Annotated in this window: 40 protein-coding genes and 6 pseudogenes (1 of these 46 running past the window's edge); 36 read left to right on the top strand and 10 right to left on the bottom strand. The window is 74.4% G+C overall.

The features are described 5' to 3' along the window. Window positions 1–104: 104 nt before the first annotated feature. On the bottom strand, window positions 105–527 hold the full coding sequence (locus ACIP67_RS23480; protein ID WP_401694281.1) for a nuclear transport factor 2 family protein: 423 nt from the start codon (window positions 525–527) through the stop codon (window positions 105–107). A 64-nt stretch (window positions 528–591) separates the two neighbouring features. Next, window positions 592–1,926: a cytochrome P450 gene (locus ACIP67_RS23485; protein ID WP_401694284.1), complete on the bottom strand. Its 1,335-nt coding sequence runs from the start codon at window positions 1,924–1,926 to the stop codon at window positions 592–594. Between the two features lie 254 nt (window positions 1,927–2,180). Between ACIP67_RS23485 and ACIP67_RS23490 the strand changes: the two genes are divergently transcribed. Next, window positions 2,181–2,417 carry a hypothetical protein gene (locus ACIP67_RS23490; RefSeq protein WP_401694285.1) on the top strand — a complete coding sequence of 79 codons (237 nt, stop codon included), beginning with the start codon at window positions 2,181–2,183 and terminating at the stop codon, window positions 2,415–2,417. A 33-nt stretch (window positions 2,418–2,450) separates the two neighbouring features. Here the strand turns inward: ACIP67_RS23490 and ACIP67_RS23495 are convergent. After that, window positions 2,451–5,173 (bottom strand): annotated as a pseudogene (locus tag ACIP67_RS23495) (ATP-binding protein). 285 nt (window positions 5,174–5,458) lie between these two features. Here ACIP67_RS23495 and ACIP67_RS23500 point away from each other — a divergent pair. Continuing rightward, on the top strand, window positions 5,459–6,493 hold the full coding sequence (locus ACIP67_RS23500; RefSeq protein WP_401694286.1) for a DUF2510 domain-containing protein: 1,035 nt from the start codon (window positions 5,459–5,461) through the stop codon (window positions 6,491–6,493). Window positions 6,494–6,637: 144 nt separating this feature from the next. On the opposite strand, the gene ACIP67_RS23505 is transcribed toward ACIP67_RS23500, so the two are convergent. Beyond that, window positions 6,638–7,255 (bottom strand): TetR/AcrR family transcriptional regulator C-terminal ligand-binding domain-containing protein, encoded by a 618-nt coding sequence (locus ACIP67_RS23505; RefSeq protein WP_401694287.1) that lies wholly within the window; start codon window positions 7,253–7,255, stop codon window positions 6,638–6,640. A 269-nt stretch (window positions 7,256–7,524) separates the two neighbouring features. Between ACIP67_RS23505 and ACIP67_RS23510 the strand changes: the two genes are divergently transcribed. Continuing rightward, window positions 7,525–8,346, top strand: a complete 822-nt coding sequence (locus ACIP67_RS23510) for a phosphatase PAP2 family protein (RefSeq protein ID WP_401694289.1) — start codon at window positions 7,525–7,527, stop codon at window positions 8,344–8,346. Further along, window positions 8,343–9,281 (top strand): annotated as a pseudogene (locus tag ACIP67_RS23515) (hypothetical protein); the annotation flags it as partial. The gene ACIP67_RS23510 and the pseudogene ACIP67_RS23515, both read left to right, overlap by 4 nt. A 559-nt stretch (window positions 9,282–9,840) precedes the next feature. Here ACIP67_RS23515 and ACIP67_RS23520 read toward each other — a convergent pair. Together ACIP67_RS23520 and ACIP67_RS23525 are read right to left on the bottom strand one after the other, a co-directional pair. After that, complete coding sequence (locus ACIP67_RS23520) at window positions 9,841–10,674, bottom strand: phospholipid scramblase-related protein (protein ID WP_401694291.1); 834 nt, start codon at window positions 10,672–10,674, stop codon at window positions 9,841–9,843. 83 nt (window positions 10,675–10,757) lie between these two features. Beyond that, window positions 10,758–12,809, bottom strand: coding sequence for a phosphocholine-specific phospholipase C (locus tag ACIP67_RS23525; RefSeq protein ID WP_401694292.1), 2,052 nt, complete (start codon window positions 12,807–12,809; stop codon window positions 10,758–10,760). A 588-nt stretch (window positions 12,810–13,397) separates the two neighbouring features. Here ACIP67_RS23525 and ACIP67_RS23530 point away from each other — a divergent pair. From ACIP67_RS23530 to ACIP67_RS23655, 26 genes and pseudogenes are all read left to right on the top strand, one after another. Then, the gene (locus tag ACIP67_RS23530; protein WP_401694293.1) at window positions 13,398–13,922 is read left to right on the top strand and encodes a hypothetical protein; all 525 of its coding nucleotides are present in this window, start codon (window positions 13,398–13,400) and stop codon (window positions 13,920–13,922) included. Window positions 13,923–14,377: 455 nt separating this feature from the next. Continuing rightward, a complete protein-coding gene (locus tag ACIP67_RS23535; RefSeq protein WP_401694294.1) occupies window positions 14,378–16,531 on the top strand; it encodes a hypothetical protein in 2,154 nt (717 codons plus the stop codon). A 145-nt stretch (window positions 16,532–16,676) separates the two neighbouring features. Next, window positions 16,677–17,198: pseudogene (locus ACIP67_RS23540) on the top strand (hypothetical protein); the annotation flags it as partial. Window positions 17,199–17,384: 186 nt separating this feature from the next. Further along, complete coding sequence (pelF, locus tag ACIP67_RS23545) at window positions 17,385–18,899, top strand: GT4 family glycosyltransferase PelF (protein WP_401694388.1); 1,515 nt, start codon at window positions 17,385–17,387, stop codon at window positions 18,897–18,899. Beyond that, on the top strand, window positions 18,896–20,311 hold the full coding sequence (locus ACIP67_RS23550) for a hypothetical protein (protein ID WP_401694296.1): 1,416 nt from the start codon (window positions 18,896–18,898) through the stop codon (window positions 20,309–20,311). The genes pelF and ACIP67_RS23550 overlap by 4 nt, the downstream gene beginning before the upstream one ends. Before the next feature lie 302 nt (window positions 20,312–20,613). After that, window positions 20,614–21,615, top strand: a complete 1,002-nt coding sequence (locus ACIP67_RS23555) for a GDP-mannose 4,6-dehydratase (RefSeq protein WP_401694298.1) — start codon at window positions 20,614–20,616, stop codon at window positions 21,613–21,615. Between the two features lie 45 nt (window positions 21,616–21,660). Further along, window positions 21,661–22,374 carry an NDP-sugar synthase gene (locus tag ACIP67_RS23560; RefSeq protein WP_401694299.1) on the top strand — a complete coding sequence of 238 codons (714 nt, stop codon included), beginning with the start codon at window positions 21,661–21,663 and terminating at the stop codon, window positions 22,372–22,374. A 7-nt stretch (window positions 22,375–22,381) separates the two neighbouring features. Next, window positions 22,382–23,278 carry an NAD-dependent epimerase/dehydratase family protein gene (locus ACIP67_RS23565; protein WP_401694300.1) on the top strand — a complete coding sequence of 299 codons (897 nt, stop codon included), beginning with the start codon at window positions 22,382–22,384 and terminating at the stop codon, window positions 23,276–23,278. Beyond that, entirely contained in the window at window positions 23,275–23,940 is a 666-nt protein-coding gene (locus ACIP67_RS23570) for a spherulation-specific family 4 protein (RefSeq protein ID WP_401694302.1), read from the top strand. Before ACIP67_RS23565 ends, ACIP67_RS23570 begins: the two co-directional genes overlap by 4 nt. Beyond that, window positions 23,937–24,782, top strand: a complete 846-nt coding sequence (locus ACIP67_RS23575; protein WP_401694303.1) for an endo alpha-1,4 polygalactosaminidase — start codon at window positions 23,937–23,939, stop codon at window positions 24,780–24,782. The genes ACIP67_RS23570 and ACIP67_RS23575 overlap by 4 nt, the downstream gene beginning before the upstream one ends. Before the next feature lie 173 nt (window positions 24,783–24,955). After that, the gene (locus ACIP67_RS23580) at window positions 24,956–26,314 is read left to right on the top strand and encodes a macro domain-containing protein (RefSeq protein ID WP_401694305.1); all 1,359 of its coding nucleotides are present in this window, start codon (window positions 24,956–24,958) and stop codon (window positions 26,312–26,314) included. Continuing rightward, window positions 26,307–26,720 carry a CATRA system-associated protein gene (locus tag ACIP67_RS23585; protein WP_401694307.1) on the top strand — a complete coding sequence of 138 codons (414 nt, stop codon included), beginning with the start codon at window positions 26,307–26,309 and terminating at the stop codon, window positions 26,718–26,720. Before ACIP67_RS23580 ends, ACIP67_RS23585 begins: the two co-directional genes overlap by 8 nt. Continuing rightward, on the top strand, window positions 26,717–28,693 hold the full coding sequence (locus ACIP67_RS23590) for a CATRA conflict system CASPASE/TPR repeat-associated protein (RefSeq protein ID WP_401694309.1): 1,977 nt from the start codon (window positions 26,717–26,719) through the stop codon (window positions 28,691–28,693). Before ACIP67_RS23585 ends, ACIP67_RS23590 begins: the two co-directional genes overlap by 4 nt. Window positions 28,694–28,839: 146 nt before the next feature. Continuing rightward, window positions 28,840–30,591 carry a hypothetical protein gene (locus ACIP67_RS23595; RefSeq protein ID WP_401694310.1) on the top strand — a complete coding sequence of 584 codons (1,752 nt, stop codon included), beginning with the start codon at window positions 28,840–28,842 and terminating at the stop codon, window positions 30,589–30,591. Further along, entirely contained in the window at window positions 30,588–32,201 is a 1,614-nt protein-coding gene (locus tag ACIP67_RS23600; protein ID WP_401694312.1) for a hypothetical protein, read from the top strand. The genes ACIP67_RS23595 and ACIP67_RS23600 overlap by 4 nt, the downstream gene beginning before the upstream one ends. Before the next feature lie 478 nt (window positions 32,202–32,679). Further along, window positions 32,680–36,312 (top strand): CHAT domain-containing protein, encoded by a 3,633-nt coding sequence (locus tag ACIP67_RS23605; protein WP_401694314.1) that lies wholly within the window; start codon window positions 32,680–32,682, stop codon window positions 36,310–36,312. 321 nt (window positions 36,313–36,633) lie between these two features. Next, the gene (locus ACIP67_RS23610) at window positions 36,634–38,307 is read left to right on the top strand and encodes a PucR family transcriptional regulator (protein WP_401694389.1); all 1,674 of its coding nucleotides are present in this window, start codon (window positions 36,634–36,636) and stop codon (window positions 38,305–38,307) included. Between the two features lie 329 nt (window positions 38,308–38,636). Beyond that, entirely contained in the window at window positions 38,637–40,013 is a 1,377-nt protein-coding gene (locus ACIP67_RS23615; protein ID WP_401694316.1) for an MFS transporter, read from the top strand. A 212-nt stretch (window positions 40,014–40,225) separates the two neighbouring features. Next, window positions 40,226–41,152, top strand: coding sequence for a hypothetical protein (locus ACIP67_RS23620; protein WP_401694317.1), 927 nt, complete (start codon window positions 40,226–40,228; stop codon window positions 41,150–41,152). Further along, window positions 41,149–43,506, top strand: a complete 2,358-nt coding sequence (locus tag ACIP67_RS23625; RefSeq protein WP_401694319.1) for a bifunctional serine/threonine-protein kinase/ABC transporter substrate-binding protein — start codon at window positions 41,149–41,151, stop codon at window positions 43,504–43,506. Before ACIP67_RS23620 ends, ACIP67_RS23625 begins: the two co-directional genes overlap by 4 nt. Window positions 43,507–43,511: 5 nt before the next feature. Further along, a complete protein-coding gene (locus ACIP67_RS23630) occupies window positions 43,512–45,614 on the top strand; it encodes an ABC transporter substrate-binding protein (protein ID WP_401694320.1) in 2,103 nt (700 codons plus the stop codon). A gap of 13 nt (window positions 45,615–45,627) precedes the next feature. Beyond that, window positions 45,628–45,867: pseudogene (locus ACIP67_RS23635) on the top strand (MazG-like family protein); the annotation flags it as partial. Between the two features lie 574 nt (window positions 45,868–46,441). Continuing rightward, window positions 46,442–47,452 carry an isopenicillin N synthase family dioxygenase gene (locus tag ACIP67_RS23640; protein ID WP_401694322.1) on the top strand — a complete coding sequence of 337 codons (1,011 nt, stop codon included), beginning with the start codon at window positions 46,442–46,444 and terminating at the stop codon, window positions 47,450–47,452. Window positions 47,453–47,528: 76 nt separating this feature from the next. After that, window positions 47,529–48,527 carry a zinc-binding alcohol dehydrogenase family protein gene (locus ACIP67_RS23645; RefSeq protein ID WP_401694323.1) on the top strand — a complete coding sequence of 333 codons (999 nt, stop codon included), beginning with the start codon at window positions 47,529–47,531 and terminating at the stop codon, window positions 48,525–48,527. A 114-nt stretch (window positions 48,528–48,641) separates the two neighbouring features. Beyond that, complete coding sequence (locus ACIP67_RS23650) at window positions 48,642–49,073, top strand: group 1 truncated hemoglobin (protein ID WP_401694324.1); 432 nt, start codon at window positions 48,642–48,644, stop codon at window positions 49,071–49,073. A gap of 11 nt (window positions 49,074–49,084) precedes the next feature. Next, window positions 49,085–49,672 carry an NADPH-dependent FMN reductase gene (locus tag ACIP67_RS23655; protein WP_401694325.1) on the top strand — a complete coding sequence of 196 codons (588 nt, stop codon included), beginning with the start codon at window positions 49,085–49,087 and terminating at the stop codon, window positions 49,670–49,672. 118 nt (window positions 49,673–49,790) lie between these two features. Here ACIP67_RS23655 and ACIP67_RS23660 read toward each other — a convergent pair whose 3' ends face one another. Next, window positions 49,791–51,242 (bottom strand): MFS transporter, encoded by a 1,452-nt coding sequence (locus ACIP67_RS23660; protein WP_401694327.1) that lies wholly within the window; start codon window positions 51,240–51,242, stop codon window positions 49,791–49,793. A 191-nt stretch (window positions 51,243–51,433) separates the two neighbouring features. On the opposite strand from ACIP67_RS23660, the gene ACIP67_RS23665 reads away from it, so the two are divergent. Continuing rightward, window positions 51,434–51,922, top strand: coding sequence for a MerR family transcriptional regulator (locus ACIP67_RS23665; RefSeq protein ID WP_401694329.1), 489 nt, complete (start codon window positions 51,434–51,436; stop codon window positions 51,920–51,922). Between the two features lie 80 nt (window positions 51,923–52,002). On the opposite strand, the gene ACIP67_RS23670 is transcribed toward ACIP67_RS23665, so the two are convergent. The 3 genes and pseudogenes from ACIP67_RS23670 to ACIP67_RS23680 form a co-directional block, all read right to left on the bottom strand. Further along, window positions 52,003–52,758 carry a cyclase family protein gene (locus ACIP67_RS23670; protein ID WP_401694331.1) on the bottom strand — a complete coding sequence of 252 codons (756 nt, stop codon included), beginning with the start codon at window positions 52,756–52,758 and terminating at the stop codon, window positions 52,003–52,005. Beyond that, complete coding sequence (locus ACIP67_RS23675) at window positions 52,755–52,880, bottom strand: hypothetical protein (RefSeq protein ID WP_401694333.1); 126 nt, start codon at window positions 52,878–52,880, stop codon at window positions 52,755–52,757. Before ACIP67_RS23675 ends, ACIP67_RS23670 begins: the two co-directional genes overlap by 4 nt. A gap of 43 nt (window positions 52,881–52,923) precedes the next feature. Beyond that, window positions 52,924–53,037: pseudogene (locus ACIP67_RS23680) on the bottom strand (tRNA (adenosine(37)-N6)-threonylcarbamoyltransferase complex transferase subunit TsaD); the annotation flags it as partial. Here ACIP67_RS23680 and ACIP67_RS23685 point away from each other — a divergent pair. The 5 genes and pseudogenes from ACIP67_RS23685 to ACIP67_RS23705 all read left to right on the top strand — a co-directional run. Next, on the top strand, window positions 53,008–54,603 hold the full coding sequence (locus tag ACIP67_RS23685; RefSeq protein ID WP_401694334.1) for an ABC transporter substrate-binding protein: 1,596 nt from the start codon (window positions 53,008–53,010) through the stop codon (window positions 54,601–54,603). The pseudogene ACIP67_RS23680 and the gene ACIP67_RS23685 overlap by 30 nt on opposite strands. 26 nt (window positions 54,604–54,629) lie before the next feature. Next, window positions 54,630–55,599 (top strand): annotated as a pseudogene (locus tag ACIP67_RS23690) (ABC transporter permease). A gap of 5 nt (window positions 55,600–55,604) precedes the next feature. Beyond that, the gene (locus ACIP67_RS23695; RefSeq protein WP_401694335.1) at window positions 55,605–56,501 is read left to right on the top strand and encodes an ABC transporter permease; all 897 of its coding nucleotides are present in this window, start codon (window positions 55,605–55,607) and stop codon (window positions 56,499–56,501) included. 50 nt (window positions 56,502–56,551) lie between these two features. Next, entirely contained in the window at window positions 56,552–57,463 is a 912-nt protein-coding gene (locus ACIP67_RS23700; RefSeq protein ID WP_401694391.1) for an ABC transporter ATP-binding protein, read from the top strand. Continuing rightward, on the top strand, window positions 57,456–57,671 hold the start of the coding sequence (locus ACIP67_RS23705) for an ABC transporter ATP-binding protein (protein ID WP_401694337.1). 444 nt of this gene lie beyond the right edge of the window; 216 of the gene's 660 nt are visible here — the first part of the coding sequence; the start codon lies at window positions 57,456–57,458; the stop codon falls past the right edge of the window. The genes ACIP67_RS23700 and ACIP67_RS23705 overlap by 8 nt, the downstream gene beginning before the upstream one ends.

The following is a 57,671-nucleotide window of genomic DNA, read 5'->3' on the forward strand; positions in this document are numbered from 1 at the left end:
GACCTTGCCCCGGGGCAGTGATGACTCGTGCGGCACGGCCGGGCTATGCCCCTGCGGTGAAACCGTCCGCTGCCGGGTGTAGGTGAGGTGGCTCGGTCGGGTGGTCAGGCGGGCAGGGTTCCGACTTGTTTGAGGAGTTCGGCGAGGTTCCATACCTCGACGGCGTGGCTGATGAGTCCTTCCTGGTTGAAGGTGGCCATGGTGGTGCCGAGGAAGGAGAAGTGGCGGCCTACGGCTTCGGCGGGCCACACGCCGGGCAGCGCGGCGCGGATCTCTCCGGAAAACCTCCACTGGACAGCCGCTCGGTCTCCAGTTTCGATGCCGTCGACGAGTTCGGCGTGCAGGGCCGCGTAGCTGAACCAGGGCCCGAAGTGCTCGCGTACTTCCTGACGGCTGTGCAGATCCCAGTACAGGCTCGTTTCCTCGTAGTGCACGTCGGGGGCGTAGCTGGCGACGGCGGCGTCGAGGTCGTCGGCGTTGATTCCGTCGTAGATGCGCTGAAAGGCCGCGAGGCGGGGGCCGTTCATGGTGTCGTCCTCCGGGTGGGCGGGTGATGGTGGTCAGCGGGCGGGGCCGGAGTAGCGGAGGGCTTCATCTTCTCTCCAGGAGCAGGTGGAACTTGCTGGGGTGGACCTCGATGCGGGGGATCTCGCGCACGCGTGTGCCCGGGAGGTGCCGCAGCCGCCATTGCGAGCAGATCGTGGTGAGGGCGGAGAGGATCTCGGTGAAGGCGAAGTGCTCGCCGACACACCGGTGCGCGCCGGTGCCGAAGGGGAGGTAGGCCCCTTTGGGGATGGCCGGTGCGCCGGGCTTGAAGCGGTCGGGGTCGAAGGTTTCGGGGTCGGGGTGCCAGCGGGGGTCGCGGTGCAGAGCATGCGGGCTGAAGACGACCTCGGTGCCGGCTGTCAGCAGCACCCCGCCGAGTTCGCATATCTCCAGCGTGCGGCGCATGAAGAAGCTGAGCGTGTGCAGGCGCAGGGTCTCCTGCACAAACCGAGTGGTGTAGGAGAGTCGGCGTAACTGCTTGGGATCGCTGATCCCCGCCGCAGCCACGGCGCCGACCTCGTCATGAACCCGCTGTTCGGCCTGGGGGTGCCGGGCCAGTTCGTGAAAGAGCCAGGCGAGTGTGGAGCCTGTGGTCTCCACCCCCGCGACGAGGAGGGATATGGCCTGGTCGATGACTGCCTCGTCGTCCAGCGGCTCGCCCACGGCGTTCCGCGCGCTCACCAAGCTCGAGAGGATGTCACCACTCTGGGACGAGGAGGCCCGATGGAAGGTGAGCGCCTCGCCGATGGCACCCCGCAGGTTCGCAACCGCCCGCTCAGCGCGCCTGCCGCCGGGAAGGGGAAGACGCGTCCACCATTCCGGAAGGGCGATCTGCAGGACCAGGGCACGCATCAGCACCGGCAGATTCTCCTTCACCATCTGCGCCACCGCCTTCCCCGTCCCGGGCGGAAGCAGGCTGTTGGTGACCGCGAGCAGGGCGATGTCGTTGCCGACGCTTTCGATGGCGACACGCTGCCCGTGCTTCCACGAGGAAGTCACCTCCAGAACCGCAGCCTGCAGCGCCCCCAGATGACGGGCGACCTGTTCCCGCTGGAACAACGGCTGCACGATGCGGCGCTGGGCACGGTGGCGTGCGCCCGAGCTGGTCAGCAGCCCGTGGCCAACGATCCGCGACAGCTTGTCGAAGAGCCGACCACGCTCGTACAGGTGGGCGTCGGTGACCAGCACCTGATGGACGAGAGCGGGGTGGGTGAGAGCATAGACAGGCACCGGCCCCAGGCGAACGGCCACCACGTCGCCATGATCGGCCAGCGAACTGAAGAACCGCAGCGGATCTCGAAGAAGAGCCGGGGCATGTCCCACGACCGGCCACGCCCCGGGAACGGAAGACGCACTCACCTCTGGTGGATCGGTCCCCATAGACACGCCTCCCAATCAGCCTGCCAAGAAGCGCCTGGTCCCTTCAGCAGCCGGACCGGTGATCGCCGTGAGGGCGCCCTGAGACACGACATGCCCTTTCACACCTGTCGCCCGAAACTCCCCGACCCTGCCCGAACGGAAACCGCCTGACGCCATCGGCCGGAAGCGCGGCGCCGAGCCGTGTCCGCCCGCGCACGCCCAGGGCCGTCAGGTGCATTTTTCGTCACCGCTCACTCGAGGTCTTTGAGGAACGGGTGACGCTCTGGCGGGCGAACTCGCTGGACGAGGCCATCGCGCGTGCCGAATCGGAAGCCCTCGAATACTGTGAAGGGTTGCATGAAGTCGACTTCGTCGAATTCTCCGAGGCCTTCCGCATGGACGGAGAACCCGGCGAGGGCAGCGAAGTGTTCTCGCTGATGCGAGAGAGCACTCTCGAGCCTGGAGACTACGTGCGGCAATTCTTCGCGACAGGACAGGAGCGGACCGGCTGAACGGCAGACCCGCTCCGCACCGGGGCGCATCACCTATTCGCGTCCGCGCACCTGTCCCGGTACGAGTCCCACCTGGGGTGTGCCGAAGGCGTCCAGGGCCTGCCGGGCCCGGGTCATCAGGCCGTCGGCGCCGCAGGTGCGGGCGAGGGTCAGCCCGCGGTTGAGTTCGGTCACGGAGCGGGCCGCGATGCCGTGCTCGATGCGGGCGGCGGCGTGTTCGTACTGGCAGGGCGAGGACTCCAGGTAGGCGACCGCCTGGGCGGTGAGCCGGACGGCGCGCTGGCCGGTCTCCAGGGCGGCGGCGCAGCGCAGGGCCTCGCCGATGGCTGTGTCGGTCCCGAAGCGCTCGGCCTGGCGGCGCGCGTCGGAGGCGAGCCGGGCCGCGCGGGCCGGGTCCTCGGTGGCGAGGGCGCGGGCGAGGTCGGCCGCCCACGGCACCAGCACGGGGTTGAGGTGCCCGCGGACGGCCGCCGCCTTCTCGGCCTCCTCCAGTTCGTTGACGCCTTCCTGGGTGCGGCCGACGGCGAGCAGCAGCCGGCCACGCACCGAGCGGGGGTCGGGCAGGACGATCGTGGACGGGTACGGCGGGGCGAAGCCGTACTGGTCGGCGATCCGCCAGGCCTCCTCGACATGGCCGCGGGCGAGCAGCGTGTCGACGAGGTTGCAGGTCGCGGACCAGTACAGCGGCAGCCCGCGCCCGACGCGTTCGGCCAGGCGCAGCGCCTCCCGGAGGGACTCCTCGGCCTCCTTCAGCCGGCCTCGGCGGCGCAGGCCCAGGCCGAGGTAGGCGTGGGCGAGGGCGAGGTGCCCGCCGCTCCAGCCGGCGGATTCGTAGGCGCGCAGGGCCTCGTTGAAGAGGGCCTCGGCGCGGTCGAGGCGGTCGGTGTAGGCGTAGGAGCTGGCGAGCATCATCAGCAGCTCGATGCCCCACTCGGTGTCGGTCCAGCCGAGGCCGGGCGCGAGGCGTCCGTTGACGAGGGCGCGGTCGCAGAGTTCGACGACGATCTCGGCGTTCTCGCCGTGGGTCATGGCGTCGAAGCCGCGCAGGATGAGCAGGGCGCGCTCGGCGTTGTCGCGGCCGGTGCAGGTGGAGGCCAGCGCGGCGAGCTTCTGCGAGCGGCCCGGTGACGTGGTCTCCCCGGCGTGGATGCCCTCCCACATGAACTGCACGGCCTGCAGCCGCATCCGGGCCGGTCCCGGCGGCTGCCGGGCGGCCTCCGCCTCGACCGTGCGCACGGCCTGCTCCAACTGGTCGTTGTGCAGGAGCGCCTGGGAGAGGCGGTAGACGGCGTCGACGCGCAGGCCGCCGTCGAGGCCGGGTGCGGCGAGCGCCTCCCGCAGGTGGCCGATGGTCCGGGCGGGTGCGGTGAGGAGGGTGGCGCAGCCGAGTTCGTAGAGCACGTGCGCGTGGGTGTCGGGCCCGGGCGGTTCCTCCAGGGCGCGCTCCAGGCAGCGGCGGGCCGCTTCGGGGGCGCCGACGGCGACGTGTTCGCGGGCGGCCTCCCGCAACTGCTCGACGAGTTCCTCGTCGTCGTCGGGATGGACCTGGAGGAGGTGGCGGGAGGCGGCCGCGACACCCCGGCCGGCGTCCAGGACGACCTTGGCGGCGATGCCGTGCATGGCCCGGCACAGGCTTTCGGGGATGGAGTTGTAGACGGCGGTGGCGATCAGCGGGTGGACGAACTCCAGTCCGCCTGCCTCGGCGACGGGGCCCACCGCGGGGTCGGGGTCGGTGAGGATGCGGGCGCTGCGCAGCAGGTCGGCGCAGCGCCCGCATCCTCGCGGTGCATGCCGGCGAGCTTGGCCGCCTCGCCGACGGAGATGTCGGCGCCGAGGATGGCGGCGGCCATGGCGAACCGGGTGGCGTCGACGCCCAGTTCCTCCAGGCGGTCGACGAGGCCGCCGCCGCGGGCCGCGCGGTTGAGGGGGCGCAGTTCGGTGGCCGAGGACTCGCTCGGCTCCATCGCGCCGTCCCGGACCTTGGCGAGGAGTTCGACGGTGTCGTAGGGGTTGCCGCCGGTGACGGCCCAGACCTCGCGGCAGAACGGGTCGTCGGCGTGCGCGCCCACGGTGGCGCGGGTGAGGCCGGCGACCGCGTCGGGGGTGAGGGCGCTGAGGCTGGTGACGGAGGATCCGGCGACGGCGGCCACGGCGTCGAGGTGGCGGGCGCTGTCCCCCTTGACCCCGCCGGGCCTGCGGGCCACGACGACGAGGACGGAGAGCTCGTCGAGGCGGTCGACGAAGGCGGCGAGCCAGCGCAGGGTCTCCTGGTCGGCCCAGTGCGCGTCGTCCACCAGCAGAACGAGGGGCCAGTCCCGCCGGGCCAGCCGGGTCACCGCGGCGACCAGGCCGTCGCACACGCCCTGCGGGTCGGCCTGGTCCGCGACGGGTTCCGCGATACCGAGGGCGGGGCCGGCGATGTCGTACCAGTCGCCGAGGTACTCGCGGGCCTCCTCGGGGTGCAGGGACAGCAGCGCGGGCTGGAGCAGTTGCCGTACCACGTTGAAGGGGACGGACCTGAGGGTCTCGCCGCCGCGCGCCGACCAGACCGTGCAGCCCCGGGCCTCGGCGATACGGCGTGTCTCGGCCAACAGTGTGGTCTTCCCCAGTCCGGCGTCGCCGCGCAGCAGGTGCACACGGCCGGAGGAGGACCGGTCGGCGCAGAGCGTCCCGACCGCCCGCTCGATGGCGGCGACCTCCTCGTCGCGCTCCCACAGGGCGGCCGAGGCGGCCGCCGCCGGCCGTACCTCCGTCATCCCGCTACCTCCCCAAGTCGCCCGAACGGCGTACAGAGCTTGAGCGTAGTCCTCCGGAGGCCGATGCGGAGGGCGGTCCGCGCAGCTGTTGCCCCGCCGGGTGACGGGGTGCGGGCCGGGACGCCCCCGCGGGCCTGCGCCAGGGCGGGCGAACGTCAACGGGGCATGCCGCGCGGCGCGTTGACGTCGGTTTCACGCCAGAGCGGCACGCAGTGCCGCACAGGCGGTCGTACAAGTACCCATCCCTCTCATACGACTTTCACCGACGCCTCATACGGTATGGGCATGACGCAGGTGACTCCTCCCGGGTGGTACCCCGACCCCGGGCAGACAAGTGACGGTCCCGCCACCGAGCGCTGGTGGGACGGCGGGGCGTGGACGGACCGGACCCGTCCCGCGGGCTCGGCCGACGCATGGGGTCCGGCGGCGCAGGAGCCGGCCGCCGGGTACGGCCCGGCCCATCCGGCCTACCCGCCGTATCCCGGGGCACCGGCCGGCCAGGGCGGACGGCGCGGGCTGCGCACGGGCATCGCCGTCGCGGCGGCCGTGGCGGTCCTGGCGAGCATCGGGATCGGCGTGTACGCGCTGACCAAGGACGACGGCGGCTCCGCCGGTACGGGAACCGCGCAGGGACCCGGCGGCCAGGACGGTCCGGGCGGGTCGGGCGGCTCCGGCGGGCAGGACGGCGGCCAGGGCGGGCCGTTCGGCGACTCGGGCGGGTCCGGTGACTCGGGCGGCTCGGGCGGGTCCTCCCCCGCGCCGGAGGAGTCGGAGGCGCCCGAGATCAAGAGCGGCTCGGTGACGGACGCGCTCAACGGCATCAGCATCCCGATCCCGGACGGCTGGACCGGGCAGGAGCTGAGCGTGGGAGCGCAGATCACGTCCGACTCCTCCTACGAGTGCCCCGGCGACACGTCGAAGACGTGCACCAAGGGAGGCCTGTACTCGGCGCCCGCCGAAGCGCTGGGCACCGAGGGGGACACGGCGGAGGAGGTCGCGAAGGCGGACATCGAGGCCAACGCCGAGGAGTCCTACGGCGGCACCACCTACGGCGAGATCACCTCGCACCAGGTGCTGGCCTCGAAGGCGGTCACCGTGGCCGGGCAGAAGGGCTACCTGGTCCGCTGGAAGGCGGTCACCAGCAAGGGCGCCGACGGCTACGTCGAGTCGCTGGTGTTCCCGGCGCCCGCGGACACCGACCGGCTGGTGGTGGTGCGCTTCGGCGTGGACGCCGACCAGTCGGTGTCGGTCATCGACACCGTCACCAAGGGCATCAAGGCCGCCTCGGGCGGCGGCAGCGGCAGCGGCCAGGACGTCTGAACCGCCCCGGACGCCGGTCGGCCGGGTGGGGCGCCCCTCCGCTCAAGGGGAACCCCACCCGGCCGGGGGGTGCGCGCCGCCCCCGTCCCCACGGTGCGGCGCGAGCAGGTCACCGTCCGGTCATCCCGCGGACGGCGGCCTGGGTCATGGTGTGAGGCCGAGCGCCGGCAGCACGACGGCCTCCACGAAACGCAGCAGGTACTCCTCGTCGGCGTAGGTGCCGTCCACGACGGGGCGGGCGCGGACGACGCCGAACATCTGGGCCGGGACGAACTCCAGCGCCGGGTGCCCGGCCGGGACCTCCCCGCGCTCGACACCGCGCCGCAGGATCTCCCGCAGGGCGGCGATCTCCGGGTCGACGAGCGCCTCGCGCAGGGCCCGGGCGAGTTCCTGGTCCTGGGTGACCGCGTGGCCGAGTGCCTGGAGCAGCTTGGTGTCGGCCGTGGACCAGCGGGCCGCGGCCCGCGCGGCCTCGCGCAGGTCCCCGGTGAGCGACCCGGTGTCGATGCCGGTCAGCCAGGAGCGGCGCCGGGAGCGCAGCGCGGCCACCACGAACTGCGGCTTGGTCTTCCACTGCCGGTAGAGGGTGGACTTGCTGCACCGCGTGCTGCTGGCGACCCCCTCCATGGTGACGGACTCGTAGCCGCACTCGCGGATCTGTTCGAGGACGGCGTCGAAGAACTCCTGCTCGCGCTCGGGCGTGAGCTTGGAGCGGCGCGAGGCGGTGACCGGGTCCGGTCCGTCCGCGGCCTGCGACGTCATCGCTGTGTCCCCTCGTGACTGTCGTTGCTGTCGTTGCTTGTCGTTGCTGTCGTCACCGCTGTCGCCGTCGGCGCCGTGCGAGGAGCCCGTGGGGGCCCGTGGGGGCCCGACTCCAGTGTGTCCGACGACAATCGATACGCCAGTGTACCGGTACCGAGGCGTATCGGTACACTGGCGTATCGGTACGAGATCGTATCGATGGTGCATACACGGGTCTTTGGTCCGCGCCGCACCTCCACACGCACCACCGTCATCGAAGGGGCCGGGGGATGAACGTCCGCACCGAGCCTGGGGAAGCGGAGCCGGCCGAGCCTGGGGAAGCGGAGCCGGCCACGCCGGCCCGGCCTCCCGTGGTCCGGGAGCTGCTGCTCGTCGCAGGGCTCTTCCTCGTCTACAAGACGGGACGGCAACTGGCCGCGGGCCACACGGCCGAGGCCTTCCGCAACGCCCACCGGGTGTGGGACGCCGAACGGTGGCTCCGCCTGCCCGGCGAGGGCGCGGTGCAGTCCCTGCTGCTGCACGGCGACACCCTGGCCCGCGCCGCGAACACCTACTACGCGACCGTCCACTTCCCCGCCACCGCCGCCTTCCTGGTCTGGCTGTACCTGCGGCGCCCGGCGCACTACGTCCGGGCACGGCGGGCGCTGGCCGCCGTCACGGCCGCCGCCCTGGTGCTCCACCTCCTCTTCCCGCTCGCTCCGCCGCGGATGCTCGCGGCGGCGGGCCTGATCGACACCGCGCGGGTGTACGGCCCGTCGGTGTACGGGCCGCCGCAGACCGACCATCTGGCGAACCAGTTCGCGGCGATGCCCTCGCTGCACTTCGGCTGGGCGCTGATGGTCGCGCTCGGGCTGATCGCCGCCACCCGGTCGCCCCTGCGGTGGCTGTGGCTGCTGCACCCCCTGATCACGCTGTTCGTGATCGTGGGCACCGCGAACCACTACTGGATCGACGCGCTGGTGGCCGCGGCCCTGGCGGGCGTCGTGCTCACGGTGGTGCGCGCGCCCCGGCGCCCGAGGACCACGGTGGGATGCCGGGAGCGGCGGCCCGTCCCGGCCGAGGAGCGGGTGCTCGTGGGGGCGGGACGATGAGCGCCGCCCTCGTCGCCGTCGTGCTGTCGCTGCTGTCGGCCGTCGCCTACGCGGGCGCGGCCGTCGCCCAGGAGCGGCTGGCCGCCCGTTCCCCGGGCACGGGACTGCTGCGTCTGCTGGGCAGCGGCGCCTGGTGGGCGTCGGCGGGACTGAACGGCGGTGCCGCGCTGCTGCACGTCGTGGCCCTCAAGTACGGTCCGCTCACCGTGGTGCAGCCGCTCGGCGCGCTCACCCTGGTCGCGGCCGTGCCGCTGGGGGCCCGGGTCGCCGGGCGGCGGGTCGGCACGGCCGAGTGGCGCGGCACCGCGCTCACCCTGCTGGGGCTGGCGGCGATCCTGGCCGCGGCGTCCGGGCCGGCCCCCGAGAACGTGCTCGGCGTGGGCGAGGCGCTCGCGGTGGCGGGGTCCACGGCCGCGCTGATCGGGCTGCTGGCCCGGCCGGGCACCCGGCCCGGGCTGCGGCACGCGACCGCGTCCGGGTTCGCCTCCGGCGTCGCCTCGGCGCTCACCCAGACCGTCACTGTGGCCGCCACGGACCGGTCGGGTCCGCTGCTCGGCGTGCAGGTGCTGGGGGTGGCGCTGCTCGTCGCCGTGTTCGCGGCGGCCGGGCTGCTGCTGTCGCAGACCGCCTACCGGGGCGGCCTCGGCGCCCCGCTCGCCGTGGTCACCCTGGCGAACCCGGTGGCCGCCGCGGTCATCGGCGTCGCACTGCTGGGCGAACGGCTCCGGGGCGGCGCCACGGGCGTGCTGCCGGCGCTGGTGGGCGCGGGCCTCGCCGGGTGGGGCGTGGTGCTGCTGTCCCGGACGACGCCGGAGCCGGCACTGGTCGGTGGGGAGGAGCACCCGGGGGCGGTGGCGCTCACACCGGAACCGGAGCGGACACCGATCGGCAGGGCGGAGCACCCGGGGGCGGCGGTGCTCACACCGGAGCCGGGACCGGCCGGCGGGGCGGAGCACCCGGCCGCGGCGGTGCTCACACCGGAACCGGACCGGACACCGATCGGCAGGGCGGAGCACCCGGGGGCGGTGGCGCCGTCGCCGGAGCCGGCACTGGCCCGCAGGGCGGAGCACCCGGGGGCGGTGGCGCTCACACCGGAGCCGGGACCGGCCGGCAGGGCGGAGCACCCGGCCGCGGCGGTGCTCACACCGGAACCGGACCGGACACCGGTCGGCAGGGCGGAGCACCCGGGGGCGGTGGTGCCGTCGCCGGCGCCGGGACCGGCCCGCAGGGCGGAGCACCCGACCGCGGCGGTGCTCACACCGGAACCGGAGCGGGCACCGGTCGGCAGGGCGGAGCACCCGGGGGCCGCCGTGCCGGCGCCGGAGGCCGGGCTGGTCGGTGGGGAGGAGCACCCGGTGGCGGTGGTGCTGGCGCTGGAGCCGCGCACGGCCTCGCCCGAGCCGGCGCTGCTGCCCCGGCAGCCGGGCGGGCCGGGCCGCCCCGCCCCGCTCCAGGAGTCGGCCGCCGGGCCGGGGGGCGCGGCGGCGGGCGCCGTCAGCCGAACCCGCGCGAGTCCTGCTTGAGCGCCGTGTCCACGGTGAGCGCCGTGGCGACGACCAGGCTCAGCAGCGGCTCGGGCAGTTGGTAGTGGATCTGCAGGACGTAGTTGTCGGCGGTCGTGAACAGGGTCTTGGCGAGGCCCTCCCAGGTCTTGGTGATCCGGGCGACCTCGTTGTCCGCGTGGTCGACGATCGCGAAGTTCCAGGCCCGCCAGTTCTCGGCCCTGATGGCGCCGACCTGCTGTCCGTTCGCGGTCATCCCGAAGTTGATCTTCCCGAAGACGTTCTGCTGGGCGATCTCGCCGACCGGCTGCCCGTCGGGCCGGGTGACGATCACCCGCGACTTGAACACCTTCGCGGGCCGGGTCAGCAGCAGCACCGGCTGCCCGTACGCGTCGCGGATCTCCAGCTTGTGCGTCAGGAACTGGTCGATGCTGGCGACGAAGCGCAGGACCTTGCGCAACGCGCTCTGCCCGACCTGGACGACCGAGCCGAGCTGGTTGCCCTGCTGGTCCATGACCGTGTACTCGTTGGTGAGCTCGATCAGCTTGGCCTTCTGGTTCACCACCAGCACCGGCTCGCTGAAGAGCGTGCCGCCGCCGGCGCCGCTCGCCGCGACGCCGGCCTGCTGCTGCACCTGGCGCTGCACCCGCGGGTCGGGCCCGGCGGGCTGCGCGGGCACCTGGGCCGGGGGCTGCCCCGGCGCCTGTGCCTGCTGGTCGGCGTGGGTGTGCTCGGTCCACTGGGTGCCGTCCCAGTACCGCAGGGTCCGCACGGCTCCATGGGGATCCGGGTACCAACCCGCGGGTGTGTTCGAATGCGTGGTCACCGGGGCACACTATCCCGAGCCCACCAGGACCTGACCAGTCCCCACGATGCGGTGTTCACCGGCCCTTTACCAGCGCATTGCCCTCATTCCGTGGCGATGGCCGGGTCGCTGACGCCGGGCCGGCCGTTCTCGACGTGCCCGGCGAACCGGCGCAGGAAGGCCGGATCCGCGTCCGAGGTGACCGTGAGGTCGTACCAGCGCCGGCTCGCGCTCAGGTCGACGGTGCGCTTGAGGACCGCCCCGACGCGCACCCGGACGGTCGTCGTACGGCCGCCGTAGCCGTCCGCCACCGTCAAGGCGGCCGTGCCCGAGCCCCGGTTGGTGAAGGTCAGCTCCAGCCCGTCGCCGACGTGCCGGGCGACCACCTCGCATCCCGCCTGCTTCCCGGCGCCCTTGAAGACCCGCAGGAAGCCGTTCGGGCCGTGCACCGTCAGGTCGTGGGTGCCGTCGGAGCCGGCCGGGTCCCAGGTGTCGGAGATCTTCTTGCCGGCCTCGGTGGTGTACGTCCACGGCCCGTCCGTGCGGTTGCCGGAAGTGACGAGGAAGGCGGCGCCGGCCCTGGGGCCGGAGGCGAAGGTGAGCGTGAGCGTCCCCGCGGCGGCGTCGGCCGATCCGTCCACGGCGGGCGCGTACCCGAGCGGGCGGGTGGGCCGCAGGCCGCGCTCCTGCCGGGGAAGGACGCCCTCGGCGGGCGGGACGGGACGATAGTCGGGGTGGCGCTCGCGGTCCGGGGGCTCGTAGCCGCCGGTGTCGGGCAGCGTGACCGGCCGGGTGTCGGTGCGGGCGAAGTCGAAGGCCGCGGTCAGGTCGCCGCAGACGGCGCGCCGCCAGGGCGAGATGTTCGGCTCGCGCACCCCGAAGCGGCGCTCGATGAACCGGATGACCGAGGTGTGGTCGAGCGTCTCGGAGCAGACGTAACCGCCCTTGCTCCACGGGGAGACGACGAGCATCGGCACGCGCGGGCCGAGCCCGTAGCGGCCGGCCGTGTGGGTCGCGCTGCCCGCGAAGAGGTCCAGCGAGACGTCGACCGTGGACCTGCCCCCGGCCCCGGACTCCGGCGGGAGCGGCGGCACCAGGTGGTCGAAGAAGCCGTCGTTCTCGTCGTAGGTGATGAACAGGGCGGTCTTCGCCCACACCGCCGGGTCGGAGGTGAGCGCGTCCAGCACCTGGGAGATGTACCAGGCGCCGTAGTTCGACGGCCAGTTGGAGTGCTCGGAGAAGGCCTCGGGGGCGGCGATCCAGGAGACCTGCGGCAGCGTGCCGGCCCGGACGTCCGCGCGCAGCCGGTCGAAGTAGCCGTCGCCGTTCTTGACGTCGGTGCCGGTGCGGGCCTTGTCGTACAGCGGGTCGCCGGGCTGCGCGTCGCGGTACGCGTTGAAGTACAGCAGCGAGTTGTCGCCGTAGTTGCCGCGGTAGGCGTCCTGGATCCAGCCCCAGGAGCCCTTCGCGTCGAGACCGTCGCCGATGTCCTGGTAGACCTTCCAGGAGACGCCCGCCCGCTCCAGGCGCTCGGGGTACGTCGTCCAGTCGTAGCCGAGTTCGTCGTTGCCGAGGACCGGTCCGCCGCCCAGGCCGTCGTTGCCGGTGTGGCCGGACCACAGGTAGTACCGGTTGGGGTCGGTGGAGCCGATGAACGAGCAGTGGTAGGCGTCGCAGACCGTGAACGCGTCGGCCAGGGCGAAGTGGAACGGGATGTCCTCACGGGTGAGGTACGCCATGGTCGTGGTGCCCTTCGCCGGCACCCACCGGTCGTACCGGCCCCCGTTGTAGGCGGCCTGGCCGTCGGGCCAGCTGTGCGGCAGGCCCTCCAGGAACTGCATGCCGAGGTCGTCGGCGGTGGGGTGGAAGGGCAGCACGTCCTGGGTGCCGTCCGACTGGTGCCACACCGGTTTGCCGCTCGGCAGCGTGACCGGATGCGGGTCGCCGAAGCCGCGCACGCCCCGCAACGTACCGAAGTAGTGGTCGAAGGAACGGTTCTCCTGCATGAGGACGACGATGTGCTCGACGTCCTCGATCGACCCGGTGCGGTGGTTCGCGGGCAGGGCGGCGGCGCGCTCGATGCTGCTGGCGAGCGCGCTGAAGGCCGTGGTGGCACCCGCGATCTGGAGGAAGCGGCGCCGGTTGACTTCGGGCATGGGTGAGGGACCTCTCGTACCGGGGGGAGGGCGACGGCCGGCCGGTGCCGTGACGGAGTGCGCGCGCAAGGAGTGTTCCAGGGGCGCACAACGCCAGGGAAGGGCCGCATGGCGCCGATGTGACGGGCGGCGGTACGGGGGGTGCGGGGCGGGGGGGGGGGACGACTGAGCGGGGGCGGGCGGGGGTTGGGCGGGGCCGGCGAGGGCCCGACGAGGGCCCGACGAGGGCCGGGGTGGGCCCGACGAGGGCCCGACGAGGGCCCGGCAGGGGCCGAGGTGGGCCAAGTGGGGGCCGGTGAGGGCCAAGCGGGGGCCGGTGAGGGCCAAGCGGGGGCCGGCGGGCCGGAAATCGGCGGATGGCCGAGATGCCCCGGGGACGGCCTGTCCGCGGGGGCGGCCCACCGGTCCGGTACGCGCCAATACCGCCGGGGCGCCGCCTTTCCCGCCGTCCGCCCCGCATGCCCGCTACCACGCGGGAAACGCACCTTCACACGTTCCTCACATGACGCACACTTCCGGCCGATCCGCGCCACGGAGGCAACCCGCGGTGCAGACGGCGCACTCGCCGCCTGCCTAGCCTCCCGGCCCATGCGATCACCACTGATGAGACGCCTCGGCCTCAGCACCGTCCTCGCCGTCGTGCTGGCCGTGTTCGGCCTGGCCCCCAGCGCGAGCGCGGACCCCGCGCCGGCCGAGCTGACGTTCGCCACCGACACCGCGACCACCACGCCCGGCGGCACGGTGAACCTGTCGATGACGATCACCAACAACAAGACCTACGACATCTGGTTCGTGTACCAGACGATCGACCCCACGTGGCTGACCACCCAGCGCCCCGACCTGACGTACTCCTTCACCGGCTGCGCCCTGGCCACGGCCGCCGGCTCCACCCCCTGCTCCGGGACCGGGCCCGCCGACCTCGGCGCCAACTACGGCACCACCGTCCCGCCCGGCCAGAGCCGCACCGTGACGCTGACGCTCCAGATCGCCGCCGACTCCGGCTGCAACGGCAACGTCGGCTTCTACTCGTACTTCTACGCCGAGTTCAGCGACAGCACGAGCATCAGCGGCGGTCCGGTGTACACCCCCGAGACCCGCGTGCTCTGCGCCTGACGGCCCGACGGGGTCCGGGCCGACGGCGCACCGGCCGGCAACGCCCCGGCCGGCAACGCCCGGGGTGACAGGGCCCGTAGTGACTCGAAAGCAGTCTGTGATCAGTCACACACAGCGGTGTGGACCACTGGCACCGCGCCCGGCGGGCCCGACCGACCCGCCGGAGCACCGCACACGGCCCGGACCTGCACACCGACCGCTCCCGCCCGTCACGCACCCCTCGCCCCGACGGGCGGCCGAACGCTCAAATCCGTTCCAAAAACGCCCTGATGGCCACCTGCACTTTTCCGTCATGTTTCGCAGCATGACCGCAAAAGCTACACACAGCCATCACCATGTGACGCGACGGATGCGTCGACGACCGGCTTCTGAGGGGGACGCCGGCGTCGCGCAAGGGGGTGCGTCCGCTCCACGGGAGCCGTGCCCACCCCCGCCCGGGAGGGGGACTTCACCGCATGAAGCGGACCATACGCACCGCCGTGCTGACGGCGGGCGTACTCATCGCCGCGCTGGGCCTGCCGGCCGGCACGGCCCACGCCGACACCACCGCACCCCGCGTCGACCTGCGGGTGCTGGTGGTGAGCGACGGCGGCCCGTCGACCGCCGCGATCGCGGCGGAACTCGACGCGGCGGGAACGCCGTACACCGAGATCGACCTGACCCGGTCCGACCGGACCGTGATCGACGCCGGGTTCCTCGCGGACACGGTGGACGGCCGGCCGCGGGCCAGGTTCCAGGCGGTCGTGCTGCCCAACGACAACCCGTTCGCGGCCGGTTCCACCGAGATGACGGCGCTCGCTGACTACGAGCGCACGTACGCCGTGCCCCAGGTCGACGCCTACACCTACGCGCGTCCGGAAGCGGGTTTGCAGTACCCGGTGTACGGCGGCTACTCCGGCAGCCTCGACGGGACGGAGGCGTCGGTCACGGCCGCCGGGCAGGCGGGCCCCTTCGGCTACCTCGACGGGGCGGTGCCCTTCGAGGACAACGACCCGGCCGTGGGCGAGAGTTACGCCTATCTGTCGACGCCCGCGACCGGCGCGGACTTCACCTCGTACGTGGACGCCCCGATCCCCGGCGGGACGACGCGGGGCTCGCTGGTGGGCGAGTACCGGCACGACGGGCGGCGCGAGCTGGTCGTCACCTTCGTCTACAACCAGTACCAGCAGCAGTTCCGGCTGCTCGCCCGCGGCATCGTCGAGTGGGCGACGCAGGGCGTGCACCTGGGCGCCTCGCGGAACTACTTCGCCGTGCACGTCGACGACGTGTTCGCCGCCGACGACCGCTGGAACACGACCCTCAACTGCACGCCCGGCGACGTCGACTGCACCGACCCGAACGCCACCCCCGACCCGATCCGGATGACCCCCGAGGACGTCGACCAGGCCGTCTCCTGGCAGAACGAGCACGGCTTCACGCTCGACTTCGCCTACAACGGCGCCGGCAGCGTCGACCACCGGGAGGACAACGGCGGCGTCGACCTGCTCGCCGACGAACTGGTCGCCGACCGGGCGCAGTTCCGCTGGATCAACCACACCTACACGCACGCGTTCCTCGGCTGTGTGCAGGACACCACGGTCGTGCCCTGGCGGTGCGCCACCGACACCGCCGGAACCGTGCAGTGGGTGAGCCGCGCCGAGATCTCCGACGAGATCGCCACCAACCGGGTCTGGGGGGAGACGGCCGGACTGCCGCTGGAGGACGACGAACTGGTCACCGGAGAGCACTCCGGCATGAAGGTGCTGCCGCAGCAGACCGAGGACAACCCCAACCTGGCGCTCGCCCTCGCCGACAACGGCATCGCCTGGCTCGGCTCGGACAACTCCCGTGAGCCCGACCAGCGCGCGGTCGGCACCGCCACCACCGTGCCGCGCTACCCGGTGAACGTCTTCTACAACGCGGGGCGCGCCGCCGAGCAGGTCGACGAGTACAACTGGATCTACACCAGCCGCGCCCAGGGCGGCAGCGGGATCTGCGAGGACAACCCGGCCACCACGACCTGTCTGACGGCCCCGCTCGACCCGGCCACCGGCTACACCGAGCACATCGTGCCGCTGGAGACCCGGATCGCCCTCGGCCACGTCCTCGCCAACGACCCGAAGCCGCACTTCATCCACCAGTCGAACCTGGCCGAGGACCGGATCGCCTACCCGGTGCTCAGCGGCGTCCTCGACGGCTACGCGGCGCTGTTCGCCGACGACACCCCCGTGGTGAACCTGCGGATGAAGGACATCGGCACCGAGCTCCAGCGCCGTGCCGCCTGGCGGGCCGCCCTGGAGGCCGGGCAGGTGACCGCCTACCGCATCGGCGACACCGTGACCGTGGAGGCCCCGGACGGGCTCGCGGTCACCGCGACCCTGCCCACCGGCACGACCCTGGCGGGCGCGGCCTTCGGGGAGGCCTACGCGGGCGCGGTGTCCGGGTGGACGCCGTCCGGCGGCACCCCGCTCACGTTCGCCCTCCCGGCCGCCGCCGACGCCGCCGACGAACCGGCCGCCGGCACCACGTCCGCCGCCGCCACCGCGTCCGCGGAGGTCACCGCGCCCGCGCCGGACACCCGCGTCCCGGCGGGCGTGACCCGGCAGGTGCCGTACACCACGCGCGACTGAGGCCTTCCCCACCGGCTCCCGGGCGCGTCCGGGAGCCGGTGGAGAGGCCGGTCGGGGCGCCGGTCCACGGCCGGTTGCACAGCCGGCCGTCCTCCCCACCGACGGGCCTCCCCACCGACGGGCCGGTCCGTGGGCGGGCCGGTCCGTGGGCGGGCCGGTCCGTGGGCGGGCCGGCAGACCGGGGCCAGGAACGGGGCTCGGACCGAGCGGCGGACCGGAGCCAGGGACCGGACTCGGACCGGACTCGGACCGGGCTACGGACCGGACTCGGACCGGTCGGCAGACCGGAGCCAGGGACCGGACTCGGACCGGACTCGGACCGGGCTACGGACCGGACTCGGACCGGTCGGCAGACCGAGCTACGGACCGGCCTAGGAACCGTGGGCAGACCGGCTCACGGACCCTCCGGCCAACCGGCCCACGCACCCGTCCGCCGATCGGTCCACCGGCCCCGCCGACGAACCGGCCCACGGATCCGTCCGCGCACCGGCTCACAGCCCCCCGCCGGCGGACCGGACCGCGGACCGGACCGCGAACCGCTCCGCGGACCGGCCCCCGCGTTCGCCGACGGACCCGGCCCTCGGCCGGTCGACGGACCCGGCCCGCGGCCCGGCCGACGGACCGACCGACAGACCGACCATCGGACCAGCCGACGGACCAGCCGACGGACCAACCGACGGACCAGCCCTCGGACCGGCCGTCGGCAGACCCTTCGATCCAACGGTTCCGGCCGCTCTCCACCCAGGCCGGGACCACCACAGGCGAAACGGTTCCCCCCAGGAGCCGACCGCAGTCGGGCGACCGGCCCGGCGCGGACCACCCCACACCCACACCTCGGCCGTGGAGCACACCGATGCACGATCCCCACGGCGCGCGACGCCCCGGCGCAACGCGCGTCACCCTGCTCACCGAAGGCACCTACCCGCACAGTCACGGCGGCGTGAGCGTTTGGTGCGACCAGCTCGTGCAGGGCATGCCCGATGTCGGCTTCGACGTCATCGCGGTCACCGGCACGGGCCGCGAACCCCTGGTGTGGGAGCTGCCCGCGCACGTCTCACGCGTGCTCTCCGTCCCGATGTGGGGCGCTCCACCCGAGGGCCGCCCGCCCCGCGGCCGCCCGCGCGACCGGCTCGCCACCGCCTACGAGGAGTTCCTCACCGCGCTCCTCGACCCGCGTGCCGAGGGCGGCTTCGCGCCCGCCCTGTACACGATGGCGCGGTCGGCCGCGGACGGCGGGCTCAGCGCCTTCCTGCGCGGCGACCGGGCGGTCGCCCTGCTGACCGCCGTCTGGAACCGGCCCGGGCTCACCGTGCGCGAGGCCCGGCCGACCGTGCACGACGCGCTGACCGCGACCGCCCTGCTGGAGCACGCGCTGCGCCCACTGGCGGCGCCGCCGCCGGAGACCGGAGTCGCCCACGCGGTCAGCGGCGGGGTCGCCGTCCTGCCGGGCCTCGCCGCCCTCGAACGGCACGGCGTCCCCCTGCTGCTGACCGAGCACGGCGTCTACCTGCGCGAGCGCTACCTCGGCTACCGCACCGCCCCCTATCGCTGGCCGGTGAAGGCGGTCGTCCTCGGCTTCTTCCGGCTGCTGGCCGAGGAGACGTACCGCCGGGCCGCCCTGATCACTCCCGGCAACCGCTACAACCGGCTGTGGGAGGAACAGGGCGGTGCCGCCCCGGAGTCGATCCGCACGGTCTACAACGGGGTGGACCCCGCCGCGTTCCCGCCGGCCGGGCCCGAGCCGGAGGCGCCCACCCTGAGCTGGGCCGGCCGGGTCGACCCGATCAAGGACCTGGAGACCCTGATCCGCGCCTTCTCCCTCGTCCGGGCCCGCCGTCCCGAGGCCCGATTGCGGCTGTTCGGCGGGACACCGCGCGGCGGCGAGGCCTACCGGGAGCGGTGCGAGGCGCTGGCCGCCGAGCTGGGTCACGCGGACGCCGTCACCTTCGAGGGCCGCGTCGACGACATCAAGGACGCCTACGCCGCCGGCAGCGTCGTGATGCTCTCCAGCATCAGCGAGGGTTTCCCGTTCACGCTCATCGAGGCCATGTCGTGCGGCCGGGCGACCGTCTCCACCGACGTGGGCGGGGTGCGGGAGGCCGTCGGCGACACCGGGCTGGTGGTCCCGCCGCGCGACCCGGCGGCGATGGCCGCGGCGGCGCTGGAGCTGCTCGCCGACCCGGGGCGGCGGCGGGCGATGGGCGAGGCGGCGCGGCTGCGGGTGATCGAGCAGTTCACCCTGCGGCAGACCGTCGACACGTTCCGGTCCATCTACCAGGAGCTGCCCACGGTGGGGCGGGGCGTGACGGCGGGCGACGTCCGCGTCGAGCGAGCGGTCCCGACGGTCACGGGGAGCCTCGCCGGATGAGCGGCCCGATATCCCTCGAACCGGGCGGCGCCGAACGGGACACGCTCGCGCTCCGCCTCGCCGGGACCCGCCCGCCGCGCCGCCGCCCGCGCTGGGCCCTGGACGACACCACGCTCGCCATCCGGTTGCCGGGCACCGGACCGGACGAGGAGGCGGTCAGCGCCCTCGCCGCCGAACTCGCCGACCGCATCGGCCCCGCCGTCCACCCCTACGAGGTGGCCGCGCTGCTGGAGGCGGAGGGCCTGCCGGGCTCGGTGATCAAGGAGCGGTACGGCCACCCGGACCTGTTCTCGCTCGCCGCCGCGCTGTACGAGCGGGTGCCGCGCACGTTCCCCGATCCCGCGCCGACGGCCGACCCGTGGCGCCCGGACACCGTGCGCTGTCTGCTGCGGGGCGTGCTGTTCGCGCTGCCCGGCCTCGCCTACCTGCTCACGGCGCCGCTGTGGGACGCGGGCCGGCACACCGCCGTGCTCGTCGTGGCGGGGCTGGTGTCCTGGGCGTGGGGGCAGGCGCTGGGCCACCGCGCCCATCTGCGGAGGGCGACCGGGCCGCGGGAGGCGGGCCGCACCCTCCTGGTGGGCGCGCCGGTGGGGGCCGTGGTGGCCACGGCGGCCGCCGCGCTGCCCGCCGGGGGCGGGCCGGTGACCCTGGTGGCGGCCGCACAGTCGGCGTACCTCGCGGCGGCGGGCGTGCTGCTCGTCCTGGGCCGGGAACGGCTGCTGTCGGCCGCGCTCGCTCCCCTGGTCGCGGGTGCCGCCGTGCTGCCCTGGGCGGAGCCGGGCCCGTGGCTGCGGGCGGGGCTCCCGCTGCTGGCGCTGCTCGCCGTCCTCGCCGTCACCGGCCACGCCCTGCGGGCCGCGCTCGCCGCGCCCGCCGTGCCCGGCGCCGGCCGGCCGCCCGTGCTGCGGTCGCTGCCGTACGGCCTGTTCGGGCTGGCGGCGGGGGTGCTGGTGCTGCTGGCGGGAGAGCGGGAGCCGTACGCGGTGATCGTGCTGACGGTGAGCATGGGCCCGGCGGAGTGGCTGCTGTACCGCTACCGGGGGCTGTCGGTGGCCGCGCTGCGCGCCGCCGCCACCCCGGCGGGGTTCTTGCTGCGTTCGGCCGGCGTCCTCGGCCTGTGCCTGACCGCCTACCTCCTGCCGCTGCTGCCGGCGGCCCTGCTCACCGGCGCCGAACCGGCCGTCGTACTGCCCCTGGCGGCGGCCCTGTGGACCGCGCTGCTGCTCCAGGCGTTCGGGGCGGCCTGGCCGTCGGCCGCCATCTGTCTCACGGCGGCGGGCGGTGCCGGGGCGGCCGTCCTCCTGCACCTCCCACCGGGCCCGGCCGTGCTCCCGCTCGGCTGCGGTGCCGCGGCGCTCTGTCTGGCGGCGTGTGCGCTGCGGCTGCTGGGCCGCCCGGCCGCGCACGCCTGAGACCACCCGCCCCGCCCTGCCGCGCACGCCTGAGACCACCCGCCCCGCCCGGCCCCGCAGCACCACCGCACCACAGCCGCCACCACCACAGCCGCCGCACCGATCCGCACCGATCCGCACCGATCCGCTCCGCTCCAATCCGCACCGATCCGCTCCGGTCCCGATCCGCACCGCCCGGCTCCCTACCCCCCGGGCCCGACCCGCACCACCACCCCGTGCCACCGCCGCGCACCTTCACCCCGCACCTTCACCCCGCACCACCACCCCGCTCCTCCCCTCCACCGACCGAAAGGACCACCGAGTTGACCTCCGCACCGCTCGCCGCCGTCACCGGAGCCGAGGGTTTCATCGGCTCCCATCTCACCGAGGCGCTGGTCGCCTCCGGCCACCGGGTCAGGGCCATGGCCCAGTACAACTCCTTCTCCTCCTACGGCTGGCTGGAGACGCTGCACCCGGACGTCCTGGACCAGGTGGAGGTCGTCCTCGGCGACGTCCGCGACCCCGGCTCGGTCCGCGGGCTGCTCGACGGCGCCGACACCGCCTACCACCTGGCCGCGCTGATCGCGATCCCGTACTCCTACCAGGCGCCGCACAGCTACGTGGACACCAACGTCACCGGCACCCTCAACGTGCTGGAGGCGGTCCGTGCCCTCGGCACGCCCCGGCTGGTGCACACGTCCACGAGCGAGACGTACGGCACCGCGCGGACCGTGCCGATCACCGAGGACCACCCGATCAACACCCAGTCGCCGTACGCCGCGTCGAAGGCGGGCGGGGACCGGCTGGCCGACAGCTACCACGCCAGCTTCGGCACGCCGGTGGTGACGCTGCGGCCGTTCAACACCTTCGGGCCGCGCCAGTCGATGCGGGCGGTCATCCCCACCGTCATCGGCCAGGTCGCCGCCGGGGAGCGCACGATCACCCTGGGCGACCTGCGTCCCACCCGTGACTTCACCTTCGTCGAGGACACCGCGCGGGCCTTCCTCGCGGTGGGCACCGCGCCCGCGGAGCGGGTCGTCGGGCGCACCTTCAACGCCGGTACCGGTGGCGAGATCTCCGTGGGGGACCTGGTCGCGCTGATCGGCAAGGTGATGGACACCGCCCTCGACGTGCGGGAGGACGCCACCCGTATCCGGCCCGCGAACTCCGAGGTGATGCGGCTGGTCGCGGACGCGAGCCGGCTGGCCGCCGCCACCGGCTGGCAGCCCGCGCACACCCTGGAGGACGGGCTCGCCCGCACGGTGGAGTTCTTCCGCGACCCGGCCAACCTGGCCCGCTACAAGACCGGCATCTACAACATCTGACCCCCTGCCCGGATCTGACCCGCACATCCACGAAGGAGGAGTCCCATGCACGCAGTGATCCTGGCGGGAGGCAAGGGCGTCCGGCTGCGCCCTTACACCACCGCGCTGCCCAAGCCGCTCGTGCCCATCGGCGACCAGCACGCCATCCTGGAGATCGTGCTGCGCCAGCTCGCCTCGGCCGGCTTCACCAGCTGCACCCTCGCCATCGGCCACCTCGGCGAGATCATCCGCGCCTACGTCGGCGACGGCTCCCAGTGGGGCATGGCCGTCGACTACGCCACCGAGGAGAGCCCGCTGGGCACCATGGGCCCGCTGCTGAACCTGCGCGACCGGCTGCCGGAGACGTTCCTGGTGATGAACGGCGACGTCCTCACCGACCTCGACTACGCCGACGTGCTGCGCCGGCACCGGGAGTCGGGCGCGCCGCTGACCATCGCCACGTACGCCCGCACCGTGAGCATCGACTTCGGGGTGCTGACCACCGACGACAGCAAGGTCGTCGCGTTCACCGAGAAGCCGAGCATGGACTACCGCGTCTCGATGGGCGTCTACGGCCTGTCCCGCGCGACGCTGGAGGGGTACACGCCGGGACTGCCGCTCGGCTTCGACGAGCTGGTCCTCGACCTGTTGCGGGACCGCAGACCGCCGCAGGCCTACGAGTTCGACGGCTACTGGCTGGACATCGGCCGCCCGGACGACTACGACCGGGCCAACGCCGAGTTCACCACCCGCAAGTCGCTTCTGCTCAAGGGAGCCTGAGCACCGCATGCGCATCCTCGTCCTCGGTCACACCGGCTATCTGGGCGCCCACGTCGCCGGGCGGCTGAGCGCCCTGCCGGGTGTGACGGTCATCGGCGCCGGCCGCTCGTCCGCCGCCGCGTTCCCCGTCGACCTCGCCACCGTCCGCCCCGCACGGCTGGCGAAGGCGCTGGCGTCGGCGGTCCCCGACGCCGTCGTCAACTGCGCGGGGGCGACCGGCGGCGACGCCGTGACCCTCGCGGAGGTCAACGCCCGTGGCCCCGCGGTGCTGTGTGCCGCACTGCGCGAGGCGGCTCCCGCGGCCCGCCTGGTCCACCTGGGCTCGGCCGCCGAGTACGGCCCCGGCGCGCCCGGCCTCGCGGTGACGGAGTCGGCGGCCACCCGGCCGGCCGGACCGTACGGCGCGACCAAGCTCGCCGGCACGGCCGCGGTGACCGCGTCCGGTCTGGACGCGGTGGTGCTGCGGGTGGGCAACCCGGTGGGGCCGGGGGCGCCGCCCACCGGCCTGCCCGGACGGACCCGGCGGCTGCTGCGGGCCGCCGGGCCGGACCCGGACGCGGTGCTGCGGCTCGGGGACCTGTCCGCGTACCGCGACTTCGTCGACGTACGGGACGTGGCGCGGGCCGTCGCCCTCGCGGCCACCGCGCCGGGTCCGCTGCCGCCGGTCCTCAACGTCGGCGGGGGCCGGGCCGTCCCGGTGCGCGAGCTGGTCCACGGCCTGGCCCGACGGGCCGGGTTCCGGGGCCGGATCGAGGAGGACGCCGGGGGCTCGGCGGGCTCGGCCCGGTCGGCGGAGGTGTCGTGGCAGTGCTCCGACATCGCCGCCGCCGAGGCGGCCCTGGGCTGGCGGCCCGCGCACACGCTCGAGGAGGCGCTGGCCGCCCTGTGGGAAGGCGACCGTTGAACCTGCTGGTCCCGCTCTACGTCCACCCGGCCGACGACCCGGGGGCCTGGCACCGGCTGATCACCGCCGCCCCGGACACCTACGGCGTCGTCCTCAACCCGGCGAACGGGCCGGGCGAGCGCCCCGACCCGGCGTTCATCGCGGCGGCCGCGGCGCTGCGGGCGGCCGGGGGGCGGCTGCTGGGCTACGTCGACACCGACTACGGGGTGCGCGGCCGGGCCGAGGTGAGCGAGGACGTCCGCCGGCACCGGGAGTGGTACGCGGCCGACGGCTGCTTCCTCGACCGGGTCACGGCGACGGCCGAGGGGCTGCCCGCGTGCCGCCGGCTGGTGCGGGCGGTGCGCCGGCTGGGGGCCGGGACGGTCGTGCTGAACCCGGGGGTGCACCCGGCGCCCGGGTACGCCCGTCTCGCCGACCTGACCGTCACCTTCGAGGGCCCCTGGTCGACGTACGTCTCGTCGTTCAGCCGGCCGGCGTGGACCGCCCGCCACCCGCCCGGCCGGCTGTGCCACCTGGTCTACGGGGTCCCGCGTGCGCTCGTCCCGCTCGCCGTGCGCACCGCGCACGAGCGGGGCGCGGCGGTCTGCGGGCCCGTGACGGGGCACCTTCCCAACCCCTGGGCCTCGTTGACGCCCGCGCTGAACGACGGGACGGAGCGATGAGAAGCAAGGCACTGGTGTACGTGACCCTGCTGGCCGCGCTCGCGGCCTCGACGCTGACCGGCTGTTCCGACCCGGACGGCCCCGACAACCCCGACGGTCCCGACGGCCCGCGCCGGTCCGCCGACGGGCGCGGCACGGCGCAGGCCCGCTGGCAGCCGCGCCCCGGCCTGGCCTGGCAGTGGCAGCTCGACGGCGCGGTCGACCCGTCGGCCGACGTGCCCGTCTACGACATCGACGGCTTCGAGAACTCCGCTGCCGACGTCGCCCGGCTGCACCGCGACGGGCGCAAGGTCATCTGCTACGTCAACGTGGGCGCCTGGGAGGACTTCCGGCCCGACGCCGACGCATTCCCCCGCTCGGTGCTCGGCGGGCCCAACGGCTGGGAGGGCGAGCGCTGGCTGGACATCCGGCGGATCTCCGTGCTGCGCCCCCTCATGGAACGGCGCTTCGACATGTGCCGCGACAAGGGCTTCGACGCGGTCGAGCCCGACCTGGTGGAGGGCTACGGCGACGACACCGGTTTCCCGCTCACCGCCGGCGACCAGCTCCGCTACAACCGCATGATCGCCGCCCTCGCCCACGAGCGGGGCATGGCGGTGGGCCTGAAGAACGACCTCCCCCAGATCCCGCAGCTGCTGGCCGACTTCGACTTCGCGGTCAACGAGGAGTGCGCGCAGTACGACGAGTGCGGGCGGCTCACCCCGTTCATCGAGGCCGGCAAGGCGGTCTTCCACGTGGAGTACGCCGAGCCGACGGCCGCCTTCTGCCCCGAGGCGCGGCGGCTGGGGCTGTCGTCGATGCGGAAGGAGCCGGAACTCGGGGTGTGGCGCAAGCCCTGCTGACGCCGCGGGTGCTCCGACGAGGAGTGACGGCTGCGTCCCTTGTGACGGGAACGCACGTTCTGTCGATCGATCCACCGAAGGACCCTCATTTATGCCATTGGCAGGTTATAGACTTCCGTCCCTGCCCGCGTCTGGGGGACGGGCAGGCAGACCGGCCACCTGGAGACCATGTGGTGCGCATTCGTGTGAAGGTCCTCGGCTCCGCGTGTCTCGAACTCGACGGTGCGCGCGTCCGCCTCTCGCCGCAGGCCGTGAAACTCCTGCTGCGTCTCGTCGCCGCCGACGGCGACACCATTCCCGCCGGGCGGCTCTACGAGGAACTGTGGGGAGCCCCGCCCGGGCTGCGCATCACCCGCCTGCACCGCACGGAGGTGCAGAAACGGGTCCACGAACTGCGCCGTGCCATGGCGGCCGGACCACCCGGCGACCAGGCCGGCCTGTTGCGCACCGAGCAGTCCCTCACCGGGCGGGACCCGGTGTCGGCGTACCGGCTCGTGCTGGACCAGCACCAGTTGGACCGCCTGGAGTTCGAACGGCTGGTGAACCAGGCCACCCACGCGGCGCCCGGCCACGCCGCTGCGATGCTGAACGAGGCGCTGCGCCTGTGGCGGGGCACCCCGTTCGAGGAGGTGGCCACCTCCCCCTTCGCCCGGCCCGTGGTACGCAGGCTCACCGACCTGTACGACACGGCCCGCCGCGAACTGGTCCGCGTGCACGCCGAGTTGGGGCAACTGCACCTGGCCCTGCCGATCGCCGAGTCACTGGCCCGCCAGGCGCCCGGCGACCCGGAGTCCGCCCGCACGCTGCGCGCCCTGCGGGAGAGCCTGCGGGCCCGGCACGGCGACGAGGTGCTGCGCCACGAGATCCGGCCGCTGCGCACCACGATCGTGGTCAAGCGGGGCGACCTGTTCGACCAGGACGACGCCAATGTCGTCGTCGGGTTCGGCGACACCTTCGACACCTCGACCGACGAGGACGTCGTCATCAGCCGGGACAGCGTGCAGGGCCAGTTGCTGCACCGGGTGTACGGCGGCAGCCGCGAGGACCTGGACCGCCGGCTGCGCAAGGCACTGCGCGGGGTGACCCCCGCCGGGGTGGAGAGCGTCCGCGAAAAGCCGCGCGGCAAACGCGTGCGCTACCCGGTCGGCACGGTCGTCCCGCTGCCGCTGCCCGGCAGACGGATCTTCGCCACCGTCTACTGCCGGCAGGGCAACGACCTCGTCACCCGCGGCACGAAGGACCAGCTGCGCGCCGCGCTGGACCGGCTGTGGGAGTCGGTGACCGTGCACGGCCTGTACAAGCCGGTGGCCGTCCCGCTCGTCGGCTCCCGGCTCGCCCGGATCGACGGGCTCGGCGACGAGGAGTCCATGCGGATGATCGTGGAGACCTTCCTGCGGGCGTCGCGCAGCACCCCCGTCGCGCCCGAACTGCGCATCGTCGTCCGCACCTCGTCCCTGCAGCGGATCCGCATCTGGGACGTGGCACGGTTCGTGGAGCGCCTGGACGGCACCGGGCGGTACGCCGATGAGTGAGCCGATGCGCGAGCCGATGCGTGAGCTGCCGCCCGCACTGCGCGAGGCCGCCCTCGTCGTCCTGCGGGACGTACGGCTGTGGCGGTTGCCGCCCGACCGGTGGGAGCGGCTGGCCGGCCTCCTCGACACGGTCGCGGGCGCCCTGCGCGCGGGCGACGCGGACCGCTTCGACCAGGCCACCGTGGACCTGGGGCTGGCCGGGCCCGTCCGTATCACCCGTATCGGTGACACCCGCCGCGGCTCCCCCCGGGAATCCGTCCCCGCACCGGCACCGCCGCCGGTCCGGGAGCGCCTGAACCATCTGATCCACACCCTGTCGGGCGGCCCCGGCGGGACACCGGACGAGGACGGCCGTCCCCGGGACGACGGCCCCCGCGGGGGGCAGCGGGCCGGCGGACGTCCGTGACCGGGCCGGCCGGACTCCTCGACCAGCACCTGGTCGTCCACCTCTACGCCCCCGCCGAGGGCCCCGGCGCGCCCGCCGCCCACCGCGCCCTGCACGCCCTGTGGAACGGCTGCCGCCTGCTCTTCGGCATGACCGAACCGATCGCGGGAACCGGACTGCCCCCTGTGCCGCCGGCCGACCTCGGCGCGCTGCCGCTCGGCGCGGAGCGGGCGCTGGCCGCGCAGGAACGCCCCGGCACGGACTGCCAGGCCGTCCTCCGCCTCCACCAGGACGTCCTCAACCTGTCGGTGTCCCTGGCGGCCGACCGGCCCGCCGGGCGCACCGGGCCCCCCACCGGCCTCACCGGGTTCACCGGGTTCACCGGTCCCACCGGGCCCGCCCGGGGCGAGGAGGGCGAACGCTGGCGGGCCCCCAACCGCGCGTGGTCCGCCCTCACCGACCGGCACGCCCCGCACCTGCTGGGCCAGGCCCGCCTCTACCTGGCGCGCGTCCCCTCCGCCGAGGAGGTCCGCACCTGCGCCCCGCCCCTGTACGCACGGCTGCACCGCCTGCTGCCCGCCGAGGCGGTCCGCGCCTCCCCCGCCTGGCGGCGCGGCACCCCCCACACCAGCGGCCTGGCCCTGTGGGAGACCGGGGACGACACCGACGGACGCGCCCTGCGCCGCTTCCTGGTGGCCGTCGCCCCCGACGCCGATCGGGCGGCGAGCGCCTGGCTGTGGTCCCGGGGCGACACCGCGCTGCCCCCGTTCGCCCGCTATCTGCTGCACGCCGCCAAACTCCGCTACCAGCTGCGGGTGTGGCAACGCGACAACCAGGCCCGGGAGCTGCGGACGGCCCTGGAGACGCTGGGCGCGGAACTGCGCCGGCTCGGCGCCGGCGACCGCGCGACGGCCGAACTGCTGCGGCTGCGCCGGCTCGACTCGCTGCTCTTCCTCAACGACCTGCGCGCCCTGCGCCGCACCGTGGACATCGCCGCCGACAACCTGCGCCGGGCCGTCGGCCTGCCCCGGCCGGCCGGCCCCGGCACCCCGTTCGCCGACGACGCCGACCTCGCCCGCTCCTTCCTGGAACGGCTCGACGACGACCTGGCGTACCTCGGCCTCGCCGCCGACGGCGCCGGGGAACTGGCCGCGGCCCACCCCGCCCCGGCCCCCGGGCCCGTCACGCCCCCGCCCGCACCCCTACCGGGAGCCGTGCCGGACCACGCCATGACGAACGGCGCCACGACGGACCGCGCCACGACAGACGGCACCACCACGACGGACCGCGCCACGGGGATCGGAGCGACGGCCGAACCGGCAGCCATCCCGGCAGCCATCCCGGCAGCCGCTCTGGTCCCCGGGCCTGCGGCCCCCGCTTCCGGGCCCGTCGCGCCCCTTCCGGGGCCCGACGGCGGACCCGGCAGTGAACCCGGCGGCGACCGTTCCCGCAACGTCTTCGTCGTGCACGGCCGGGACGCCCCGGCCCGCGACGCGTTCTTCGCCTTCCTGCGCGCGCTCGGCCTGTGTCCGCTCGAATGGGAGGACCTGGTCGCCCTCACCGGCAGCGCGTCCCCGTTCCTGGGCGAGGTGATCGCGCGGGCCATGCCGTACACCCAGGCCGTGGTGGTGCTGATGACCCCCGAGGACGTCGTCCGGCTCCACCCCGACCTGCACGAGACGCAGGAGGCGGCGCACGAGGCCCGCTGGTCGTTGCAGGCCCGTCCGAACGTGCTGCTCGAACTGGGCATGGCCCTGGTGACCCACCCCGACCGGACGGTCATCGTGGTCGCCGGCGACCAGCGGCCGGTGAGCGACCTCGGCGGGCGCAACTTCGTCCAGATGTCGGGGGCGCCCGGCTTCCGCGCCAAGGTCGCGAGCCGGCTGCGGCTGGCGGGCTGTCCCGTCGACACGGACGGCCAGGACTGGCTCACCGCGGGCGACTTCACCGCCCTCACCGCCTACGACCGCCGCCCGCCCGGGGCCGGCCCGTGACCGGCCCCGTCCGGCCGGGCCCGCCCGCGCCCCGCCCCGCCCCGCCCCGCCCGGGAAGCGGAGGGGAAGCGCACGGAAGCGGCGGGAAGCACGGGGAAGCACCGGGGTGGTGTCGTCGGAAGCGGCGGCGGGGGTGAGGTCGGGGCATGGCGGAAACACAGAGCAACGACACCAGCCGGCGGCCCTCGCCGGACACCACGCTCGAACTGCTCAGGGCCCTCTTCCAGGACCGGCCCGGACTGCTGCGGGCCGTGACGCTCGGCGACCTCGAGGGCCGCGGCGTGGTGGAGGAGATCCAGTCCCACGACCGGCTGTTCGGCCTGCCGGTCTTCCAGTTCGCCGTGGGCCAGACCGGCGCCGGCAAGACCTCCCTCGGCAACCTCCTGTTCGGCGAGCGGGCGATGCGCTCGACCGGCTACCAGGACTGCACCGACTACATCGGCATGCTCAGGCTCCGCAGCGACCTGTGGTACTTCGACACCCCCGGCGCGGGCGGCGACGAGCAGTACGAGAACTTCGCCCGGCTCGCCCTCGGCCTCGAACAGATCCGGGGCAGGAAGGCGGAGTCGTTCGAACTGCTCGACTTCACGGACGCCTCCCTGGAGGGCGGGAAGGTGGTCGGCGTGCTGCGCACGGAGGTCGCGGCGGCCGACCGCGACCGGGAGTTCGGCGAGAAGTACCCGCCGGACGTCATCGTCTACCTCGTGGTGCCCCAGCGCCTGTTCCTCCGTCCCGACCAGGACTACCTCAGGGACATGCTGGAGCGGTACGGCGACAAGGTCGTCGTCGCCCTCAACACGTGGGAGAGCGCCACCCGGGACGTCGACGTGCTCAACGTGCGCCGGCAGATCACGTCGGTCTACCAGGACGTCTTCGGCGCCTCGGTCGAGCCCCGGTTCGTCCGGTTCGACGCCCTGAGCGGCACGGGCGTCCACGACCTCACCCGGGCGCTGTGCCAGGTGATCGCCCCGGAGAAGCTCGGCGGCATGCAGGCCGTCCTGGACGGCGACCTCAAGGAGCACGCCCGCCGGGAACGCAGCCTGCACTACCGCCGTACGGTCAACCGGATCGCGGCCCGGCTGGCGCTCAACACCGTGGACCAGCAGACCGGGAACCAGGACCTGGTGGCGGTCGCCGCCAAGGGCGTCAGCCAGTTCGGGGTGCTCACCTTCGAGGCCGGGGCCGCGGCGGCCGCCCTCCGGGACGCGCTCGCGGAACTGGTCGACCGTGAGGCGCGGTCGGTGCGGGAGAAGCAGTCCGAGAAGATCGTCACGAAGGACGCCGAGACCCGCAAGCGCGACATCGTCACCAGGGAACCGCAGTTCGACCTCGTCGAGACGACCCGCAAGAAGAAGCAGAAGATCACCCGTGAGGTCGAGCAGGTCACGGGCGCGGGCTTCCTGAACACGCTCAAGGAGCACGCGAAGGCCACCGTCGACCAGATCGACAACGCCCTGGGCGGCGGCGGCTGGGACAAGCACGACGCGCTGCGCGAACGGGCCCGGCGCAACTCCGTGCACCGGACCACCAGCACCGTCCAGGAGGAGGTCGAGGTCCCGGTCACCGAGATCCGCCAGAAGGTCGTCGGCTACCAGGAGAAGGTGCTCGCCACCGTCGAGGAGGTCGTGGGCGTCACCGAGCGCGTCATCGGCACCAAGGCGCTCAAGGGCGGGCTGCCGGTGATCGAGCTGCTGCTGTCGGTCGGGACGGGCGTGGAGGCGTACTGCGTCGCCGAGGACGGACGGGACGGCATCGACACCTACGTGGAACGGGAGCGGCAGCGGATCGCGATCGTGCTGGACCGGGCCGAGCCGCAGCTGTCGAAGCTGCTGCTCGAGGGCCACGACGCGGAGGAGGAGATCGCCGTGCTGCTCGACCGTCTCCTCGCCACGTCATGAGCGCCCGCACGAGGGGGCAGACGCCGCTCACCCTCGACGAGCCTTCCCTCGGCGACGTGCGCGCCGCCCTCGTCCAGAAGCGGCTGGGCACGGCCCGCGCCACCACCGCGGGCCGACTGCCCCGGCTGGTGTCCACCGGCCGGACCGGCAGCGGCAAGTCCACGCTCGGCAACCTCCTGGTCGGCTCCGACGACCTGCTGCGCTCGACCGGCTTCCAGGACTGCACCGACGCCGCCCACGTCCTCCGCTTCCCCCGCGGGCTCACCTACGTCGACCTGCCCGGCGTGGCCGGCGACGACCGGCTGGAGAACTTCAACCGGGCGGCGCTGGGCCTGCCGCAGACACCCCGGTGGCCGACCGTGGACACCCTGCGGGTCCTGCGGTACGAGGAGCGCCGGCAGGTCGCCGACGACACCCACCCCGCCACCGGTTCCCCGCCCGACCTGCTCCGCCCCGACCTCGTGCTGTACCTCTGCGCCCCGCACCAGGGCGTCGGACGGGCCGAGCAGCCGTACATCGTGGACCTGCTCGGCACCCTCGGCACCGAGCGCGTCCTGTTCGTGCTGAACCTCTTCCACGACGAGGCCGGCCGGCGGCTCGCCACCCCGCAGAACCTGGAGGACGCGCACGCCGCCCTGGCGCGCTGGCACCAGGAGGCGGGCCGGCGGCTGGACACCTCGCGGATCGTGCCCATGGACTGCCGGTCCGGGGCGGGGCTGGCGGGGCTGCTGTCCGCGGCCCGCGACTGCCTCGGCGGGAACACCGCGCTGACCGAGATCTTCACCTACCAGCACGAACGGGCGCCGCGCCTGTACCGCCGGGAGGTGCAGCAGGCCGTGGTCCGGTTCGCCGCACAGGTCGCGGCGGTCACGCCCGCGTCGGACGCCACGGCCGGCGAGGTGCCCGTGGCGGCCGCCCGGCGGCTCGTGGAGTACGCGGGCCGCCTCGCGGGCGGCGGCGGCCGCAACCACGGCCCCTGGCTGAGGCGCTTCGAGGCCCTCACCGCCAAGGAGCTCGCCGGCCTGCGGAAGGTGGCCACCGAGCCGGTCATCGAACGGCGCTCCAAGGACGTCTACGAGGACGTGCCGCGCTACGACTGGGTCAAGGAGACCGACTACAGCCGGCCGGTCTACGAGACGCGCCGCCGCAAGGTGAAGGTCTCGCCCGGCGACTTCGACGAGTTCCTGGACGGCATCGGCAACTGGCTGGGCGGCGACGGGTTCGTCGCCGAGCGCTGGGTCAGCGAGGAGGTCCTCGTCGGCTACAAGAAGAAGAAACGGCAGGTGGTGACCGGCTACGACCAGCGGTACGTGCGCACCGACCACTGGGACGAGACGGTCGGCGTCCGCGAGGTGGCCGTCACGTACGACCCCCTCGGCATCCGGGGCGTCACCCTCGCCCTCACGGCCTGGCACGCGGCCCTGTCCACCGTCGCCGGCCAGGCCCCGGGCCCCCTGGACACCGTCCGCCGCGACATCCACCGCCGCATCGAACGCCTCGGCTCCACCCCGGCGGCCCTCGCCGCCAAGGCGGAGCAGATCCTGCCCGAGAACACCGGCCGGCTGCTGGAGGCGGTTCTGCGCGCCGGGGAGACGGGGGGTTCCGCTTGAGACGGGGGGCGCCCGCGAGGCGGCAGCGGGCACGGGTGCCGGGCCGGGAGCACGGATGAGTCACGGGGAGCCGCCCCCGGCCGAGCGGCCGCCGTTGCCGCCGACCGCCATCACGCCGGCGCCCCCTCAGGGGGCGTCCGGCTCGGACGCAGGCCGCGGGCTCGGCTCGGACGCAGGCCGCGGACCCGGCTCGGATGCAGGCCAGGCGTCCGGCTCGGACGCAGGCCAGGGGTCCGCCTCGGGCAGGGGCTGGGCGTCCGGCTCGGATGCAGGCCAGGCGTCCGGCTCGGACGCAGGCCAGGGGCCCGGCTCGGGCAGGGGCTGGGCGTCCGGCTCGGACGCAGGCGGGCTTGCGGGCGGGACTCCCGCGCCGGGCCCTCCCGCCCCGGGCGGCCCAAACCCGGGCGGCCCCGGCCCGCTCGGCCCCGGCCCGCTCAGCCCCGACCCGAGCGGCCCCGACCCGAGCGGCCCCGGAGCGGTGGAGGCGTCCGGTGGTCCGGGGGTCTCCCTCGCCCGGGCCCTCTCCCTCGCCCGGCGCGCCTTCGCCGCGCGGGAGCGTTTCGACCGTGGTGTCGGGGGTGCGGCGGCGCTCGAGGAGGCGATCGCCTACGTGCGGGAGGCGTTGGCACTGCCCTTGGCGGAGCCGGGGCTGCGGGCGGTGCTGGCCGGCCGGCTGTCCTCGCACCTGTACCACCGGTGGCGGCTGTCCGGCCGCGCGGAGGCACTGCAGGAGGCGGTGGCGCTGGGGCGCGCCGCGCTGCTGGAGGGCCGGCATCCCGATCCCGTCGAGGTCCACCGCAACCAGTGCGGCGCGCTCGTCGCCCTGTTCGAGACGACGACGGACCTGGCGCTGCTCGACGAGGCGGAGCAGCACGGTAGGCGGGCGGTGCGGCTGAGTCCTCCGGGCCATCCGGCGCGGCCGGGCTGTCTGTCCAACCTCGCCCTGGTGCTGCACCGCGTCCACCAGTTCCGCCACGACCCGGCCGCCCTCGACGCGGCCGTCACGGCCGAGCGGGAGGCACTGGCCTGCCTCGCGCCGGACGATCCGCTGCGCCCTCGCCACCAGCACAACCTCGCCGGTCACCTGCGGGCCCGGTACGACGCCACTCGCGACCTCGACGCGCTGGAGGAGGCCTGCGCGCTGGGCCGGTCGGCGGCCGGGGCCCTCGGTGACCCGCTGCACCAGGTGTCCGCGGCCGGCGCCCTCCTCACCCGGTACCTGGCGCGCGGCGACCCCGCCGACGCGCACGAGGCGCTGGCCCTGGAGGAACGGGCCCTGGAGCGTGTCGCGCCCGACGATCCGCGCCGTCCCGCCTACCTCGACATCACCTCCGCCACCCTGGGCCACCTGGCCTCACGCACCGGGGACGCCGGATGGGCCCGCCGGGCGGTGGCCGTCTCCGCGGAGGCCGTCGCCGCCACCCCGCCCGGTCACCTGGACCGGCCCGGCCATCTGCGCACCCTGTCGTCCCACCGCCTGGCCCTCTTCCGGCTGACCGGCGACACCGAGACGCTGAGAGCGGCGGTGCGGGCCGTGGAGGAGTCCCTGGCGGCACTGCCGACGGCCCGTCCGGAACGCGGGGCCTGCCGCTCGGTGCTCGTGGAGGCGCTGGTCACGCTGTACGACCACACCCAGGAGCCCGGTCTGCTGGACGACGCGGTGCGGGCCGCCCGGGCGGCGCTGGAGGAGGGCCCGGAGTCCGGTGCGCAGCGCGTGCCCTGGCTGAACAACCTGAGCGGCACGCTGCGCGCCCGTCACTGGCTCGACCGTGACCGCGCGTACCTGGACGAGGCCGTGGCGACCGCCCGGGAGGCGGTGCGTCTGGCCGGCGACGACCCCCGCCTCCCGCTGTACCTGGGCACGCTCTGCTCGGCGCTGCACGACCTGGACGGGGTGACGGGCGGCGACCTCGGCCTGCGGACGGAACTGGTGGCGGCGGCCCGCCGCGCCCTGGCCCACACGCCCGAGGACTCCCCCGACCGGGGTCGGCGCACCGGCGAACTCGCCTGGACGCTGGTCCTGCTGGCCCGCGCGCCGGGCGTCGCGGAAACCCCCGCCGGGGAGGCGGCGACCGAGGCGGTGGCCCTGGCCCGGCGCGCGCTGCGGGCCCTTCCCGGGGAGCGGGCGAAGCACGCGGCAGTCGCACTGACGCTGGGAACGGCGCTGGTCGCGCGCTACGGGCCGGGCCCGGACGGTTCCGGCGGTTCCGGCGGTTCCGGCACTTCCGGCGGTTCCGGCACTTCCGGCGGTTCCGGCGGTTCCGGCGGTTCCGGCGGTTCCGGCGGTTCCGGCGGTTCCGGCGGTTCCGGCGGTTCCGGCGGTTCCGGCGGTTCCAGCACTTCCAGCACTTCCGGCGCTTCCGGCGCTTCCGGCACTTCCGACGGCGCCTCGGCCTCCGGTGCGCCGGCCGACCCGGTGGCGCCGGAGCCCTCCCCGCCCTCCCCGCCCGCGCCGCCGCCCCCGTTGCCCCCTCCCTGGGCCGAGGCGGCGGAGGTCCTCGCGGCGGGCGCCGCCGCCACCGCCTCCCTCCCCCAGGACCGTCTGGAGTGCGCCCGTGCCCTGTGCGCCCTGTGGTGGGCCGCCGGCCGTCCCGCCGAGGCGCTGGACGCCGTGGAACAGGCGGTCGGCCTCCTGCCGTACGTCGCGCCGCGGCACCTGGCCCGCAGTGGCCGGGAGCGCGGTCTGGAGCGGCACGCCGGTCTCCCGCAGCAGGCGGTGGCGGCGGCCCTCGCGGCGGGACGGCCCGGGCGCGCGGTGGAACTGCTGGAACGCACCCGGGGCGTCCTGCTGGGCGAGGCCGTCGAGGCCCGTGACGGCCCGGCGGCACTGCCCGCGCCCCTGGCGGCGGAGTTCGTACGGCTGCGGGAACTGCTCGCCGTACCGCCGCGGTGGGCGCACGGCCCGCCGGACGACCGGCTGGGCGTCCTGGCGGAGGGCGAGCAGCGCCGGGTCCTGGCCGCCCGCTGGGAGGACCTGCTGGAGCGGAGCCGGCGCGTCCCCGGTCTCGCGGACTTCCTGCGCCCGCCCGCACTGCCGGAGCTGGTGGCGTCGGCGGCGGACGGACCGGTCGTCATGGTCGTCGAGGGCCCGGCCGGCGGACACGCCCTGATCGTCGGTGCCGCACCCGCCGGCCGGGGCACCGACGCCGGCGCCGACGGGGTGACGGTGGTCCCGCTGCCCGCGCTGACGCCGGGCGCCGCGCACAACCGGGCGGCCCGTCTGCGGGAGCCGCTCGGCAGGGGCGAGCCGCTGGACCGCCGGGATCTGCTCGGGCTCCTGGCGTGGCTGTGGGAGGCGGTCGCCGGGCCGGTGCTCACCGCCCTCGATCCGGCCCCGGGCTCCCGCCTGTGGTGGTGCCCGACGGGCGCGCTGGCGCTGCTGCCGCTGCACGCGGCCGGCCGGTACGACACGGACCCCGCCGTCGGCGTCCTGGACCGGGTGGTGTCGTCGTACACGCCGACCCTGCGGGCCCTGGCGTACGCCCGCTCCCGGGTGTCCGCGGCGGACGGCGGCGCACTGGTCGTCGCCGTACCGGAGCCGGAGTCGGCCTGTCTCGGCCCGCTGCCCGGTGCGGTCCGGGAGGCGGAAGGGGTGGCCCGCCGGCTGCGCGGGGCGCGGATGCTGTGCGCGGCGGAGGCGGACCGGGCGTCGGTGCTGGCCGCGCTGCCCCGGCACGCGGTGGCGCACTTCGCCTGCCACGGGGCGGGCGACACGGTGTCCCCGGCGGGCAACGGCGTCCTGCTGGCCGACGCCGACGGCGTTCCCCTGACGGTCGCGGCGGTGGCCGGGCTGGATCTGCGGGGCGCGGCGCTCGCCTATCTGTCGGCGTGCGGCACCAGCGAGACGAGGATCTCCCTCGCCGACGAGTCGGTGCACCTGGCCTCCGGCTTCCAGGTCGCCGGGTATCCGCAGGTCGTCGGCAGTCTGTGGAGCGTCCCGGACCTGGCCTCGGCCCGGGTGGCGGACGCCTTCTACGCCCACGCGGCCGACGACGGGCGGCTGGTCCCGGCCCGCGTCCCGCACGCCCTGCACCACGCGGTGCTCGCCCTGCGCCACCGCTACCCGGGCAGCCCCGAGCTGTGGGCACCGTACGTCCACCACGGCGCGTGAGACCAGGCGGGCGACCGGGCGGGCGACCGGGCGGGCAATACGGCGCGTGAGACCGGGCGTCCGCCCGGCCACACGACCGTCACGGGTCGTCGCCGGGGCTGCCGCGCGCCTCCGCCAGGGCCGCGCGCCTCCGCCCACGTCCCGCCGCCTCCGACAGGGTGGCGGGACGTCGTGACGTACCCCGCCGGGCCGCGGAGGCCGAGGCCTCCCGCGCGGCGTTCCCGTCGGGCACCGGACGGGCCGTGCTCCGGGAACCGCACCGGCGCGTCCCGGCCGTGCCTCCGTCGGAGGGGGCGCACGTACCCTGCTCGGGTGAACGACATGCCTCTCGGTGTCTCCCTCCCGCCCCCGCCGGGCGGCGCCTCCCTGGGTGATGTGGTGCGCCGTCTCGCCGACCTCCTGGAACCCGGTCCCGACTGGTGCGGCCGGGCGGACACCGGCATCGAGGACGTGGTCCTCGCCGGTCCCGGCGAGCCCCTCGACTCCCTGTCCGGCGCTCTGGTCCTCGCGGTCGGGGCACGCGGTGACGAGGCGGTGGAGATGGTGACCCGGGCGGCCGCGGCGGATGCCGCCGCCGTCGCCGTACGGATCGCCGACGACGGGCTGTCGGCGGCGGTGCGGTCGGCGGCCGAGGACGCGGGCATCGCCGTGCTCGGGGTGCCGGCCGGGCTGCGGTGGGACCGGGCGGAGGCCGGGATACGCGCCGCGCTCGCCCGGGGGCGCGCGGAGCGGCCGGCGGACCGGGGCGGTGACCTGTTCTCCCTCGCCCAGACCGTGGCCACGCTGACCCACGGCGTGGTCAGCGTCGAGGACGCGGCACACCGGGTGGTGGCCTACGCGGGCTCCGGCGACGAGGCGGACGAACTGCGCCGCCGCTCCATCCTCGGCCGCAGCTGCCCGGAGTCGTACCTCGCGCTGCTGCGCGGGCTCGGCGTGTACCAGCGGGTGCGGGCGGGCGACGAGGTGGTCCCGGTCGACGAGCAGCCGGAGATGGGGGCGCGGCGGCGGCTGGTGATCGGGATCAACGCCGGGCGCCGGCCGCTGGGGACGATCTGGGTGCAGGAGGGCGCGCGCCCGCTGGCCGAGCGGACGCCCGAGATGCTGCGCGGGGCTGCGCGGCTGGCCGCCGCCCAACTGGTGGACCACTACTTCCAGGGCGACGCCACGGCCCGGCTCGCCTCCCGCGAGGAACTGAGTCACGGGCTGCTCACCGGTCGCTTCGACGCGCCCGCGCTCGCCGCGCACCTGGGTCTGGACCCGGCGGCCGCCGCCCATGTGGTCGCCGTGGACCTGCGCGACCCGGCCGGGAGCGGCGACGCGGTGCGGGCGGACGCCCGGCGGGCGGAGGCCACCGGGATCATGTCGGTGCACGCCGCCGCCTACCGGGACAACGCGCTCGTCGTGCAGGCGTGCGGCCAGCTCTACGCCGTCCTGCCCGAGCCCGTGGCCGACCCTCCGGCCGGTGACGCGCCCCTCGTCCGCTGGGCCGAACAGCTCGTGGCGACCCTGCGGCGCCTCACCGGCACCGGGGTGCAGGCGGTCGTCGCCGGACGGGCCGAGCGCCTCGCGGACATCCCGTCCGTGAAGCTGCGCGGACACCGCGCCCTGCACCTGCTCACCCGCAGCCCCGAGGTGACCGTCGAGACCCATGCCCGGCTCACGCCCGCGCTGGTCGTCCGCGACACCCTGGACCTCCTGGACCGGGCGCCCGGTGTACGGTTCCCGGCGGTGGCCGCCCTCGTCGGGCACGACGGCGCGCACGGCACCGACCTCGCGCGGTCGCTGCTGCTGTACCTGGACGCGTTCGGCGACGTCGCCGTGGTGGCCAAGCGGCTCAACGTGCATCCCAACACGTTGCGCCACCGCGTGCGCAGGGCGGTGGCGCTGACCGGTCTGGACCTCGAGGACCCCGAGCACCGGCTGGCGGCCACGCTCCAGCTCCGCCTCGACCTCGGCGTACCGGACCGGACGGACACGGCGTTCCCGGCCGGCTGACGACGACCGGGACGCAGACCCGCCCGCCGCACGGTGGCAGACCCGCCCACCGGCCGGGGCGGCCGGAAAGAACCGGGCCCACTCCCCCACCCCGGGCCCCCGTGCACCCGGCGGACAACGGGCGTTGTCCGCCGGAACAGCGCGGAACGGTGTCACCGCTGTCCGTCCGCACAGCACGGGCAGATGACGCGGGCTGTCCTCCCGGACAGCGTGGCCGGTGCATCGCTGTCCGAGCGGACAACGGCCGGGGCACGGCTGTCGGCTTACGTTCACATCCTGTTCGCGTTCTGCGACGGCGTCCTTGTCCTCCTCCGCTCCGGAGTCCAGCCATGCCTTCTTCCGCGCCCAGCCGCGCCCCCGAGCCGGGCACCCCGGCCCCCGCCCCCGACGCGGCCGCGTCCGAGTCCGGGTCCGCGTCCGAGTCCGGGTCCGGGTCGCCGGCCGGTCTGCGCCGCGTCGCCACGGCGAGTTTCATCGGCACGGCCATCGAGTTCTACGACTACTACATCTACGGAACCGCGGCCGCCCTCGTCCTGAACGAGGCGTTCTTCCCCGACCTGTCGGAGACGGCGGGCACCCTGGCCACCCTGTCGACCTTCGCGGTCGGCTTCGCCGCGCGCCCGCTCGGCGCCGCGGTCTTCGGACACTTCGGCGACCGCGTCGGCCGCAAGGCCGTCCTGGTCGTCTCGCTGCTGATGATGGGCCTGTCCACGGGTCTGATCGGCCTGCTGCCCGGCTACGACACGCTCGGCGTCGCGGCCCCGGTCCTGCTGGTCGTACTCCGGCTGGTCCAGGGGCTGGGCCTGGGCGGCGAGTGGGGCGGCGCCGCGCTGCTCGCCGTCGAACACGCCCCGAAGGGCAAGCGGGGACTGTACGCCGCGGCCCCCCAAATGGGCTCCCCCGTCGGCTACTTCGCCGCCACCTGCACCTTCCTGCTGATGTCGTCGGTACTCAGCGACGAGGCCTTCGGCAACTGGGGCTGGCGCATCCCGTTCCTGGTGTCCTTCGTGCTGGTCGCCGTCGGTCTGGTCATCCGCCTGCGGATCTCGGAGACCCCGGCCTTCGCGAAGGTCACCGCCGAGCGGGAGACCGCCAAGGCGCCGCTGCTGGAGGCGTTCCGGGTGCACCCCAAGGAGATGCTGCTCGGCGCCGGCATGATCACGGTCGTGTACGTGATGTTCTACACGGCGGCCACCTACTGCATGACGTACACCACCGGTGAGCTCGGCATCCCCAAGAACGACATGCTGATGCTGACCCTGGTCGCCGTGGTGGTCCTCGGCCTGTCCACCTTCCTGGTCGCCCGCTGGTCGGACCGCGTCGGCCGCCGTCGCCTGATCATCGCCGGTGCCGCCTTCGGCGTGGTGTGGGGCGCGGTCCTCTTCCCCCTGCTGGACACGGAGAACCACGTCCTCATCGCGATCGCGCTGAGCGGCGCCCTGCTCTGCATGGGCATCATCTACGGCCCCGCGGGCGCCTACCTGCCGGAGCTGTTCGGCACCCGCATGCGCTACTCCGGCGCCGGGTTCTCGTACAACCTCGGCGGGGTGCTCGGCGGAGCCGCGGCCCCGCTGATCGTGACGGCGCTCGCCGAGAACTACAGCCCCGTGGTGGGCGGCTGGTTCATGAGCGGCATGGCCCTGCTGTCGCTGCTGTGCGTCCTCGCCCTGCCGGAGACCGGCCGACGCGACCTCGACGCGATCTGACCGCCCGCCGCGACCTCGACGCGATCTGACCGCCCGGGACCGCTCCCCGTCCCGTCCTCCCCCGCGAGGACGGGGAGCGGCCCGGCGCACCTCATGTGATCCCGCCTCGCCCGACCCCATCAAGTAACGCTTACTCAGGGCGAGTTGGTCTCCCCGGGACTATCATGCGCGCACGACACCCAGGAGCGCGGCCGCACGGGTGGGGAGTGACGATGGCCGGGTGGAGACCAGCACTGGCGGTGGTGGCGGGGACGTTGCTGCTGTCGGGGTGCACCGACGGCACCGACGACGGGCGTACGGCGCGGGGGACGCCGTCGGCGAGTGCGGGCGGGAAGCGGAGTCCGAGCCCGTCCTCCCCCACGGCGTCGCCGTCGTCGTCGAGCGGTGCCTACACGCTCGCCGAGAACCGGGCACCGCGGACGCGGGCGGAGGCGGTGGCGTTCGTCCGCTCCCTCGTCGTGCGGCCCGACTACTTCGGTGCCGGCTACCGCAGGGGTGAGCCCTACGAGAGCGATCCGGCCAGGTGGGCGGTGCTGGGCGAGGACTGCGTGTGGCGGCGTGAGCCGCTGCCGCGCACCGTGCTGGCCAGCCTCACGCGGCGCTTCGAACTGCCCGAGGAGAAGGGCAAGGACGCGGTGTACGTGGCGCTGACCGTCACCGTCCACACGTCCACCGTCCAGGCGCGCCGTGACATGGCCGGGTCGGTGGAGGAGGCGCTGCGCTGCCCGGAGCAGCGGCTGAGCGCGACGGAACGGGTCCGGGGCCTGTCCTCCCAGGCGCAGACGGCCACCGAGCAGGAGTCCCCCACGACCGAGGACGATCTGCAGGAAGCCGGGGAGTACGTCGTCGACGGCGAGGAGCCGCGCCCCTTCGACTGGTCGAAGTTCCGGCTCGGGCCGGTGACCGTGGCCGCGACCGTGCGCCACGGCGCCGGCCGCGTGGAGTACGACATCGCGGTCGACGCGCTGAAGGGCGTCGGTTTCGTCGCCGCCGAGATCGACCGCCGGGACGAGTCCGGCGACACGGGCACGAAGGACGAGCCGACCGGGACCGGCGGGGCGGGCGGTGGGGGCAGCACCGGCGGGGCGGGCACCACGGGCGGGACGGAAAGCACCGGCGGGGCGGAGGGCGGGCGATGAGCGAGCCGTTGCAGGCTTCCGACCCGTCGCGGATCGCCGGGTACCGGCTGCTGCGGCGGCTCGGTGCGGGCGGCATGGGCGTGGTCTACCTGGGGCGTACCGCTTCGGGGACGCTCGCGGCCGTCAAGGTGATCCGGGCCGGGAGCGGCGCGGACGCCGCCTTTCGGGCCCGGTTCGCGCGGGAGGCCGAGCTGGCGCGGCGGGTCGACAGTCCCTGGGTGGTGCCGGTGGTCGACGCGGACGCCGACGCGCGGGAGCCGTGGCTGGCCACCGCCTTCGTCCCCGGGCCCTCGCTCGCCGAGGCGGTCGCCGCGCACGGCCCGCTGCCGTCGCGTGCCGTCCGCGTCCTGGGCGGGCGTCTGGCCGAGGCGCTGCGCGGCGTGCACGCGGCCGGGCTGGTCCACCGGGACGTCAAGTCCGGCAACGCCCTACTGGCCCTGGACGGGCCGCGGCTCATCGACTTCGGCATCGCGCGCGCCGTCGACGACACGGCCCTGACCGCGTCGGGACTCGTCGTCGGCACGCCCGGCTTCCTCGCCCCGGAGCAGGCGCGGGGCGAGGACGCCACCTCCGCCGGCGACGTGTTCGCGCTCGGCTGCGTCCTGGCGTACGCGCTGACCGGCACCCCTCCGTTCGGCACCGGGAGCCCGGACGCCCTGCTGTACCGCGCGGTCCACGACGCACCCCGGCTCGACGGGGTGGACGGCGCGTTGCGGCCGGTGATCGCCCGCTGCCTGGCCAAGCGGCCCGGCGATCGGCCCACGACCGAGGAGGCGGGGCGGCTCCTCACGAAGGGGACCGCCGAGAACACCCGGGACACCCCGGCCGTACCCACCGCCGGCACCCCCACCGCACCCGGCACAAGCAAACCCACCACCGACACACCCACCGACGGCGCTCGCGCCGAAGCCACCCCCGCCGGACACGGCGCGAGCACGCCCGCCGGCTGGCTCCCCGACCCCGTCGCCCGTATGGTCGCCGCGCGCTCCGCGGAGGGCCTCGCCCTGCCGGACGTGGAGCCGACGGCCGTCGACGAGGCGGACGGCCAGGGCGGTCAGGGCGGTCAGGGCGGCCCGCCCGGGTCGGACGGGCCCGGCGGACCGCGCCCGGGACGGCGCCGGATGCTGCTGGCCGGCGGCGCGCTGCTGCTGGCCGCGGGCGGCGGCGCCGGGGCGGTGGTGTGGGCGTCGGCGAACGGCGGCAGGAAGCCGTCCGGGAGCGGCCGCGTCCGGTACGTCCTGGGCGTGCACACCACCCGCGGCGGCGCCGACGCCGCCCTGGGCCGGGTCTGCGAACGCGCCGCCCGGCTCGCCGTCGCCGAGCACAACGCCTCGCCGCGCCGCGCCTACGGCCTGGCGGTGCGGGCCCTGGACGACCGGGGCGACGGGTCCGCCGCGCTGGAGGTGGCCCGCCGCTTCACGGCCGACCGCGACGTCGTCGCCGTGCTGGGTCCGGTCACCGAGATCGCCATGCGCACGGCCTCGGTCGTCTACGGGGCGGCGGGGCTGACCCACGTGTCCAGTACGACGGGGGAGACCAACTACTACGCGTCGTCGCCGAGGACGTCGTTCCAGTCACGTGCCTCCCACACCGGGCTGGGCGGCTACAGCTCCTTCCACATGGCCACCACAGGGAGGGTCCGCCGCCTGGGCATCGTGGTCGACCGCTCCGCGGGACTGCCCGTCCTGCACCAGAGCACGCTGCTGACCATCCTGTGGCGGGACACCTTCGACGGCGAGGTCGTGCCCCGGGTCGTGGCGGAGGAGACCGACGACGGCCCGGGGGCGGTGCGCGCGGTGCTCGGCGCCGGTGTCGACGCCTTCGTGTACCTGGGGCCGCCGGCCGCCACGGCGCGCGCGGCGCGGGAGCTGGCCGCGGCCGGTTTCACCGGGCCGCGCTGGATGTCCCACCAGGTGTACGGCTCGGACTTCCCGCGCCGCGCGGGCGGGGCGGGCGAGGGCTGGTACGTCGTCACCTCCGCCGTGGACGCCGCCGCGCTGGCCGCGAAGAGCGCCGGGGACTTCGTCCGGGCGTGGCGCGGGCGCTACGGCGGCGCGCCGGAGCCGTACGCCGCCGAGGCCTACGACAGTGTCCGCATGCTGCTCGCGGAGTTCGCCCGCACGGTTCCGGCCGACGGCCGCACCCGGCCGGCCCGCGCCGCGCTCGCCGAGCGGCTGGAGCGGGCGACGTACGAGGGCATGGGCCGGACGTACGCGTTCGGGGAGTACCACGAGTACGCGAACACCGACGAGGGCTGGCTCGACGACACCTACGTCCACGAGGTCCGCGACGGGCGCTTCCGGCAGCTCGGCTCGCTCATGGAGCTGCGGCGCGCGAGCGAGGCGCGGGGGTAGCGGCCGTGGAGCGGCTCCGGCCCTCCGATCCCTCGGTGATCGGCGGCTTCCGGCTCGCGGGGCGGCTCGGCGCCGGCGGCATGGGCGTCGTGTATCTGGCGCGCTCGCCGCACGGCGCCTGGTGCGCGCTGAAGGTGATCCGCGGCGAGTACGCCGACGACCCCGGCTTCCGCGCCCGGTTCCGGCGCGAGGCCGACCTGGCGGCACGGCTCACCGGCCGGTGGACCGTGCCCGTCGTCGCGGCCGACGCCGAGGCCCGCTCACCGTGGCTGGCCACCGCCTACGTCCCCGGTCCGTCCCTCGCCGAGGCCGTCGCGCTGCACGGCCCCTGGCCCGAGGCACAGGTCCGGATGCTGGGCGCCGCCCTGGCCGAGGCGCTGGACGGCGTGCACGGGTCCGGGCTGGTCCACCGGGACGTCAAGCCCGCGAACGTGCTGCTCGCCGCCGACGGGCCCCGCCTGATCGACTTCGGCATCGCGCGGGCCGTCGGGGCGACCGCGCTCACCGCGGACGGATCCGTCGTGGGGTCCCCGGGCTACCTCTCGCCCGAGCAGGCCCGCGGACAGGCGGTCGGGCCGCCCTGCGACGTCTTCTCGCTCGGGTGCGTGCTCGCCCACGCGGCCACCGGGCGGCCGGTGTTCGGCACCGGCGGGGCCGCGGCCGTGCTGTACCGCACCGTGCACGAGGAACCCGACCTGGACGGCGTACCGGACGGGCTGGCCGGGACCGTGCGGGGGTGCCTGGCCAAGGCCCCGGACGCGCGGCCGACCGTACGGCGACTGCGCGACGCCCTGGGCGGGTTCGACGAGGACGGGTGGCTGCCGCGGGGGCTGCCCGCCCTGGTCGCCGCCCGTGCCGCACGCGTCCTCGACCTGCCGGTGCCCGCACCTACGGTGATCGCGGAGAGCTCCGCGCCGGAGGAGCCGCCCGCGCCTCGGCGGCGGCGCGTGCTCGTCGCCGGGGCCGCGCTCGGCGTCACCGCGGCCGGCGCGGGCGCGTGGTGGCGGTGGGGCCGGCCCGGCACGCCCGCGGACCCGGGCTCCGCACGGCGGACCCGGCACGTGGTCGCCCTGCTCGGCGACCGTTCCGACCCCGTCTTCACGGCGCACGAGCGCGGCGCCGGCCTCGCCGTCGACCGGCACAACCGCGATTCCCGGCGCACCGTCGACCTGGAGCTGCGCACCGCCGACGACCACGGCAGCGCGGCCGGGGCGGTGCAGGCGGCGGCCGGTCTGACCGGGGACCGGGAGGTGTCCGCGGTGATCGGCGCCGGCACCAACGGGACCGTGCCCGCGCTCGTCGCCCCGTGCACGGAGGCCCGGCTGACCCTGCTGGTCACCCGCGCCGACACCGAGGAACTCAACGTCGTCGGCCGGACGACCATGCTGGTCCTGCGCTCCCCGGTCACCCTCGGCCCGCGCGCCGGCCTCCACTACCTCAACCTGGTCGTGAAGCCCGCCCGTACGGTGGTCGTGCAGGATCTCGCCACCCCAAAGGAGAGCCTGCCGACGGTGCTCATCGCCACCGTCCACGGCCATCTCGACGGTGCGACGGCGGTGGAGCAGGTCGCGGCGGACGAGGACTTCACCGGGGTCGCCCGGCGCATCGCCGCCCGCCCCGGTGACGCGGTCGTCTTCGCCGGGGCGAGCCCGGCGCGCGCCGCCGCGTGCGCCCGCGCGCTGCGGGTGGCGGGGCACCGGGGCGCCGGGGTCGCCGGGGAACACGTCCTGGGCGCTCCCTTCCTCGCCGAGGGCGAGGGCTGGCTGATCGGCACCGGGTACACCGACGCGGACGCCGACCCCCGTACCGAGGCGTTCGCCGACGCGTACCGCGACCGCCACGGGCACGCCCCGGCCCCCTGGGCGGCCGAGGCCTACGACGCCGTCCGGTTCGCCGCCCACGGCCTCACCGCCGCGGGCACCGACGGCCGCGCCGCCCTGCGCGCGGAACTCCTGCGGCGCCCCTGGCAGGGCATCACCCGCCGGATGGTCTTCGACACCGGCAACCAGTTCTTCGACGCGAAGGCGGGCGGCGGCGCCTTCCTGCACCGCGTGACGGAGGGCACCGTGCGCTTCGTGGCCCGCGACGGCGACATCGGCAAGGAGTGAGGGAACGCACTTCTCGGAGGAGGTCGGCGAGGCCGCCCAGGCGGTCATCGGCGCGACCGGCCAGAACCCCCGCCAGGGCCGGAGCCGCACCTGGCAGGAGGTCGAGGCCGAGCTCTTCGACGTCATCATCACGGCGAGGGTCGCCCTGCGCACGCTCACCCCGGACGCAGCGGAGGTCTTCGCGGCCCACCTGCGCAGGGTCGCGGACCGGTTCCCGACGAGCGGGGCGCGCCGAGCCGGCCGGGCGGGGTGACGGGGAGCATGACGCACAGCGCGGGCCACCACGCCGCCGCCGCGGCCCGCACCGGCGACGTGGCGGCCCTCGGCATCGACGCCGCACCCCACGGACCGCTCGCCGCCGGCGCGCTGCCGCTCGTCGCGCGGCACGAGGAGGTCACCGCGCTCGCGGCGCTGCCGGTCTCGGCGGGCATCGCCTGGGCCGCGTCCTGTTCAGCGCCAAGGAGTTCGTCCACAAGGCCTGGTTCCCGGTCGCCCGCCGGCCGCTGGGCTTCCAGAGCGCGTCCCCGACCATCGGGCCGGACGGGACGTTCACCGCCCGTCTCCTCGCCCGCGGCCCGCCCTCCTCGGCGGACGGCTCACCGGCTTCCAGGGGTGCTGGACCGTGCACGACGGCTTGGTGCTGACGGCGGTCGCTGTGGAACGAAACGACGGGGGAAGCTGAATCCGGAATTGCGCCACCGCGGGGAGATCGACCTGGACTTGCTCCAAATCCCGTGGGAATATCCGGAGTTGTTTCTCTGACCGCCGGTCCGAGAGTTGTTTCTCCGACTGCCGGTCGGTCCGGAAAATCCTCGGAAGGAGCGGCTTTGTCACGTTCGAACCCCCGCGCCACGTTGATGGACGGTGGTATTCCCGTCATCGATCTGACCGCGACTCGCACGAAGGCCGGGGAATTACTCGTGGCCCAGGCGATCGGCAGTGCGTGCGAGACCTCCGGATTCTTCACCGTCGTCGGGCACGGAGTGGACGAGGACCTGATCGACCGGATGTACGCCGTCTCCCGCGCGTTCTTCGAGCGGCCCGTCGCGGAGAAGGCCGGCGTGACCGTCTCGCCGGGCACCCACGGCCTGTACACCGACGCCGGCAGCGCCGCGAGGAGCCTCGGAAACGACGCTCCGCCGGACCTGAACGAGGTCTTCGTCGCCGGCGTCCGCGGCGACGCTCCCCCCGAGCTGCGCGCCCCGGACGGGAACACCATGTCGCCGTGGGGCGTCGCGAACCGCTGGCCCGAGCGGCCGCGGGACTTCCGGCCGGTGTGGCGGGAGTACATGGCCGCGATGGAAGAGCTCGCGACCACCCTGATGCGGCTGTCCGCGCTGGCTCTGGGTCTTGACCGGCACTTCTTCGACACCACGATCGACGACGGCATGTCGACGCTCGTGGCGAACCACTACCCGCCGCTGACCGGCGATCCGCTGCCCGGACAACTGCGCAAGAGCGCCCACACGGACTGGGGGAACCTGACGATCCTCCACCAGGACGAGGCCCGCGGCCTCGAGGTCAGGCAGAAGGGGCGCGGCTGGCGCGAGGTCCCCGGCGTCCGCGGCGGCTTCGTCGTGCACATCGGCGATCTGATGGCCTTCTGGACGGCCGGCCGCTGGGTGTCGACGCTGCACCGGGTCCGCCCGCCGGCCCCGGACGAGACCGGGGCGCGGATCAGCATCCCGTTCTTCCACATGCCCCGCCACGACGCGGCGATCGAGCCGCTGTTCCCGTTCTCCGACGCCGCCACCGAGTCGCGGTTCCGTACGGTCACGACGCCGGGCCGGTGGTACGAGGAGCGGCTCGCGGCGGTGGTCTCCCGAGACACCACGTAAAGCACCCTTGGTACAGCGTCCTTCTAGCGCGGCCCGGCACGGTGGCCCGGAACGTACCCCCTACGCGTCCGGAGGGATGCACGATGTCGAGCACCAGATCACCGCGGGAGCTGTCATGAGGGCGGCGGTGCTGCGCGCGCTGGGTGAGGCGCCGCGCTGCGAGGAGGTGCCTCTGCCCCGCGCGGCCGAGGACGAGGAGGTCGTCCGGGTGACGGCCTGCCCGCTGACGAACCTGGACCGGGCGCGGGCGGCCGGCACGCACTTCTCGGCCCCGACCAGGCTGCCGGCGGTGTGCGGCGCGTCGCTGGCCGCGGGCACGCTGCCGGACGGCAGCCGGGTGCTGTTCCGGGCGCCCGGCGGGGCCATGGCGGAGTGGGCGGTGACCCGGCGGGCCTGGTGCTCGCCCATCCCGGACTCCGTCGACGACGCGGTGGCCGCCGCGGTGCAGAACCCGGGGGTGTCGGCGTGGAACGCCCTGGAGTGGCGGGCGGGGCTGCGGCCGGGCGAGTCCGTGCTCGTCCTCGGCGCGACCGGGGTGGCCGGGCAGCTCGCCGTACAGATCGCGAAGCACCTTGGCGCCGGCCGGGTGGTGGCCGCGGGGCGCAATCCCCGGGTCCTCGCCGAACTGCCCGCGCTGGGCGCGGACGCCGTCGTGCGGCTCGACCGGCCCGACGACGCGGTACGCCACGCCCTGCGCGCGGCGGCCGGCGACCAGGACTTCGACGTCGTCCTCGACTACCTGTGGGGGCGCCCCGCCGAGGTGTTCGTGAGCACGCTGGGTTCCGCCGACATGGAGCTGCGCTTCTCCCGTACCCGGCTCGTCCAGATCGGCGTCATGGCCGGGCCGACACTGAACCTCTCCGCCGAGGTGCTGCGCAGCAGCGGCCTGGAGATCGTCGGCAGCGGCACGGGCAACGCGCCGCCCGCCGAGGTGCTCGCCGGCGCCCTCGACCAGGTGCTCGGGCTGCTCGCCGACGGCGTGCTGCGCATGGAGGTCAGCCGGGTTCCGCTCACCCGGGTGCGGGACGTCTGGGACCTCGACCAGCGGGGGCGTAGGACCGTCCTGATGCCCTGACCGCGCGGGTGTCGTGCCGCTCCGCGCCGCCCGTGGTCGGCGACGGCTTGAGCGGATTTTGAGCGCGCGGGTGAAGTGTGGTGCCACCGACGCCAGCATGTGAGGAGACGTGTCATGACGGAGCCAGCACAGACCCCCTCCCTGTACGAACGCCTCGGCGGGACCTTCGGCATCGCCGCCGTGATGGACGTCCTCACGGACCGGCTTTACGAGAACGTCTCGGCCAACCGGAACCCCGACGTGCGGAAGCTGCACGAGACGAATTCCCGCGCCGGGTTCAAATTCATGGTGACGGCGTGGTCGATCCAGGAGACCGGCGGGCCGAAAGTATATCCCGGGAAGGATATGCGGGCGGCACACGAGAACATGGTCGCCACGGAGGAGGACTTCGACATCGTGGCCCTGGAGGTCGCCGCCACGCTGAGCTATTGCGGGGTGGCGAAGCAGGAGGCCCAGGAATACATGGACATATTCGAGAGCTACCGGGAGGACGTCCTGACCGCGTCGGCACGGAAGTCCGAGACGTCCGCGCCGGACAGCGCGTGATAGAGGTCCCCATGCCCCGTCTGATGATCGTCGCCGGCTCGACGCGGCCCGGGCGCGCCGGACTCCCCATCACCCGGTGGTTCGGTGAACGGGCCCGGGCGCACGGCGGGTTCGACGTGACCGTGGTGGACCTCGCGGAAATCGCTCTGCCCCTGCTCGACGAGCCGGACATCCCCCGGATCCGCCGGTACACCCGGCCGCACACGAAGGAGTGGAGCGCGACCGTCGAGGCGGCGGACGCGGTCGTGTTCGTCACCCCGGAGTACAACTTCGGTTATCCAGCGGCCCTCAAGAACGCGATCGACTACCTCCACCAGGAGTGGCACCACAAACCGGTCGGGTTCGTGTCCTACGGCGGGGTCGCCGCGGGCACCCGGGCGGTGCAGCAACTGAAGCAGGTCGTGACGACGCTGCGGATGCTGCCGGTGTTCGAGGGGGTCACCATCGCGTGGCACCCGCGGTTCATCCACGACGGCCGGTTCCAGGGCACCGAGGAGATGGAGCGGGCCGCAGCCGCGATGCTGGACGAACTGCTGCGTGTCGAGGCGGCGTTGCGCCCCCTGCGGGCGAACTCCCGCCCGGACGAACCCGGGGCGTGACACCGGCGCCACCCGTACGCCGGCACACACGGCGACCGGCCCTCGTACCCCTGACTCTCACCAGGGGTACGGGGGCCGGTCGCGTGCATGACGGCGTACGCACGGGCGGCAGTGGCGGTCAGCGGCGTCCCGCGGGCTCCGGGGCCGCGCCCTTGTCCACCTCCTCGAACAGGGCGGCGGCCCGGGCGGCCGTTCCCTTGGCCCACGCCCCGGTGCTGAGCAGGGCCAGGAGGACGATGGCGAGGCCCAAGCCGGCGAGCAGCCACCAGACGCCGTGCTCGGCGTGGGTGTACGCGGTGCCGCCCTCGGCCATGGACGTGCCGACGATCGTGCCGGCGACGGCGACGCCGAGCGTGGTGCCGGTCTGCCGGCCGGCGGAGGCCAGCGAGGTGGCCACGCCCGCCATGGAGCGGGGCATCCCGGAGACCGCCGTGTTGGTGATGGGCGGGTTGATGGTGCCCTGGAAGACGCCGATCAGCAGGTAGACCGCGAACAGGGTGACCAGCGAGGTGGCCGGCTCGATCAGCAGGGACGCGACGCCGGCCAGGGTGAGCGCGGTCCCGGAGACCAGCAGGGGCAGCCGGGGGCCGTGCGCGCCGACGTACTTCCCGGTGCGCGGGGACAGCAGCACGATGAGAACACCCACCGGTAGCAGGCACACACCGGCCGCGAGCGCCGACATGTCCCGGACCTCCTGCAGGTACAGGGTGGTCACGAAGAGGAACGCGCCGAAGGCGCACAGGGCGCCGAAGGCCATGACGATCGCCGAGCTGAAGGGCACGCTGCGGAACAGCCGCAGTTCGAGGAGCGGGTCCGTGCGGCGCAGCTCGTAGCCGACGGTCGCGACGGACGCGAGCACGGTCACCGCGAGCAGGGCAAGGATGAGCGGCGAGCCCCAGCCCAGCGAGTGCGACTCGATGATCGCGTACACCAGACTGCCGAGCAGGGCGATCACCAGAAGCTGGCCGACCGGGTCGGGGCGGCGGGCCCGCGGGGCGCGGGACTCGGGCACGAAGCGGGCTGCGGCGACGATCGCGGCCGCCACGATCGGCACGTTGATCCAGAAGATGGACCGCCAGCCGAAGGCGTCGACGAGCGCGCCACCGAGGATCGGGCCCAGGGCCAGCGAGAGGCCGGACATCGAGCCGAACACGCCGATGGCCTTGGCCCGTTCCTTCGGGTCCTGGAACGTGGTGGCGATGATCGCCATCGCCACCGGGTTGAGCATGGTGCCGCCGACGGCCTGGAGGGCGCGGGCGCCGATGAGCCAGCCGATGCCCGGCGCCAGGCCGCAGAGCAGGGAGCCGATCCCGAAGGCGGCGAGGCCGGTCAGGAAGACGCGTTTGCGGCCGATCCGGTCGGCGGTGGATCCGGCGAGCAGCAGGAAGCTGGCCAGGACGAGGGTGTAGGCGTCGACCGTCCACTGGAGGCCGGCCACCGAGGCGCCCAGGTCGTCACGGATGTTCGGCAGCGCGACGTTGACGATGGAGATGTCCATGACGACGACGACCATGCTGGCGCAGCAGATCGCCAGCACTGACGACCGTCGTTGAGGACTGAGTTCAGACATCGGATTCCAATCTGATCAGGGCCGCTGCCGCCCCTCGCAGGTGACACCGGTTCGAGGGCCGTGCCGGTGCGTCCGACATACGGGCCCGGGGGATTCGGCCCGCCCGGCGGAGCACCGGCACGGCCGGTCACGGTCGGCGGGAAAGACGTACCGCCGGACTTCTCGTGCTCCTCGACGCTACAATTTAGAGCGTGGTCGAAATCAAGCTTCAGACGCGATCCGAGTCCGATCACCGACTGTCCGCGCCGTCCCGGGACGTGCCGGACCCCGGTCTGACCATCGCCGAGGCGGCCCGTCGGACCGGCGTCAGCGTGCACACGCTCCGCTACTACGAGCGGGTAGGCCTGGTCATCACCGACGTGGACCGCACCCCCGGCGGCCGGCGCCGCTATCACGAGCGGGACCTGACGTGGATCGGCATGTGCACCAAGCTCCGGGCGACCGGCATGCCCATCCGTACGATCCGGCAGTACGCGGAGTTCGTCGCGGCCGGGCACGGCAACGAGGAGGAGCGGCTCGCCCTCATGGAGGCGCACCGCGCCGAGGTGGCGGCCAGGATCGCCGAGCTGCAGGAGAACCTGGCGCTCATCGATCACAAGATCGACGTCTATCGCGGCCGGCTCGCAGCCGGTGAGGCCGACCGGCTCTGGGTGCCGCTCGAACCGGCGCAGGCTGGCTGAGAGCACGGACGGGCCGGGGCAGACGCGCGGTGGAGCGCGGCCCGGCCGGCCACACCCCACCGTGACTCATGCCGTTGCGCTCACGGCTCCTCGACGATGGCGACCACCCGCGTCCACCCCGCCCCGAGTCCCGTGAGCCTGACGGGGAAGCAGGCGACGGTGAATCCGGTGGCGGCTGGCAGCCGGTCCAGCTGGGCGAGCTTCTCCAGCTGGCAGTAGGCGTGCTCCCGCCCGTACAGATGGGCCGGCCAGAGGAAGCCGTTGTCGCCGGTCCCCCGGTAGTCGTCGATCATCGCCCCGAAGGGCCGGTCGAAGCCCCAGGCGTCGATGCCGATCACCTTCACGCCCCGCTCGACCAGACAGGCCGTGGACTCCCGGGTCATGCCGGGGTGTTCACGGCGGTAGGCGTCGGTGCCCCACAGCTGGTCCGCCCCGGTCCAGATCAGGGCGATGTCACCGGGCGAGAGTTCGTGCGGGACCTTCGCCAGCGCGTCCTCGATGTCCGCGGCGGTGATGCCGACGCCGGGCGGGATGTGCCGCAGGTCGAGGCGGACCCCCGGCGCGTAGCACCAGTCGAGCGGGATCTCGTCGATGGCCGCGGCCGGGCTGCCGCCGCTGGTCCGCCCGTAGTGCAGCGGGGCGTCCATGTGGGTGCCGGTGTGGGTGGTCAGGGTGACCGTCTCGTTGGAGATCGACTCGCCCTCGGGGAAGTCCGCGGGCGTGAGGCCGAGGGCGGCCGGCGCGGCGGCGTGGTCGAGGAGGTCCACCTCGACCGGTGTCGCCTCGCTCGGGCCGTCCAGGACCGGCACGCTCAGATCGATCAGGCGCCGGCTCACGCGGGGGTCCCGACGGTCCGCGCGCGCCGCTCGGCCTCCTTGCGGACCGCGTCGAGGTCGGCGTGGCTGTTGCGGTCGACGGCCGCCCGCAGCAGCGCGTTCGCCTCGTCCTTGCTGGGCACGGCATCGGTGGGGCGAGCCGCGAAGTCATGGGTGATGACCAGTTGCGTGCGGTCGTCGCCGAGCGGCAGTGCCAGCGGGCACCACCCCGCCGAAGCGGGCGTGTTCGTCCATGCTCGACGCCACCGCATGCCCCAGCGGCCGCCCGTCCCGGACCACGCCGCCGTCACGGCGGCGATGGTCACCGGGCTCGCCGCCTGCTCGGCGCCCGGCAGCGGCGAAGGTGACGCCGACAGCAAGGCCGCCGACTCCGTCGTGATCGGGGTGGCGTCCGAGCCGGACACCCTCAGCCCGCTGCTCGGCTACGGCAAGGACGGCAACTCCAAGATCTTCGACGGTCTCCTCGCCCGCGACGCCGGCCTGGAACTGAGACCGGCCCTGGCGAAGGCGCTCCCCGAAGTGGCCGCCGACGGGCTCACCTACACCTACACCCTGCGCGACGGCGTGGAGTTCAGCGACGGTGAGCCGCTCACCTCCGCCGACGTGGTCTTCACGTACGACACGATCCTCGACGCCAAGACCAACAACACCGCCCGCAGCGAACTGGACGCCATGAAGGACGTGCGGGCCGACGGCGACGACAAGGTGGTCTTCACCCTCGAGTACCCCTACGCGCCCTTCGCCGGGCGCACGGTCCTGCCCATCGTCCCCGAGCACATCGCCGGCGCGCAGGACCCCAACACCGGCTCCTTCAACACCGAGCCGGTCGGCACCGGCCCGTACGTCCTCTCGGCCTGGAGCAAGGGCGAGAAGCTCACCTTCAAGGCCAACCCCCACTACTGGGGCGGCGTACCGAAGGTGAAGACGTTCACCATGGCCGTCATCGCCGACGACAACGTACGCGCCACCCGCCTGCGCTCAGGCGACCTCGACGGCGCGATCCTCCCGCCCAACCTCGCCGCCACCTTCACGAACGACGACGGGCTGAAGACCTACGACGCCAAGTCCTACGACTTCCGCACCGTCACCCTTCCGCAGGCGAACAAGGTCACCGCCGACCGTGCCATCCGGCAGGCCCTCGACGCCGCCGTGGACCGCGAGGCCATGGTCGACAAGATCCTCGACGGCGCGGGACGACCGGCCTACGGGCCCCTCCCGGTCGACGACCCCTGGTACGCGAACGGCATCGAGCGGTCGCAGGATCTCACCGGGGCCAAGCGGATCCTGGACCAGGCGGGCTGGAAGACCGGCGAGGGCGGCATCCGCGCCAAGGACGGTCTGCGGGCGGCGTTCACCCTCCTCCCCTCGGGCGACAAGGTCCGCCAGGACCACGCCCTCGCCTACGCCTCCGACGCCAAGAAGGCCGGCATCGAGGTGACGGTGGAGAGTGCCACCTGGGAGGTCATCGAGCCCCGGATGAAGGACGACGCCGTCCTCGCGGGCTTCGGCAGCACCGGCGACCCCGACTTCGGCCTCTACACCCTCCTGCACTCCTCCCTCGCCGGTGACGGCTTCAACAACATGGCCCGCTACGACAACCCGACCGTGGACAAGGCACTCGACACGGGCCGCCGCAGCTCTGACACGGCGACCCGGAAGGCCGCCTACGACACGCTGCAGCGCGCCCTGGTGGCAGACCCCGGCTACACGTTCCTCACCCACATCGACCATCTATACGTTCTCGCGGACCGCTGGGACGGGTTGACCACGCAGCTCGAGCCGCACGAGCACGGCTTCGCCAGCGGCCCCTGGTGGAACATCGAGGACTGGCAGCCCAAGAAGTGACCGCGACGTCCCTGCCCTGGGGAGCCATGGCGCGGCTGGCGGGGAGGCGGCTGCTGTTCGCCGCCCCCGTCCTCCTCGTCGTCACCTTCGACGTGTTCGCCATCGCCGCCGCCTCCCCCTTCGACCCCGTCAAGGCGTACGCCGGCACCGCCGCCCTCGGCGCCGACCAGGAGACCCTGGACCGGCTGCGCGACAACCTCGGCGCGGACCAGCCCTTCACCGCACGCTGGTGGGAGTGGCTGACCTCCGCTCTGAGCGGCGACCTGGGCCAGTCCAGCGTGCTGCGGCAGCCGGTGGCGCAGGTGATCGGTGAACGCCTGGTGTGGTCCTCCCTGTTGTGCACGGTCGCGTTCGTCGCGGCCGTGCCGGCAGGCACGGTGCTGGGGGTGCTGGCCGCCCGCCGCCCCGGATCGTGGCCCGACCGGATCGTCAGTTCGCTCGCCTACACCCTGGAGGCGGCGCCGGTCTTCTGGATCGCCCTGCTGGCCGTCTGGCTGTTCGCCCTCCAACTGGACGTCCTCCCGGCCGGCGGCCTCACCGACACCGCCAGCGAGCAGGTCACCCCGGGGCAGGTCGCGCACCACCTCGTCCTGCCCGCCGGAGTGCTCGCCGTCTCCCAGATCCCCTGGTTCGCCCTCTACGTACGCCAGGGGGTCGGCGACGCCCTGGCGGAGGACCCCGTACGCGGCGCCCGCGCACGGGGCCTGAGCGAGAGCACCGTCCTGCTGGGACACGCCCTGCGCTCCGGACTCCTTCCGGTCCTCACCCTGATCGGCTCCCGTGTTCCCGAACTCATCACCGGTGCGCTGCTGGTGGAGAGCGTCTGCAGCTGGCCCGGCATCGCGGCGGCCACCGTCGAAGCGGCCACCGCCGTCGACTTCCCCCCTGCTCGCCGCCCTCACCACGCTGGCCACCGCCGCCGTCCTCATCGGCAACCTGCTCGCCGACCTCCTCTACGGACTGTTCGACCCGAGGGTGAAGCTCAGTGACATGTGACTCCCATGGCTGAGGCCACGGTCGAGACCGAGAAGCCGTCCGGGACCGCATGGCGCCCGCCCGGCACGAACCGCCGCTCCACCCGCACGCTGCGGGTACGTACCTCGGTGGTCCTGGTGACGACGACCGCGCTCGCCGTGCTGCTCGTACCGCCGCTGGTCCAACTCGACCAGCAGGCCGTCGACCTGTCCACCAAGTTGCTGCCGCCCTCCTGGGCGCACCCCTTCGGCACCGACGACGTCGGCCGGGACCTGCTGCTGCGCTGCGTCTACGGGCTGCGGGTCTCCCTGCTCGTCGGCGTGGCCGCGGCGCTCACCGCGACCGTGATCGGCACGGCCGTGGGTGCCACCGCCGGGGCGCTGGGCGGGTGGGCCGACCGGGCCCTCATGCGGGTCGTCGACACCGTCTCCTCCGTGCCCCACCTGCTGCTCGGCATCTTCATCGTCGCGATGTTCCGGCCCGGCGTGTGGCCGGTGGTGGTCTCCGTCGCGCTCACCCACTGGCTGTCCACCGCCCGCATCGTCCGGGCCGAAGTGCTCTCCCTGCGCTCACGCCCGTACATCGACGCCGCGGTCTCCGGCGGCGCGTCCCGGTGGCGGGTCGCGGTACGGCACCTGCTGCCCGCCGTGCTGCCCCAGGCCGCGCTCGCCGCCGTACTGATGGTGCCGCACGCCATGTGGCACGAGTCGGCCCTGTCCTTCCTCGGGCTCGGCCTGCCCACCCACATGGCCAGCCTCGGCAACCTCGTCCAGAGCGCACGCGGCTCACTGCTCGCCGGCCAGTGGTGGCCGACGCTCTTCCCCGGCCTGTTCATCATCGTCCCCACCCTCGCCGTCGCCGGCCTCGCCGGAGCCTGGCGGGAACGGATCAACCCCCGTCGCCGATCGGAGCTGATGCTGTGACCCAGCCACCCCCGATCCTCTCGGTACGCGGGCTGTCGGTGCGTTTCCTCATGCCTGGGGGACGCCGCGTCGCCGCCGTCACCGACGCCCGCTTCGACGTCGCGGCCGGCGAATGCCTCGCCCTGATCGGCGAGAGCGGCTGCGGCAAGTCCGTCCTGGCCTCCGCCCTCCTCGGCCTGCTCCCCGCCAACGCCCAGACCGCCGGCCAGGCCCTCCTCGGCGACCTCGACCTCCTCACGGCCGACGAACGCACACTCGCCCGCAGGGTCCGGGGCCGCCGCATCGGCCTCGTCCCGCAGAGCCCGGCCGCCCACCTCACGCCCGTGCGCACCATCCGCTCCCAGCTGGAGGAGACGGTCGCCGCGCTGACGGACGTACGAGGCCGCACGGCCGTACGCACAGCCGCCGAAGCAGCCGCGTCCCGTACGGCATTCCCGGTCGACCATCTCGACCGCCACCCGCACGAACTCTCCGGCGGCCTCGCCCAGCGCGCCGCCACCGCCCTCGCGCTCGTCGGCGACGCGCCCCTCCTGCTGGCCGACGAACCGACCACCGGACTCGACCGCGACCTGGTGCAGCACACGGTCGACGAACTGCGACGGCACGTCGACGACGGCGACCGGGCCCTGCTGATGATCACCCACGACCTGACCGCCGCCGAGCGCATCGCCGACCGCGTCGCGGTCATGTACGCGGGCCGTATCGTCGAACTCAGCGACGCCGACGTCTTCTTCGGCGCTCCCGGCCCCCGCCACCCCTACAGCCGGGGCCTGCTCGGCGCCCTGCCCGACCGTGCCTTCGCCCCCATTCCCGGCATGCCACCGGAACTCGGCGCCCTCCCCGACGGCTGCGCCTTCGCACCACGCTGCGACCGCACCACCGGCGCCTGCACCACCGCCCCTCCGATGACGGACACCGTCGCCTGCCACCACCCGCACGTCGCGGAGGACGCCCGTGCTTGAACTGCACGCCATCACCGCCGGATACGGCAGAGACGCCCCCGTCGTCCGAGGCGCCTCCCTCACGGTCGAACCGGGCGAAGCCGTCGGCCTGCTCGGCCCCAGCGGCTGCGGCAAATCCACCCTCGCCCGCGTCGCCGCCCTCCTGCACCGCCCGGACTCCGGAACCGTCCACCTCGACGGCACACCGGTACGCCACTGGCGCCACCGC

It is taken from the genome of Streptomyces sp. NPDC088812 (genome assembly GCF_044750285.1).
GTDB lineage: Bacteria > Actinomycetota > Actinomycetes > Streptomycetales > Streptomycetaceae > Streptomyces.

Coding starts and splice junctions, on each gene's coding strand:
- ACIP67_RS23485 (WP_401694284.1), bottom strand. CDS start 1,926: ATGGGGACCGATCCACCAGAGGTGAGTGCGTCTTCCGTTCCCGGGGCG.
- ACIP67_RS23505 (WP_401694287.1), bottom strand. CDS start 7,255: ATGACGTCGCAGGCCGCGGACGGACCGGACCCGGTCACCGCCTCGCGC.
- ACIP67_RS23660 (WP_401694327.1), bottom strand. CDS start 51,242: ATGTCTGAACTCAGTCCTCAACGACGGTCGTCAGTGCTGGCGATCTGC.
- ACIP67_RS23500 (WP_401694286.1), top strand. CDS start 5,459: ATGACGCAGGTGACTCCTCCCGGGTGGTACCCCGACCCCGGGCAGACA.
- ACIP67_RS23550 (WP_401694296.1), top strand. CDS start 18,896: ATGAGCGGCCCGATATCCCTCGAACCGGGCGGCGCCGAACGGGACACG.
- ACIP67_RS23695 (WP_401694335.1), top strand. CDS start 55,605: ATGGCTGAGGCCACGGTCGAGACCGAGAAGCCGTCCGGGACCGCATGG.
- ACIP67_RS23620 (WP_401694317.1), top strand. CDS start 40,226: ATGGCCGGGTGGAGACCAGCACTGGCGGTGGTGGCGGGGACGTTGCTG.
- ACIP67_RS23625 (WP_401694319.1), top strand. CDS start 41,149: ATGAGCGAGCCGTTGCAGGCTTCCGACCCGTCGCGGATCGCCGGGTAC.
- ACIP67_RS23655 (WP_401694325.1), top strand. CDS start 49,085: ATGCCCCGTCTGATGATCGTCGCCGGCTCGACGCGGCCCGGGCGCGCC.
- ACIP67_RS23525 (WP_401694292.1), bottom strand. CDS start 12,809: ATGCCCGAAGTCAACCGGCGCCGCTTCCTCCAGATCGCGGGTGCCACC.
- ACIP67_RS23645 (WP_401694323.1), top strand. CDS start 47,529: ATGCACGATGTCGAGCACCAGATCACCGCGGGAGCTGTCATGAGGGCG.
- pelF (WP_401694388.1), top strand. CDS start 17,385: ATGCACGATCCCCACGGCGCGCGACGCCCCGGCGCAACGCGCGTCACC.
- ACIP67_RS23685 (WP_401694334.1), top strand. CDS start 53,008: ATGCCCCAGCGGCCGCCCGTCCCGGACCACGCCGCCGTCACGGCGGCG.
- ACIP67_RS23650 (WP_401694324.1), top strand. CDS start 48,642: ATGACGGAGCCAGCACAGACCCCCTCCCTGTACGAACGCCTCGGCGGG.
- ACIP67_RS23480 (WP_401694281.1), bottom strand. CDS start 527: ATGAACGGCCCCCGCCTCGCGGCCTTTCAGCGCATCTACGACGGAATC.
- ACIP67_RS23535 (WP_401694294.1), top strand. CDS start 14,378: ATGAAGCGGACCATACGCACCGCCGTGCTGACGGCGGGCGTACTCATC.
- ACIP67_RS23530 (WP_401694293.1), top strand. CDS start 13,398: ATGCGATCACCACTGATGAGACGCCTCGGCCTCAGCACCGTCCTCGCC.
- ACIP67_RS23585 (WP_401694307.1), top strand. CDS start 26,307: ATGAGTGAGCCGATGCGCGAGCCGATGCGTGAGCTGCCGCCCGCACTG.
- ACIP67_RS23600 (WP_401694312.1), top strand. CDS start 30,588: ATGAGCGCCCGCACGAGGGGGCAGACGCCGCTCACCCTCGACGAGCCT.
- ACIP67_RS23595 (WP_401694310.1), top strand. CDS start 28,840: ATGGCGGAAACACAGAGCAACGACACCAGCCGGCGGCCCTCGCCGGAC.
- ACIP67_RS23615 (WP_401694316.1), top strand. CDS start 38,637: ATGCCTTCTTCCGCGCCCAGCCGCGCCCCCGAGCCGGGCACCCCGGCC.
- ACIP67_RS23610 (WP_401694389.1), top strand. CDS start 36,634: ATGCCTCTCGGTGTCTCCCTCCCGCCCCCGCCGGGCGGCGCCTCCCTG.
- ACIP67_RS23700 (WP_401694391.1), top strand. CDS start 56,552: ATGCCTGGGGGACGCCGCGTCGCCGCCGTCACCGACGCCCGCTTCGAC.
- ACIP67_RS23575 (WP_401694303.1), top strand. CDS start 23,937: ATGAGAAGCAAGGCACTGGTGTACGTGACCCTGCTGGCCGCGCTCGCG.
- ACIP67_RS23560 (WP_401694299.1), top strand. CDS start 21,661: ATGCACGCAGTGATCCTGGCGGGAGGCAAGGGCGTCCGGCTGCGCCCT.
- ACIP67_RS23565 (WP_401694300.1), top strand. CDS start 22,382: ATGCGCATCCTCGTCCTCGGTCACACCGGCTATCTGGGCGCCCACGTC.
- ACIP67_RS23510 (WP_401694289.1), top strand. CDS start 7,525: ATGAACGTCCGCACCGAGCCTGGGGAAGCGGAGCCGGCCGAGCCTGGG.